The organism is Massilimicrobiota sp. An105 (genome assembly GCF_002161155.1).
GTDB lineage: Bacteria > Bacillota_I > Bacilli_A > Erysipelotrichales > Coprobacillaceae > Allocoprobacillus > Allocoprobacillus merdigallinarum.
In genome coordinates this window covers 1-41,029 of record NZ_NFLY01000024.1, presented here as the reverse complement: position 1 = coordinate 41,029, position 41,029 = coordinate 1, and the positions used below count along the sequence as shown (strand labels likewise).

The following is a 41,029-nucleotide window of genomic DNA, read 5'->3' as shown; positions in this document are numbered from 1 at the left end:
GACAGCGAGAGTCAAAAGCGGTAAGCTTGAACGAAGTGAAAGCAGCGCCTTGAGACGCGAGCAGGTAAGCGAGGCTTATAGCCTCAGAACAAACTACCCTTTTGAAGGGTAGTTTTGATGGGGAAGGAAAAAATGAGAAAACTCAATAAAAAACATGTTATGATAACATTCATTCCTATCATTGTTATGATTGTTTTGATTTTTTGGTTTGTGTTTAGAAAAACAGAAACATTAGAATTAATAGGAAATGAAAAAGAAGTTTTCATGCTAAATTCTATTTATGAAGAAAAGGGAACAAATCTTGAAGATGTAGAAATGATTGGGAATGTTGATACATCTCAAGAAGGACAATATGAAATTAAATATCAATACAAAAATCAGACTGTTAAACGTCTTGTTGAAGTCTTAAATAATAAACAAATCGTTATGAATTTAAATGGATCTCAGGATACTTATGTTTTAAAAGGACAGAAGTATATAGAATCAGGATGTCATGTTATTGATCAAAATGAAGGTAATCTGACTGATCAAGTTAAAATCACAGGAAAAGTTGATACTCAAAAGGTTGGCGATTATGAGATTATATATTCTGTTCAAAATAAAGAAGGTATCTATTGTTCTAAGAAAAGAATCGTACATGTTGTCAATGAATTTGAAAAAAATAGTCATGGGATACCTGTTTTAATGTATCATTATGTCTATACTCCAGATGATTTACCAAAAACGATAAATACAAATTATATTCTTGATTCAAAATTAGAAGAACAATTAAAATACTTAAAAGAACAAGATTTTTATTTTCCATCATATCAGGAATTATCAGCTTATATAAAAGGTGAAATTGATTTGCCAAAGAAAAGTGTTATTTTAACCTTTGATGATGGACAAAAAGGGTTTTTAAAGTATGGTATTCCATTATTAGAAAAATATCAGATTCCAGCAACTTCATTTATTATTGCATCTCAAAATGGAAAAGAAAAAGTAAAAAAATATGCCAGTGAGTATATTACTTTTCAATCTCATTCGTATGATATGCATAAAGGTGGAGGAAATATTGGACATGGTGGTATTATCAGTGCTTTAAATATGGAACAAATTAAAGAAGATTTATTAAAGGCTCAAAATATTGTTGAAAATACAGAAGCTTTTGCTTATCCATATGGAGATGTCACAGTACAAGGACAACAAGCTATTCAAGAAGCTGGAATTTTATGTGCTTTTACAACAGAGTATGGAAAAGTAAAAAAAGGTCAGGATCCAACAAAATTACCACGAGTACGTGTACTTGGTGAATCATCATTACAATCATATATAGCATCATTAGGAATGTAAAAAAGATTTCTACTTCAATTATGTAGAAATCTTTTTTTAGAATGATGTTCAAATAAAATGTATTGAGTTATTTGTTTTTATAATTTTTAATAGCTTCTTTCAATTTATTTAAAAAAGCATCTTCACCAAAAGTATTGATTTTAAAAAACATAGCCTGGCTTCCACCAGAACTAATGGCAGTGACATGAATTTGATTTTGATATTCTGTAATAGTAATAGACAAGCTTAATCGGTTTCCACCTGTATAACTATATCTCTCTAATATTAAAATACCAACATGAACATCGTGTATATCATAATAATGTTCATCTTCTATTGAAGCTGAAAAACTTGAATTTATTAATTCATTTTTTAAAAACTGACAGAAATGATTAAAAGAACCATGAAGTTCACAAGAATATTTAGCCATGCTTATTCCTCCTTATTTATAGATTATCATGAAGTTTTGAAAATTATGTGTATTTTATATGTTCATATCATTTCAACAATATTTGACAAATATCTTGATCTTTTCTACAATGTTTGTAAGTAGGTGAAATGAATGAAAAAAATACAAATCAGTCAAACTTTAAAAAATATTATTGTTATTGTTGTGATAGCAGTTGTTTTCTTTTTTGTTGGAAAAGTATGGCCAAGTGGTGAAGAACCAACAACCATTACAAGTGATTTATTGTCACAACAAATTCAAGGTATTAGCGAACTAGCAAGTGTAGAATATAATTATACCAATATGGGAAAATATGAAAATCAGGCGACTTTTTATGGTTGGAAAGTCCCTTTTACAACAAAGAGTTTCATTTTATCATATGATGGTCAAATTAAGGCTGGTATTGATATGAGTTTAGTAGAAGTCAATGTTCATGGTCAAAATATTGATATAACAATACCACAAGCTAAAATCCTATCTCATGAAATTGATCAGGAAAGTATTGAAGTTTTTGATGAAACAAAAAATATATTTAATCAGATTAGTATTACTGATTATAATCAATTTGCGATAGATCAAAAAAAGAGCATGGAAAGTAAAGCACAAGAAAAAGGATTATTGGAAGAAGCTCAAAATAAAGCTAAAGAAACAATACAAACATTTGTAGAATCAATGTATTCATCTTCAGATGATTATAAAATTGAAATAAAAGTGGCAGAATCTTAAAGTTCTGTCATTTTTTGTTGAAATATAACGATATTATAGTATAATGTTAGAAGTTTGGATATAGAAATGGGAGGTCATATATGAATTCAAGTCAAAGTGGTAAGAAATTAGCGAAGAAAATGATTATTGCTTTAATTTGTGGTTTAATTGCAGGGTTTGGATGTATTTTATTAAGAGAAAATTTATTAACGAATGGGCAGGAAGCTTTATGGAATACAATCAATAATATATTATTTCAAGATATTACTGCTGAAGGCGCTAATAGTGCAATTGGTTTATTTTATATTGTAGGACAATTATTTGTAAATGCATTACAATTAATTATTATTCCAATGGTATTTGTATCTATTATTTTAGCTATTTGTGTTATTACAGATACAAAGAAATTAGGAAGAATTTCTTCTAAAACAATAGGAACATTCCTTATAACAACAGTTTGTGCTTTAATATGGGCTGGTATTATTGGTTCAATTGTTTATCATTTAGGAGCATTTAATGCTGTACATGCTGATAACTTAGTGATTCAACAAGGAGCTGTAGGTTCTAATCCATTAAATATCATTGTATCAGTGATTCCTAATAATTTAATTAATGCATTTACAAATAATGGTAATGTTTTAGCAGTTGTTTTCTTAGCAGTAGCGATTGGACTTGCGATGAATCAATTAAAAGATAAAACAAAAACATTAAAGAAATTATTAATTGAATGTAGTGATATTATTTCAGTTTGTTTATCATTTGTAATTACAAAATGTGCACCATATGCAATATTTTGTTTATTAACAAGAACATTTGCAATCTATGGAATTGATTATTTATTACCGGCTTTAGCTTATGTCTTAACAGTTCTATTTGCTTTGTTTGTTTATCTGTTTATAGCTTATCCTATCTATTTAATGGTGATGGGAAAAATCAATCCAAAACCATTTATGCGTAAAATACCAAAAGTTGCTTTATTTGGTTTTTCAACATCATCAAGTGCAGCAACATTACCATTAAATAAAGAAACAACAGTTCATGAATTGGGTGTAAGTGATGAAATAGCTTCATTTGTTTTACCATTAGGAATGACAATCAATATGGATGGTACAGCCATCATGCAAGTTATTGCAGCTATCTTCATTGCAGCAAGTTCTGGTTATGATGTATCTTTAACATCTATGGCAGTCATTGCATTTCTTGCTTTAATTGCATCAGTAGGAACACCTGCTGCACCAGGAGCAGGAGCTGTTATCTTATTTACTATTTTGACTGGTATGGGATATACAAATGATGGGGCATTATTGGCTTATTCATTAATTTTAGCAATCAATAGACCAATTGAAATGCTTGTGACATCATTAAATGTTGTTGGAGATTCAGCAACTTCTGTTATTGTTGGTAAAAAAGAAAATATGTTAGATGAAGATATTTATCATAGTTAAGTAGACTCAAATTGAGTTTACTTTTTTAATCATTATATTTGCTTAAAGTAAATGTCGAAAATAAATCTACACTTTCTAGATAATATAGAATCTAATTTTTAATATTGATATAATGCAGATGGAACAGCAATAACGGTAGGTGGTTATGCCTTAGTCGTGGGACGAAGGCACGTGATCCTTCGTTGACATAGATATCCATTCAATAGATGGAAATATGAAAAACGGAGGTGATGGACATGACATCTTATGAGATGGTCATGATAATGTTAGGCATACTGACATTTATCATGACAATGATAAGTGTTATAGTGAAATTGCTTCTTATTATTATTGATAAGAGTACAAAAAAATAACTACCTCGTGCTTAGGATAAATTGAGATAGTTATTTTTCTCAAACAAATCTAAGGCATAACCGTTTATCGGCTGTTCCTTTTCAATTACATTATAGTTTATGTTATTTTAGAAGTCAATATACAAAGAATGATATTTGCTTAAAGTAAATATCGAAAATAAATCTACACTTTCTAGATAATATAGAATCTAATTTTTGATATTGATATAATGCAGATGGAACAGCAATAACGGTAGGTGGTTATGCCTTAGTCGTGGGACGAAGGCACGTGATCCTTCGTTGACATAGATATCCATTTAATAAATGGAAATATGAAAGACGGAGGTGATGGACATGACATCTTATGAGATGGTCATGATAGTGTTAGGAATACTGACATTTATCATGACAATGATAAGTGTTATAGTGAAATTACTTCTTATTATTATTGATAAGAGTACAAAAAAATAACTACCTCGTGCTTAGGGAAAATTGAGGTAGTTATTTCTCCTTAATTTAATCTAAGGCATAACCGTTTATCGGCTGTTCCTTTTTTCAATTACATTATAGTTTATGTCATTTTAGATGTCAATATACGAATAAATATATCTATTTATATGAATATTTAATAATGTTATAATATATTTAAAAAGTAGAGGTGTTTTAAAGATGAAATGCATAATAAGAAAATGGAAAAGAGAAGATGCCGAAGATTTACAACAATCTATTAATGATTTAAGAGTTTTAAATAATTTAACAGATCGTATACCTTATCCATATCATTTACAGGATGCCTATGATTATATAGATGCTATGTTATCTGCTGATGAAAATGAAATCTTTGCTTTTGCGATTGAGTATGAAGGACAAGTTGTTGGCAGTATTTCTGTTTTAAGACAAGATGATATTTATCGTAGAAGTGCAGAATTAGGATATTATTTAGGATATTCTTATTGGGGAAAAGGTATTATGAGTGAAGCTGTGAAACAGACATGTCAATATGTTTTTGAACATAGTGATATAGAGAGAATTTTTGCGGCTCTTTTTGATTATAACCCAGCCTCACAAAGAGTCTTAGAAAAATGTGGTTTTGAACGAGAAGGTATTTTACGTAAGAATGGCTTTAAAAATGGTGAGTTTCATGACATGATAATGTATTCTTTGATTAAATAATTATTGAAATTATCAAGTCTTATGCTATAATCAGTATATCAAATCGTTGCATTGGATAAGTAAATGTGAAATCATGATAGAGAGCTGATGGTTGGTGTAAATCAGTATGAGGAAACATTGAAATCTACCAATAAGAGAAGCTAATCACTTCCGGTTGAACCGTTATCTCATAAAAGTTATCAGTTTGATAAGAAATAGGGTGGCACCACGATAAATTCGTCCCTTGTGAAAGGTGCTTTTTATTTTATTGAAAAAGGAGAAATGAAAAATGATTGATATTGCTATACTAAGAGAAAATCCAGAAGCTGTAAAAGAAAATATGCGAAAGAAATTTCAGCATGATCGTTTACATTTAGTTGATGAAGCTTTTGAATTAGATAAAGAATATCGTGAAGCTCTGACAAAAGCAAGTGAACTTCGAGCTATGCGTAATTTATTATCTAAAGAAATTGGACAATTTATGCGTGAAGGAAAAAAAGATTTAGCTGAAGAAAATAAAAGAAAAGTCAGTGAAATGGCTGATACTTTAAAAGAATTAGAAGCAAAAGAAGTTGAATTAGGTCCAAAATTAAAAGAAGTGATGATGAAAATTCCTAACTTTATTGACGATAGTGTACCTATTGGAAAAGATGACAGTGAAAACGTTGAAATTCAAAAATATGGAGATCCTGTTGTTCCTGATTATGAAATTCCATATCATGCTGATATTATTACAAAATTAAATGGTTTAGATAAAGAAGCAAGTGGAAGAACAAGTGGTAATGGCTTCTATTATTTGATGGGTGATATTGCTAGACTTTCTTCAGCCATGTTATCTTATGCCAGAGATTTTATGATTGATAAAGGATTTACTTATTGTATTCCTCCATTTATGATTAGAAGTGATGTTGTGACTGGTGTTATGTCATTTGAAGAAATGGATGCTATGATGTATAAAATTGAAGGTGAAGATTTATATCTCATTGGAACAAGTGAACATAGTATGATTGGTAAATTTAAAGATCAGATTGTTAAAGAAGAAGAATTACCAATTACATTAACTTCATATTCACCATGTTTTAGAAAAGAAGTTGGTGCTCATGGTATTGAAGAACGTGGTATTTATCGTGTACATCAATTTGAAAAACAGGAAATGGTTGTTTTATGTAAACCAGAAGAAGCTATGGAATGGTATGATAAAATGTGGTCATATACTGTTGAATTATTTAGAAGTTTAGATATTCCTGTAAGAACACTAGAATGTTGTAGTGGAGATTTAGCTGATTTAAAAGTTAAATCTTGTGATGTAGAAGCATGGTCACCTAGACAGAAGAAATATTTTGAAGTCGGATCTTGTTCTACATTAGGAGATGCGCAAGCTAGACGTTTAGGTATTCGTACAAAAGGTGAAAGAGGAACATATTATGTCGCAACTCTTAACAATACTGTTCTAGCAAGTACACGTGCATTAATTGCATTTATTGAAAACAATTATAATGAAGATGGAAGTATTTCTATTCCTGAAGTCTTAAGACCATATATGGGTGGAAAAGAAAGAATTGGTTAAGATTCAAAAATGACATGGTGTCCTGGATAAAAATCCGGGGCATTTTTTTATTTTATAAAGATATAAAAAAAGCTGCAAAGGTGCAGCTTAGATCTTATATAAGGTGATGTAAAAGGCAATAGTGATAAATACCATCATCACATACATGACCACATATATCATTAGCAATCTCTTTCACTTGTGATGAAGCATTTCCCATTGCAACACCTGTCCCTACTGTTTGTAACATTTCTATATCATTATTTCCATCACCAAAAGCGAGAGCCTGTGATGCATCTAATTGATAATAGTCAAGAATTTTTTGAATACCAATACCTTTACCACTTTGAGCAGGAATAATATCAACAGCTCTATCCCACCATGCTGTAATTTTAGCATTTTCTACATTGTCCATAAGAATTGAATAATCTTTTTCTCTACAACCAACCATTATTTGATAAACTTCATCTTTAGCGACTTCATTAAAATCATCAGCAACTTCTACTTTCATTTTGGCAAAGTCAAAATATTGTACCAAATCATCATCTTTTCCATTGCTGGCAATTCTGTTTTTTGTAGCAATGGATAATGGTCTATGTAGTTTTTTGGCATTTTGAATAATTTGTTGAACATCATAAGATGGAATAGGGAAGTTTGAAATATCTTGATCCTTTGTAAAACAATAAGAACCATTAAAAGTTAAGAAAGCATCAAATTCAATCCCATCAAAATGTGGTCAACTCATGGGTGTTCGACCAGTTGCTAAACAGATTCTGATTTGATTTTCTTTTAATCTTTTTAATGTTTCAAGCATTTTTTGAGATATTTGTTTTTTATTCATATCAATAAGTGTTCCATCAATATCAAAAAAAATGATTTTTATTGTTTTCATATAAATCTCCTTTATATTGAGTGATATATATTATTGTATAATTTTTAAGTTTATATATAAAGATAAATAATGATTTTGTTTGAATATTCGTACATATCAAATTTATATTCAAGACAGTCATAAAGACATCATTTAGATAATTTTGGTGTTTAGAAGGTTATTTAATATTGAGAAGAATATGAAATAACAGTATCCTTTTTAAAACTATCGTAGTGATTTAAAACATTAACAATAGAACACGAATTATTTAACTTATCATCAAAAGTTGAAGTTTTATAAAGGAAAAGATGGATTTATTGGGAAATAGAATTTTTTATTGATTTGTATAAGAAATATGCTATAATAGATTTTGCCATTACAATAGGCGGCTTCGAACCATGTCAGGACCGGAAGGTAGCAGCATTAAGAATGTCCGTTTATGTGTAGTGGCTTTTTTCTAAGGAGTGAGATTATGAGTGATGAGGAATATATGAAAATAGCTTATCAGCAAGCTTGTTTAGCAAGAGGCATTGATGAAGTGCCTATTGGAGCTATTATTGTCAAAGATGGTGAGATTATCGCAAAGGCTTATAATCAAAAAGAATCTACCCATGATGTAACGGCACATGCTGAAATGATGGCAATTAGAGAAGCTTGTCAAAAATTAGGCAATTGGCATTTAGATGGCTGTACATTATATTCAACATTAGAGCCATGTATTATGTGCAGTGGAGCTATTATTCAAAGTCGTATAGAAAAAGTTGTTTTTGCTGCTAAAGGACAACGATGGCATGGATTATCAACTTTTTTAGCAAATCATGAGTTTAATCATCATCCTCAAGTGATTTCAGGAATCTTAGAAAAACAATGCTGTTTATTATTGTCCCAATATTTTAAAGGAAAAAGAAATCATTAATGCAGATTTTTTATCTTAAGCATATGTTTTGATATTATCTTATAGACTTTCATCATTTATCCATATCAATATGATATACTATATTTAGAGGTGAGATATATGGATCAAAAGATGTTAACGAAACAAATGAATTATGAAAAATTCTTGTCTGAAGTTATCAAATGGGTTTTCTTTGGCGTAGGCATAACGGCTATAACTTCCATATTAGTGATTTTTTCTGGGATTATCTATGCTTTAATACCTTTTTATTTTCCTGTTTTGATAATTTCAGTTATTATTGAAATCGCATTTGTATGGATATTAAATAAAAAGATAGACAAACCTATAGATGAATTATCATTTTCATCAGTTAAAAGATTTTTTATCTTATATTCAATTGTTAATGGTGTTATTTTTTCATTTATATTAGCATCAGTTTCTATTTATATAACAGCTTTAGCATTTGCTTTAACATGTGCTTATTTTGGTTTGTTATATACCATTACAAAATATACGACTTCAAGTTTTTCAAATATCGCTAAAGTCTGTATATCAGTATTACCAGTCATGATTATTGGTTATATCATTTTATTGTTTATTCAGGCACCAATGCTTTATTATATTATTGTTTTTTTAGATTTATTAATTTTTACAGGTATTACTTTATATGATTTCAAGATGATTTCGACAATGTATGAACAATCGTCAGAAGAATACCAAGAAGGATTAATATTGTTTTGTGCTTTTGAACTGTATTTGGATTTTGTTAATATCTTTATTGATATTTTAATGTTAATCATGGATAATAATTAGATATCGAAAGATATCTTTTTTTATGTTATAATGTGACAAGACAAGGAGTTGATAGAGGTGGCATATAAGACATTATATCGTGTTTATCGTCCGCAAAAGTTTGAAGATGTTGCTGGACAAGAACATATTATTACAACTTTAAAACATGCTGTTGATGAAAATAAAATTGCTCATGCTTATTTATTCTGTGGTCCACGAGGAACTGGAAAAACAACAATTGCTAAATTATTAGCAAAAGCTGTTAATTGTACAGGTTCTCCTAAACCATGTGATCAATGTGAGAATTGTCAACAGATAACTTTAGGTACGCATCCAGACGTTATTGAAATTGATGCTGCCAGCAATAATGGTGTTGATGAAGTGAGAAATCTTATTGAAAAGGTCAAATACGCACCAACACAAGGAAAATATAAAGTTTATATTATTGATGAATTTCATATGATGTCACCAGGTGCTTCAAATGCTTTATTAAAAACATTAGAAGAACCTCCAACTCATGTTATATTTATTTTTGCAACAACAGAACCACACAAAATATTACCGACAATTATTTCTCGATGCCAAAGATTTGATTTCACTAAATTAAGCATTCAAGATATTGTTCATCGTATGAAAGATATTATTAATGAGGAACATTATGAATGTGATGATGAGGCATTGGAATTGATTGCAAAACTGGCTGATGGTGGAATGCGTGATGCATTGTCTATTTTAGAACAATGTCTTGCTTATAATGATCAACATTTAACTGTAAAAGATGTGAATCAGATATATGGAATTGTTTCTTTAGAAAATAAGATTGATTTTATAAAAACAATTCTTTCTAAAGATATGAAAAAAGCTTTATCATTATTAGATGATATGAAAATGAATGGAACAGATATTAAAAGATTAACATTAGATTTAGTTGATATTTTAAAAGATGTTGTTATTTATCGTAATACACATGATGAATCTATTTTATTTGTTTTATCTAAATATTACTTAGATTTAATTGTACCATATATGGGCTGCGAAGAAGCATTAGATTTTATTGATATTTTAATGGATGCCAGTGAAAAATATGCGAAAGTAATCAATCCTTCCGTTTATTTTGAATTAGCTATTTTAAAAATGTGTAATCAAATAAAAGATGAAAAAGTTATTCATATGGAAACTGTAAAAGTACCTGAACAGCCTATTCAACAACTTAAACAAAGTGATGTGATTATAGAGGACCATCATGATGTTGAAGAAGATCATCATGATGTGATAGAAGAAGAACCTGTTCAAGAAGAGATTATTGATGAAAGCATTGATGATTCATCTTTAGAAAGTCATGAAAATGATGATATTCCTACTTTTGAATTTGAACAAAAACAGGATATTGAGCCAACTGTTGATGATGAAATTCAGGTAGATGAAGCTGATATTATGAATATCCTTGTTCAAGCCAAAAGAACAATATTGGAAAGTATTCAAGAAAGATGGCCAATTATTAAAAGATATTTAGCTAATCTGAACATGGCTAAAAGTGCAAGTATGTTATGTGATGGAACAGCAGTAGCTGCATGTGAAGGTGGACTTATTATTTCTTTTGAATATCAGCCATCTGTTAATGCTGTTAATTATTATAAGAATTATAAACAGTTAAGTGCTTTTCTTAGCGAAGTTTTAGGAAGTGAGTATCGTTTTATAGCGATTCAGCAGGATGAGTGGTTGAAAATGCGTAGCCATTTTATTGAATTAAAGAGAAAAGGTCAATTACCTCAACCTCATGAATTAACATTAAAGCATATAGATAGTCATGATTTAGATCATGTTGATATGACTGAAGCACAAGAATTTGCGATTCAATTATTTGGAGAAGATATTGTAGAATTTAAGGAGGATTAATATGAATTTTGGAAATTTATTACAACAAGCACAGCAAATGCAACGTAAAGTCAATAAAGCAAAGAAGGAATTTGATGAAAGAGAATTTGAATTCAATAGTCAGGATGATTTGATTGTTGGAAAGATGAAAGGGAATCTTTCTATTATTGAATTACATATTGCACCTTCTTTAATGCAAGAAGATCAGGACAATATGGAAGCTTTATTAATGGCAACTATTAATCAAACAATAGCTAAAGTTTCTAAAGAAAGGGAAGATACATTAAATCAAGTTACAAATGGTGTTGATGTATCAGCATTTCTATAATGGAATATCCACAAAGTTTTGAAGAACTGGTTGAATGTTTTAAAATGTTACCAGGTATTGGAACAAAAGGAGCTGAACGACTTGTTTATCATGTTCTTTCAATGGATTTACAACAAGTTGAAAGATTCTCAGATGCCTTATTAAATTTGAAAAAACGAATTCATTATTGTAAGAAGTGTGGACATATTTGCGAAGGAGAAATTTGTGATATATGTCAGGATCCAACAAGGGATCAGACAACTATTTGTGTGGTAGAATCACCTAAAGATGTTTTTGCAATGGAAAAATTGAAAGAATATCATGGATTATATCATGTATTACATGGAACTATATCCATTATGGATGGTAAAACAATTGATGATTTAAATATTCATTCTTTGTTTGAACGTCTCAATGACAATATTAAAGAAGTTATTATTGCTACAAATCCTACACGTGAAGGTGAAACAACAGCTTTATTTTTAGCTAAACTTCTTTCAAAAGAAAATATCCCAGCTTCTAGAATAGCTAATGGATTACCAATAGGAAGTAATTTAGATTATGCTGACGAATTGACTTTATTAAAATCATTAGAAGGAAGAAAAAAAATCTAATCATCTCATATATTAAAATGAGGTGATTTTTTTGTTGAAAGGAACACGCATTTTTATGAGATTGCTTATGGCAACTATTTCAATTTTTATATTTAACGCTTTTTCCTCAATAACTCATTTAACGCTATCTCTCAATATATTTAATATTCTTATTATTTCTATATTTGATATTTTTGGCTTTATACTTTGCATTGTTTTAAGAATGGTCCTTTAATTGTCAAGAAATAAAACTTTATCTTTGGATTAATTTTTTATATAATAGAGAAAGAAATGAGGTGTTAATATGTCAGGCGTTTTTATTTCTTTTGAAGGTGGAGAAGGTAGTGGAAAGACAACTATTGCCTCAATGATTAAAGAAGCGCTTACAAAAGAAGGATATCATGTTGTTTTAACAAGAGAACCTGGTGGTGTTGAAATTGCTGAAAAAATTCGTGATATTATACATGATGTAAAATATACAAATATGGATAGAAAAACAGAAGCTTTACTCTATGCAGCAAGTCGTAGACAGCATCTAGTTGAAAAGGTTATTCCAGCATTAGAAAAAGGATATATTGTGATTTGTGATCGCTATGTTGATAGTTCAATGGTTTATCAAGGTATTGCCAGAGGGATTGGTATTGATGAAGTTTATCAGATGAATTTATTTGCGACTGAAAACATTTTACCAAAGCGTACAATCTTCTTTGATATTTTACCGGAAGATGGACTCCAACGTGTATATGCAAATAAGGATAGAGAAGTAAATAGGTTGGATTTAGAGAATATTGATTTTCATCGAAAAGTTTATCAAGGTTATTTAACTTTATGTGATAAATTTCCTGAGCGTATTGTAAAAATAGATGCTTCACTAGATGTAAATCAAGTTTTTAATCAAGTCTTATCAAGAATTCAAGAAATTCTATGAGTTATAAAGAAATCTTAAAACAACAACAACCTATTTTATATCAGATTATTTCAAAAAGTTTTAAAAACAATAAAATTCCACATGCTTTTTTATTAGTAGGAAAGAATGCTCGACAACCAGCTCATTTTATTGCGAAAAGTTTGATTTGTGAAAATGTTGTTCTCGCATGTGATCATTGCAATGAATGTAGACGTATTGATGAACATAATTATGGGGATTTTATTTATTGTAATGGACTTGAAGAAACAATTAAGAAACCACATATTGAATATATTCAAGAACAATTTTCTAAATCTGCTTTAGAAGGAAAGTCAAAAATATATTTAATGGAAAATATTGAAAATTCAACTATTGAAGCAATGAATAGTTTATTAAAAATGCTTGAAGAACCAACTTCTGGTGTTTATGCTATTTTTACTTGTCAAAACTTAAATCGTGTTTTACCTACGATTCAATCAAGATGTCAAGTTATTCAATTATTACCTGTTTCTCAAAAATCACTGAAAGAAGAGTTAAAGGGAGATGACATCTTGGAAGATGATATCAATATTTTATCTGAATTGTTTACAAGCTATGATGAATGTCAAAAATATATTGAATCTGATATGTTTGAAAAACTAAAGCTTGAAGTTTATCATTTTATTGATGATCTTTATTTTCACAGAGATAATTTAATTATTAATGTTCAGACTCATTTATTAAAAGATTTTAAAGATAAAGAGAACATTCAATTATTTTTGAATATGCTTGTTTTAGCATTAAGAGATTTGTTTCACGTGAAACATTCTATGAATCTCACTTATCCATCTTTTTTAAGTTTATATAAAAGAATAAATGATAGTGATGAAAATATTATTAATAAAATTGATTTGATTTTAAATACAGAATATTTATTGAGTACAAATGCCAATGTTATGTTGTTAATGGATAGTATGATGTTTAGAATATAGAAAGGAGAACTTATGGAAGAAAGATTAGCTCTTATTCGTTTTAATAATGTTGGAAAATCTTATTATTTTTCAACTGATTTAGATCTTTATAAAGGTGATAAAGTCGTTGTAGAAACAATAAGAGGGTTAGAATTAGGAGAGTTGGTATCAGATTTAAAACATATCTCTGAATTTAATCTTGATACTGAACTAAAAAAAATTAAAAGAGTTGCAAATCGTGCGGATTTGGAATTATTTGTTTATAATCAAGCAAAGGCTGAAAAGTCTTTAGAAATATGTAAAGAGATTGTCAAAGAGTATGATTTGGACATGCATTTAGTAAGTTGTGAATATACACTTGATGCTTCAAAAGTTATATTTATGTACACGTCTGAAACACGTGTAGATTTTAGAGAATTGTTGAAAGAGTTGGCAAGTGTTTTTAAATGTCGTATTGAATTAAGACAAATTGGACCTCGTGATAAATCTAAGATTGTAGGTGGACTTGGATCATGTGGTTTACCACTTTGCTGTTCATCATTTTTAGGAGAATTTGATGGTGTTTCTATTAATATGGCAAAAAATCAGATGCTTGCAATCAATATTGATAAGATATCAGGAGCATGTGGAAGATTGCTTTGTTGTCTTAAATATGAAGATGATACATATACAAAGGAAAAACAAAGATTTCCTAAAATTGGTTCAAAAGTAAAATACGATAATAAAATTGTAAAAGTGACAGGTTTAAATGTAATAAGTGATTTAGTCAAAATTGAACATGATGGTAATATTTCATTTGTATCATTAGATGAAATTCAGATATTACCACCTAGAGAGCATAAACATGAACCAAGAAGTCGTTAACTATTTATTGGCTTATGAAAATATGCAGATTATCCAAAGAAAAGATATGTTTAACTTTTCTTTGGATACTGTTTTATTAGCTCACTTTTGTACAATTAATAAAGATTTAGATGAAATTATTGATTTTGGAACGAATAATGCTGCCATTCCTCTTTTGTTGAGTTTAAGAACTGACAAGAAGATAAAGGGTATTGAAATACAAAAAGAAGCTGTAGATTTGGCTTTGAAGAATGTTCAATTAAATCATTTAGAGAATCAGATTGAAATTATACATTCAGATATTAAGGATTATGTAAAGAATGCTTCTAAAGTAAAATTGGTTGTATGTAATCCGCCATTCTTTAGGGTTGATGAAAGAAGTAATCTTAATGATAATGAGTTCCTTAAAATAGCTCGTCATGAAATAAAAATAAATTTAGATGAAATTATTCAATCAGCAGCAAGAATTTTGGATAATAAAGGACGTTTTGCAATGGTTCATCGTCCAGATCGTATGATTGAAATTATTAATATCATGCAAAAATATGATATTGAACCTAAACGTATTCGCTTTGTTTATCCTAAAATTGGAAAGGATTCTCATATCTTTTTAATTGAAGGTATGTATAAAGGAAATAAAGGATTGAAAATTGAATCACCATTATATGCTCATAACGATGATGGTAGTTATACGAATGAAATAAGAAAAATGTTTGGAGAAGATATCAATGAATAGACAAAAAAGTTTTGAAAATTCATTACCTACACTATATATTGTAGCGACACCTATTGGTAATTTGAATGAAATGACTTATCGTGCTATACAAACTTTAAAAGAAGTTGATTATATTGCTGCAGAGGATACACGCAATACCATTAAATTATTAAACCACTTTGACATTTCAACAAAACTTGTTTCTCATCATGAACATAATTTAATGATTGCAATACCTAAAATTATTAATGATTTAAAGAGTGGTTTGAATATTGCATTGGTTAGTGATGCTGGATATCCGGCAATTAGCGATCCAGGCTATGAACTTGTTAAAGAGGCTATTCGTGAAGGATTTAATGTTGTACCAGTTTCAGGTGCCAATGCATGTTTAGATGCATTAGTTGTTTCAGGTATTGCTCCTCAGCCATTTGTGTTTTATGGTTTCTTAGATAGGAATGATAAGAATAAGAAGAAGGAGTTAGAAAAACTTAAAAATTATAGAGAAACAATTGTTTTTTATGAAGCACCGCATCGTATTAAAAAGACACTAAAATTGATGTTAGAGATTTTAGGAAATCGTTCAATTGCATTATGTAGAGAATTAACTAAGAAGCATGAAGAAATTAATCGAGGAACAATTGAAGACATATTATCTGTTATAGATGATATGAAAGGTGAAATGGTCATTGTTGTAGAAGGTAATCAAGAAGAAAATGTAGAAGATATAAAAACTTTTGATCAGAGTATTGAAGAACATGTTGAAGAGTATATCGAAAATGGTTTAACTACTAAGGATGCTATTAAAGCAGTAGCAAAAGAAAGAGGTTTATCTAAAAATATTGTATATAATGAATATCATAAAAAATGAATATAGAAATATATTCTTTTTTTTATATTTTATGTATAATAAACATATAAAAAAGGAGGAATAAATATGATTTATACAATAACATTTAACCCATCAATTGATTATATTGTTGAAGTAGATGATTTTCAACTGGGGAAAGTCAATAGAACAGCAAATGAATATATTTTAACTGGTGGAAAGGGAATTAATGTTTCAATCGTTTTAAATAATTTAGGAATTGAAAGTCAGGCATTAGGTTTTATTGCAGGATTTACAGGTTCCTATATTCAAAGTCATTTAGAAGAAAATGGTATACATACAGATTTTATTGATGTTCAAAATGGTTATTCACGTATTAATTTTAAAATGAAAAGTCATGAAGAATCAGAGGTTAATGGAAATGGACCAATGATTAATGAAACTGATTTAACAAAGCTTATTGAAAAAATAAAAAAATTAAACAAAGGGGATATACTTGTTTTATCAGGAAGCATACCAAAATGTATATCTGATGATATTTATGCTCATATCATGAAAGAGATTAATCATTTAGGAATAAAAGTTGTTGTTGATGCAACAGGAAATTTATTAATGAATGTATTAGAATATAAACCATTTTTAATTAAACCTAATAATCATGAATTAGAAGAAATGTTTCACGTGAAACTTTTTAATCAAAAAGACATTGTTAAATATGCTAAAAAGCTTCAAGAAATGGGTGCAAAAAATGTATTGATTTCAATGGCAGGAGATGGAGCACTCTTTGTATGTGAAAATGGAAAAGTCTATTTTTGTGATGCACCTAAAGGTCAAGTTGTCAATTCAGTAGGTGCTGGAGATTCAATGGTTGCAGGATTCATTGCAGGATATGTCAAAACTCAAGATTATCTACAAGCTTTTAAAATGGGAGTAGCAACAGGAAGTGCAAGTGCATTTTCAAAAAACTTAGCGACTGCTAATGAAGTTGAACTTTTATTAAAAACAATTAATGAGGTCGAATATGAATATTAAAGATTTATTAAAAGAAGATAGTATTATTCTTAATTCAAATGCTAAAGATAAAAATGAAGCGATTCATGAAATGGTAGAAAAACACTTTCAATGTGGACATATCAAAGATAAGTTTATTTTTGAAAAAGCTATCTTAGAGAGGGAAAAGATATCATCAACAGGAGTAGGTAATTTGATAGCAATACCTCATGCTCAAAGTGAAACAGTTTGTTATCCTTCTTTAGTAGCAATGGTTAACAAAAATGGTATAGATTATGATGCATTAGATCAAAAGCCAGTCTCTCTCTTTTTTATGATTGCAGTACCTAAAGATGGTGGATTACAGCATTTACAGATATTAGCTCAACTATGTCAAATGTTAATGGAAGAAGATATGGTTAAGCAATTGATTAATAGTCAAGATGAACAAGAGTTTATTCATTTATTATTTCAAAATATGGATACAATGACAGATCAAAATGTTGTTCAAAATAAAATTGATCTAGTAGCTGTAACTGCATGTCCTACAGGAATAGCACATACTTATATGGCAGAAAAAGCATTAATAGAGAAAGCAAAAGAAATGAATATATCCATAAAGGTTGAAACAAATGGAGCAAGTGGTATTCAACATAAATTAACAAAAGAAGATATAGAAAAGGCAAAATGTGTTATTGTAGCGGCAGATAAGAAAGTGGAGATGGAAAGATTTCAAAATAAATATGTTATTCAAGTTCCTGTGACAAAAGCAATTGATCATACTGAAGAATTATTAAAAAACGCATTACAGCAAAAAGCTGAAATTTATCATGGCAAAGAATTATATAAAGAAAGTAATGAGAAGGGGACTAGAAAAATATATCAACATCTCATGAACGGTATATCACAGATTATACCTATCTTAATGATTTCAGGTATATTAATGAGTCTTATTCCTTACTTACAGAATATGGATGTTGATCAGGAATATTTAACTATCATGTATTATATTGCATCACTTGCTATTAATATTGCAATTCCCATAACCAGTGCTTTTATTGGTGATAGTATAGCAGGAAAACAGGGATTTGTTGTTTCTTTGATTTCATCCATCTTTTTGATTAATGTGCAGGGTAATATTATAGAAGGGATTTTAGTAGGATTCATAGGTGGATATCTAGCATTAGGCTTATCACATTTGTTTTCATATTTACCAAAGGATTTACAAAGTTTAACTCCAAATTTATTTGTACCTATTATAGGAACAACAATATTAAGTTTTCTCATTTATATGTTAGCCCCATATTTTATTGATTATGTCAGTTTATTGAATCAAAATCTAGATAGTATTGTAGTTGTTATTATTGGTGCAATCTTAGGTATGATGATGTCCATTGATTTAGGTGGTCCAATTAATAAGATTGCTTACACAATAGGTATTATCGGTATCTTTACAGGTAGATATGATATGATGTCAGCAGTTATGTTAGCTGGTATGATGCCACCATTGATCATATGGTTAACAATGTTAACAACAAAAGTTTTTGATCAAGAAGATAAACAAAAGAAATGGTCTTGTTTATTAAATGGATTGTGTTTTGTCAGTGAAGTAGCTATTCCATATATGAAAAAATATAAAAGCGCTGTTAAATATCCATGTATTATAGCATCAAGCATAGCTGGCGCATTATCAATGTATTTTCAATGTGGTCAAGCTTTCCCACATGGTGGTATATGGACAATATTCCTCATTAACAATCCAATTTATTTTATTTCTAGTTTAATGATTTCACTGATCATAGGAACACTATTAATCGTTATAATGAATAAGTTAAAACTAAAAGCATAAATTGCTATATACAATTTATTGGAATAAAAAAGAAGCTGTACAAAATATCTTTTTAAAAATTGATATGTTCAGCTTCTTTTCTTTAATTTGAATTTTGATAAAAAAATAATAGTATCTTCAAAATTGATTCTCTTTGTTTTTTATAAATGACTTCTATTTATTTATGTTCTTTAATATAATAAAACCAAAAGTAATGATTAAGATAATGATTGTAATTTGCATAGCTAGGATTTGTTTAAGAATATAGTCAGTACCATTCATGTTTGATATAAAACTATAAACAATTTCTTTACCTAAAATGATGCTGAGTATTATACCTAAAAAAATTTTAACACCAGTATTATTCAATAATTGTTTCATAGTGTCACCTCATATCTACTTTTTACAATATAATTTTAACATTTCTTTACTTATTATGGAAGATTTATCACGATGATGAAGAATATATGTATTATCAATGAAATGAAAAAGGGTAATGATGATCAAAAAATGATTTTCATTACCCTTTTTGTAGACTATTGGATATTTATTTTGCTATTAATATAATCTTCTATAATTATAAACATATCTTTCCCAGTATCCAGATAATGGGGCAGTTTTAACACATTGATCAGGATATTGCCCAACAGTTCCAGAACCTTCTCCAGAAGCATGAACAAAACTTCCACCACCAATATAGATACCAATATGAGCAACACCACTACCATAACTAAATGTAATGACATCACCAGGTTGTAATTCTGATCGAGAAATAGCTTTTCCACTACCAGCATATCCTGCAGCAGTTGTACGACCAAGACTCACGCCAGCTTGGTTATAAGCCCAATAAACTAAACCAGAACAATCGAAATAATTAGGACCATTTGCACCCCACCAATAACGACAACCCAGTCTTGTTAGAGCTTTTTGAGCAATGGCATTTCCTACGGCTGAATCACCTGGAACATATGATCCACCACCGCCACCACCACTAGGAGCACGAGAAATCAATTCAGATAAAGCTGCATCAATTTTCTTTTGTGCAGAGGAAACTTCTTTAGATTCTTGTTGACTATCTTTAATTTTTTCTTGTTGTGCAGTTTTCAGTTCTATGTATTTTTCTTGTAAAGCTTCCTGTGATTTTTTTTGTGATTCTAAGTTTTCTTTAGCTGTTTCTAGAGACTTTTGTTGTGTGTCAAGATTTTGCTTTTGTTGTGTGAGTTCTTCTACTAACTCTTTTTCATAAGCTGTAATATCATTAACACTTCCTATACGTGAGAAGAAAGTTGAGAAATCTTCAGAACCAAATAAGAAATCTAAAACCCAGTTAGAGTTATATGTTGTTTGCATAACATATAAACGTTCTCTCATTTGTTCTTCTTTCTTTGCAATGTCTTTCTTTATTTTTTCGATTGATTTTAACATATAATCAATTTCTTTGTTTTTTTCATCTATTTGAGAATTTAAAGTTTCGATCTTTTTAGATACTTCTTCAATGTTATCATTAGTTTCACTTAAATCATCTTTTGTATCTTGAATCTCTTCTTTTAAATCTTGATTTTTTTCTTTTAAATATTTGTTAAATTCCTGACATACTTTTTTATTAGAATTTGTTAGATTTGAAGAACAAATTTTAATATATTTATCTTCCTGTCCTTCAAAATCAGTCGCATGAACATCTATTGGAAATAGACTCATAGCAAATACTGAACAAAAAGCTAAAAAACTTATACCTAATTTTTTCATTCAATTAATCACCTCTGTAAAAAACATTATAACATAAAAAAGTCTAAAAAAAATACCAATTCATAGAATTTATGAAAGTCAGTATTGATGCATGTTTATATATTATAAAGCATATAATAGAAAGTCGTTATAACTATGGCAAATGTGGAGGCATTTTTTTTATAAGAACATATTGTATCTTGAGGAGGTGAGTTAATGGTTAAAGATGGTATTGATGTTTCACAATATCAAGGTGAAATCAATTGGGAACTTGTTAAAAATCATATTGATTTTGCAATTTTGAGATGTGGCTTTGGTCAGGATTTGCCTGGACAAGATGATCCTACTTTTAAACGTAATGCAGATGAATGTACAAGATTAGGTATTCCTTTTGGTGTTTATCTTTATTCATATGCCACTGATGAAAGGGCAGCATTATCAGAAGCTAGACATGTTATGAGACTTATTCAAGATTATCAGATGGAATATCCTATTTATTTGGATTTAGAAGATCCGAGTATAGGAAGATTAACAAATGATCAAATTGAAAAAAATGCAAGAGTCTGGGCTGATGAGCTTGCTAAACATAATTATTTCCCAGGATTCTATGCTTCATATTATTGGTGGACAACAAAACTAACTGGTCCAACATTTAAAAGATATACAAGATGGGTTGCTCGCTATGCTGAAGAATTAGGAGTAGAAGGATTTGATATGTGGCAATATACGAATCATGGTTTTGTTGAAGGAATAAGTGTACCTGTAGATAGAAATCATTCATATCGTGATTTTCCAACAGAAATTAAAGCTGGTGGATATAACAACTTCAATGTTGAAACAAACCCAGAACCTGCACCAGAACCAGAAGTACCACAACAAAACTATCAGGTAGGAGATCATGTAACATTTAATCATGTTTTTATCTCTTCAGACAGTAGTGTTCCTTTAGTTCCATATATGAATCATGGTACTATTACAAGAGTTGTTCCTAATGCGAGAAATCCATACTTGATAGGAAATGGTCTTGGATGGGTGAATAATGAAAGTATTACAGGAACTCTCAGATATTTATCTCATCCAACATATCGTGGAGATTCATTGGTAGATGCTTTGAGTCAGATAGGAGTTGATTCATCTTTTGCATCGAGAAAAGATTTAGCACAAAAAAATGGAATTGAGAACTATACTGGTAGTGCCAGACAAAATTTAGAATTATTAAGACTCCTTCAAGAAGGTCGCTTAAAAAGTTAAGGTATTGCTGTAAAGCGATACCTTTTCATATTGTATTTATGTTTGTACAATAGTATAATAGAGGCGTTTTAAAGGGGAGAGTGAAATATAATGGTTTATGCCAAGACAAGAAATGAAAAAGAATGGAAAAAACATATTACTTCGTTTATATGTGTACTTGTTGCTTCCATTATTATGTCTATCAATATAAAATCATTTGTTAGAGCAGGGGATTTGATACCAGGAGGATTTACAGGTTTATCATTATTGATTCAAAGATCATGTAGTGTTTTTTTTCAATTAGAATTACCTTATTCTCTTATTAATATTTCATTAAATGCTGTACCAGCATTTATTGGATTTAAGATAATAGGAAAGAAATTTACAAGTTATTCAGTGCTAATGATTGTTCTCAATTCATTTTTAGTCGACTTAATACCAGTCACACCTATTACATATGATCCATTACTTGTATCAGTTTTTGGAGGTATTTTAAATGGTATAGCTATTGTCATTGCATTATATGGAAAAGCATCAAGTGGAGGTACTGATTTTATTGCTGTCTATTTATCAAATAAATTAAAGAAACCATCATGGAATTTTGTATTTGGAATTAATGTTGTTATTTTAACAACAGGAGGTTTCTTATTTGGATTTGAAGCAGCCATGTATTCAATTATTTTCCAGTTTGTTTCAACACAAGTCATAGAAAGATTACATCGTAGAGATCATAAAGTGACTTTATTAATTATTACAAAAGATGGGGAAACAATTGGACAAGAGTTATTAGAATATACACATCATGGTGTAACACAATTTGAAGGACAAGGATGTTATTTAAAAGAAAATAAAACAATGTTATATACTGTTGTTGGAGCAGATGAAGTGAAAGATGTAGTTCATTTGATTAAAGCATTAGACCCACATGTTTTTATTAATATTATCAACTCTGAAGGTGTAACAGGAAGATTTTATCAAGAACCTATCGAATAAGAAAAGGAAGGTTTATATAGATTTCGTATTTCTATATAAATCTTCCTTTTTCTATTTCGGAACTATTTTGTAAATATTCATTTAAAAAGTATTCAAAAATTTGAATGTGTAATTCTTCATCCTCAATAATACGATGCAAAATCTTTTGGATTGTTCTTTCTTTTATACAGGTTATTTGTTGTTGATATATAGCAATTGTATTTTGTTCTTGAATAATCGCATTTTCTAATAAAGATTTTAAATGACTAGGATAGACATTATATCCAGGTGACCAGTATTCTAGACAACCTTGCTGACAATCCCAAAGTCGAGGATCTGCACCTAAATGATAAGCTAAATGAGCAAAGATATCTAAATGATGCATTTCAACAATACTGATTTTTTCCATTGCTACAGATAATTCAGGCCAAACGTCTTTTAAAATAACATGATTATAAAAATAAAGACTAACAGCATTCATTTCCGAATAGAGTCCAGCTAAATTAGATAACATTAAAGATGCATATTGTGGATTTTCCTTTATATCAGTCATTTCTGGATAAGGTTTGTTGATAAAGTAGTTCATAAAATAACCTCCATACTTCTACTGTATGAAGGTTATCTATAATTATTCTAATATTTTTTCAAAACCGATACGTAAGTCACCACTTAATAGAGTAATTTCTCCACATTGATGAAAACCATGTTTTTGTAAAAAACGTTGCATAGATAAATTATCTTCATGGGTATCAATGCGGATACTATGAATATGGTTTTGTTGACATTCATGAATAGCATATTCTAATAATTGATGAGCTATATTTTGACCCTTATGACTTTCATCTACAACTATTCGATGAATAACAGCATAAGGCTTATGATGAGTTAACCATTGTCCCTGAATCTTTTGATAAGTTGGCTCGTCTTCAATAGCAAAATACATTGTTCCAATAATATCATGATCTTCAATAACATAACTATTATTCTTTTGAATATCTTCAATAATATCTAAAGATTGAGGGTAACCATCTTGCCATTGATCAATATTTTGTTGTTTAAAATAATTTTGAGCTTGATGAATAAGTGTCATAATTCTTTGTACATCATCAAGATGAGATTTTCTTATTTCCATGTTGTTCTCCTTAAACTATAAATGATGACATCATGATATTGAAAGTTCTTATAGGCATGTTCAAATAAGTAACCTTCTTTTTCAAAATGATTCCATTCTAAAACACGACATGATGCTTTATTTTCTACAAAGACTTCAGCATAAATTTTATGAATATGGTAACATTCAAAAACATGCTGACAAAATAAACGTACAGCTTGTCGCATGATACCACGATGAGCATAAAGTGGATTTAACCAATATCCTAATTCACAATTATGGACGTAAATATCATTATGCAAAGTTCCACCAATACAACCTACACAAATACCATCTACAACAATTCCAAAATCTAGACCATGATTTTGTAAAGAATGAGTAATAAAAGACATAGCATGATCTAATGTATATGGATAGGGAAAAGTATTTCTTAAATACGTACCAATACTTTTTTCATTAGCATGATATGCTAATTGACAGGGATCAATTTGATCTAAAGTTTTTAATTCAATAATCATAGACTCTCCTTAAGGAAGAGGCTTATCACTCGCAAGGTAAAGATCGTACCATTGTTGACGTGTTAAATGAATATCACACGCTTGGACCATTTCTTTTAAATGAGCAGGTGAAGTTGTTCCCATAATAGGTTGCATACAAGCTGGATGACGAAGTAACCATGCAATTGCAATAGCACTCTTTGTCACATGATATTCATCTGCTAGTTTTTCCATGACAAAATTAAGTTTTTCATAGTTAGGATGATCAATAAAACATCCTTCTGCCCATGATGCCTGTACAACACTCCAAGGTTGAATCGTGATATCATGTAAACGACAATAATCTAAAACACCACCATCTTTATCTTGAGCCCATGATTCTTTCATATTCATATTCATTCCTGAATCAATCATAACAGAATGTACGATAGATAACTGTAATTGATTAATAATTAATGGGTGTTGAGTATATTTTTGTAAAAGTTCTATTTGTAAAGGTGTATGATTAGAAACACCAAAATATTTCACTTTTCCACTTTCATATAATTCATCAAAAGCTTCAGCAACTTCTTTTGGATCACATAAGGCATCAGGACGATGCAATAATAAAATATCAATATAATCAGTTTGTAATCTTTTTAAAGAATTTTCAACACTTGTTAAGATATGCTCCTTAGAAAAATCATAGCGTTTCCCTGGAACAATTCCACATTTTGTTTGAATAATCATTTTTTCACGATATTCAGGGTGCTTTTTTAAAACTTCACCAAAAATTTCTTCTGATTTTCCTCCACCATAAATATCAGCATGATCAAAAAAGTTAATACCTGCATCTAAAGCAGTTTGAACGAGTTCTTCGACTTGTTCTAGGCTTTTATCAGCAATACGCATACAACCTAAAGCTAAACGAGAAGCCTTTAAATCTGATTTTGATATTTGAAAATATTCCATAAATTAGTCCCTCCTGTTGTTATTATATAAAATAATGATTATAATGTAAAAGAAAAAGGGGTGTTTCCATGTATCATATTGTTAGTATTATCGTGTATATTGTTTCGATTACTCTTGCTATGATTGGTTTAAGTTGTTTTCGCTTTGATCAATACATCAGAAAAGGTAAAGAAAGAGAATTTCATATTTTCTTTATTGTTACATCAATAGCTTTAGGTTATTTATTTGCATCTTTTATATTGGATTTTGGAAGTTTAAGTTTTCAATTCTAAATAAGAAGTTTTCAACATATATATGAATGATGAAAAAAATATATGTAAAACTTCTTTTTATATTTTCTATTTTATTAGTGATCGGTTGTTTTCATTATCAGGATGCAATGGTTTGGATTCATTCAAAATATCAAGTGAAAACAAAGGAAAAAAATGTACAAGTTCAAATGTCTGATCAGGTTGTATCCATCCCATTAGAAGAATATCTTATAGGAGTTATTGCCGGGGAAATGCCAGTCAGTTTTGAAAAGGAGGCGCTCAAGGCACAGGCAGTAGCCAGTCGTACTTTTGTATTATCAAGGAATTTAAAAGTTGATAATACAACCAATTCACAGGTTTATTTAGATGATGATGAAATGAAGAAAAAATGGGGAAAACAATATGCACAAAATAAACAGAAAATAGAAGAAGCAATTCAAGAAACAAAAGGTGAAGTTATGACATATCAGGGAGAATATATTTCTGCATTGTTTTTTTCTAGCAGTAATGGTAAAACTGTTAATAGTGAAGATTATTTTACGGGAGAAGTGGCCTATCTTAAATCGGTTGATAGTCATTGGGATACAAGTATTGATCCTCATAATACAAGGAGTCAGACTTTTACCAAACAGCAATTAGCCAATATATTTAATGTTGTTCCTGAACAAATCAAAATCACATCCCATACATCAAGTGGCTATGTTGACAAAGTCACTATTAATCAAAAAACATATACAGGTAGAGAAATCAGAGAAAAACTATCGCTACCATCTTCGTGTTTTCAAATTCAGTTTTCATCAAAAGGTTATACTTTTATTACGCATGGCAATGGTCATGGTGTTGGTATGAGTCAATATGGTGCTCAAGCTATGGCTTTAGAAAAGAAAAGTTATAAAGAGATTTTACATCATTATTATCAAAATGTTGAAATTGAAAGTATAGACTCTTAACTTTTGTTCATACTTAAGTTGAGGTGAAAACATGAAGAAAAGATCTTTTCATTATAAGAAGATATTAGGAATCTCACTAGCTTTAGCTTTATTTTTAGGTGGAATTGGGATTGTTCAAAATATTTTAGATGAACGTACTCAAAATTTTGAAGATGAAACTGTTGTCAAAGTGGATGAAAATCAGACAAAAGAAAACAAAACTGAAGAAAAGAAAGTAGAAACTTTAAAATCACCGGTTAAAGATGGTATAGGGATAGTGAGATATTATTATGATAAGGATGATGATGCCACAAAGCAGGAACAGTCTTTAATACTATTTGAAGATGTTTATCGTCCTAATCAAGGTATTGACTATGCCAATAAGAATGAAAAATTTGATGTGTTGGCAGCTATCAGTGGTACTGTTACAAAGAAAACAAATGATCCTGTACTTGGCTGGGTTATCACTATTACCAATAGTGATAATATTTCTACAACTTATGAATCATTATCAGAAGTATCAGTAGAATTAAATAAAGAAGTCAAACAAGGTGATGTAATTGGTAAAAGTGGTGAGAATGTTTATGAAGCTGACTTAAAAAATCACTTACATTTTATTCTTCAAAAAGGAGATCAATTGTATAATCCAGAGAAATTTATTGGACAGACACTTGATATGATTAAATAAAATTTAGGTTCTTAGGAATCTAAATTTTTTTAAAATATTCACATAAATTTCATACATTTGGTATATTATCATTGAGGAAAAGAAAGTGTTTTGAAAAAGATAAAAATTATGTTGATATAGAAATAATTTTTTCTTGTAATTAATAGGAAAAATGATACAATAGAAATGCTTATAGGAGGAATGTTCAATGAAATTATCAAAGGAAATTGGTATTGACTTAGGAACAGCTAACATTCTTATTTATGTCAAAGGTGAAGGTATTGTTGTCAATGAACCTTCTGTTGTAACTATCAATACTGAAACAAATAAACCTATCGCAGTAGGAGAAGAAGCCAGAGATATGCTTGGAAAAACTCCAGGTAAATTTCAAGCTATTCGTCCTTTAAAAGATGGGGTTATCGCAGATTTTCAAATTACTGAAATATTATTAACTCATTTTATTAATAAACTTAACTTAAAAGGAGTTTTCTCAAGACCAACTATCTTAATTTGTTGTCCATCAAATATCACTTCAATTGAAAAGAGTGCTATTCAGGATGTTGCATTAAGATGTGGAGCTAAACGTGTTTATATTGAAGAAGAACCAAAAGTAGCTGCTATTGGTGCTGGATTAGATATTTCTAAACCATCAGGAAACATGGTTGTAGATATCGGTGGTGGAACAACTGATATTGCAGTTCTTTCATTAGGTGATATCGTTACAAGTACATCTTTAAAGATTGCTGGAGATAAAATGGATGCTGAATTAATTAAATATGTTAAAGATAAATATAAATTATTAATTGGTGACCGTACAGCAGAAGAAATTAAGATGACAATTGGTAGTGCTTATGAAGCTGATCCAAAAGAAGTAATGGATGTAAGAGGTAGGGATTTAGTTACAGGATTACCTCATACAATTCAATTGAATGCTAAAGAAACTCAAGAAGCTTTAGAAGAATGTTGTATGACAATTTTACGTTCTACAAAACAAGTTCTTGAACAAACACCACCAGAATTATCAGCTGATATCGTTAATAAAGGTATTTTCTTAACAGGTGGAGGAGCTTTACTTCATAACTTAGATAAATTCTTAGAAGAAGGATTAGGAGTTCCTGTATTTGTAGCTGAAAATGCTCTTGACTGCGTCGCTGAAGGATGCGGTGTTATGTTAGAAAACACTCAATATTTACAATAGTTAATAAAAGAGGCTGTAACGAAATAACTTTTTAAAGTGAATGCGTACAGCTTTTTTATGTGAATTTTGAGAATAAAAAATGATAAACTTATGATATGAAAATGGACAATGATGATCATTGCCCATTTTTATTATTTCTTAAAAATATTTGGTTGAGTTATTTTTAATAATGTCTTCATTGACAAAATCAATCATAGAATATTATTAAACCTTAATTTTTAACTTTTTATAAATTAGGAAACCAAAATAACCAAAGATCAAGAATGATAAAATAGAATCAAACACAATAGCAATCATATTATTTGTTCCATTAAATACTTCCAATAATAAAGGTATACTGACTGCAAATCCCATTAATAATCCCCAAATGCAATGAAACCATGATTTTGGAAAGAAAACAAAACCTATAAATAAAACAATCATTAGCAACATAACTGAATCATTCATAAACGAAAAGTGATATTCGCCGTTTTGCTAGAATAGTGCTAAAAGACCTAAAACACAAATTCATAAATTATTCATCTTAGGACTCATAAATTTCATAAAACCATCATCCATATCTTAGACTAATTCATCTTTACTGCGCATTAATTCTTCACTGCCATTTTGATAAGTTTGTATAATTTGCTGATGGTATTTTTCATATATGTTGATCATTTTTGTAATATACGGATTCACTATGTCTTGAATATTTTTTATATTTTCAAAATTTGAACTGTTCTGTATATTTGAACAGTCAACATATTTTCGAATCCAAAAATCATCAGTTTTGATAAATACATATATACTTTTTTTACCGTATATCCATAATGAAGTGCTACTCATCAGCTCAACTTCACATTCATATCCTTCATATTTCCAATTATATTCATGTTGTTTCTTATTATAATCATTTATATACGCTTTAGAATCTCTTTCCTTTAGAAAACAGATGTACTCTGTATCATCTTGTAATGAAACACCAACAGGTTCATTTTCCTTATTATAAATAAAATCAAAGCCATCATAATTCTCCACGAAATACGGATTATAGTCATTATATCTCCATAATTGTGAAAACAAAAATCCAATTATCAAAAGACTCATAATACCTAAAACTATTATTATACGTTTTTTCATATTACATTTTTACCTCGACAAGCTTTATTCCCATTATCCTACTATTTTTTATAAGTTTTTTAGAAAGTTTAATCATTGAACTATAGCTCATAAGAGCTATATATAAGTTATAATCATCAAGTTTAAAATAGTAGAACTTATTTCTATATGAATGATTATTATTTTCCACCATAGTATTAGCAAAATCATCAATCAATTTATTTGAATCATAGAATTGTTTTCCATTGAAATGATATAATTAAATATTATGAATGGATACATCTTTTTCTAAGTATTCTTCAACTGAATGATTACAATATGAGTGAAATATACTGCATTGATCATTGTTATAAGAATATTCATAATATTATCAATAGTCATAGAGAAATTTTAATTATTTCTTCATACAATCTTATATGTCATTTTTACCTTTATGACTGTATCTATAATGGAAAGAATTGCCTTCTTTTTTCGTACCATCCTTCCTTGGCATATTATTCTTTTTCTATTTCAATTATACTATGATATATATATTGACTCAAATATAAAACCAATTCTATAAATAGTTTAAATATCTTTTATCATCTATAAAATATTGAAAATAATAGTTTTTTCTTTATCTGTAAAAAAATAGATTTTTTATATGATTTTGTTAAAATAGATGACTGAGGTGATAAAGATGGGGAAAAAGAAATATTTTTTCTTTGATATTGATGGAACTTTAGCTGTAGGAACACCAGGAGATCAATATGTTCCTGAATCAGCGAAAAAAACAATTAAAGAATTAGAAGCAAAAGGACATTTTGTTGCTATTGCAACAGGTAGAAGTTATGCAATGGCAGTCAATCATATGAAAGAATTAGGATTTAAAAATATGGTGAGTGATGGGGGAAATGGAATCACTATCAATGAAAAACTAATTGAAATCAAACCTTTAGATTATGATAAGTGTCTAGCATTAATTGATGAATGTAAAGAAAAAGGATTCATTTGGGCAATATCACCAGATAATGAAACAAGACGTTTAGCTCCAGATAATCGCTTTTATGATTTTACACATGATATTTATATGGATACAGTTGTTGAAGAAGGCTTGGATCCAAGAAATTATGATCAAATCTATAAAGTTTATGTGGCTTGTTTTTCTCCAGAAGAAGAAAAACTAGAAACTTTAAAGGAATTACCTTGGTGTCGTTTTCATAAAGAATATTTATTTGTTGAACCAGGAGATAAATCAGTAGGAATTAAAGCTATTGTTGATCATTTTGGTGGAGATTATCAGGATGTTGTTGTTTTTGGTGATGAGAAGAATGATTTGAGTATGTTTCGTGATGAATGGACTTCTATTGCGATGGGAAATGCTATTGATGAATTAAAAGCAAAAGCAACATATATTACAGATGATGCTGATAAAGATGGCATTTATAAAGCATGTCAGCATTTTGGATGGGTGGATTAAATGAGTAGGAAAATTATATTTTTTGATATTGATGGAACATTGTTTTGTCCAGAGTTAGGACGTATTACTGATGAAGTGAAAAATGCAATGAAATCAGTTCAAAAGCAAGGACATTTATGTTTTGTTGCAAGTGGTAGACCTTATGGATTCATTGCTGAAAATGTAAAGGAAATAGGATTTGATGGATATGTACTGGCAAATGGAGCTAATGTGAAATATCATAATAAAGATTTAACAGCAAGATATTTAAATCCAGAAAAGGTTAAAGAATTGACTGAGTGTTTAAAGTCTAAAAATATTGAATATATTTTGCAGACACCAACACTTTGTTATTTGAATCAGTCAAACCAATGTTTATTAGATTTCTATTCTCATTGTAATATAGATTTTCATAATTTATGTTATCAATATGATGAAGAAGATATTATAAAAAGAACAGTTAAAATGGAAGCATGGACAAAAAATCAGGAAGAGTTAGATTATGCGATTTCATGTTTTCAATCTTTTTCTTACGAATTGCATCCAGATCATCATAGCCTAGAAATTTATTCTAATGAAGTATCTAAGGCAACAGGTATATTAGATGTCTTACATGAATTAAATATTGATATTAAAGATAGTTACTGTTTTGGGGATGGTCCTAATGATGTAGAAATGTTTGAAATAGTTGGACATCCTATTGCGATGGGAAATGCTATTGAAGATATTAAAAAAAGAGCAGAAATCATATGTCCAAGTGTTCAGGAAAATGGAGTGGCTATACAATTAGAAAAGATGTTTAATGAATAACTAGCTATCAAAGCTAGTTTTTTCGTATTATTGATAATATAAAAAGAGCAGAAACATTCTGCTCATATAAAATCTACATAAATAATATCATTGCAAACATAAAAAGTAAGGATATACTGGCAACTAATAGTGCAAAGTTAAAGCCAGTTTTTTTGTGTACTTCATTTTTAATACCGAAAGCAAATGAAAACACAAAGAGAAAAGGCAAAATAAACCAGGTAAGATATATCAATGTATGAAAGCCATCAGTTTGAAAGAGTTCACTCAACATTGTTTGTATCCTCGTTAAGAAGTTGAACAAAAATTTGATCTAATTCAGGTAGAGATCTTTTTAAAATAATTGGTCTACCATTTTGATTAAGAAAACAATGTAAACTTTTCCCAATAGCTACAATGTCATCATTGACTTTCATCGTATATTCTATTTCTAGACGTGTTCCCTTATATGCAGAAACCTTTGTTTCAATGTTAATAAGATCAGGGAAAGTCGTACTTTTTTTATAATCACATTGAATGCCTATAACAGGAGAACTAATACCTAATTCTTCCATCTTATCATAACCAAAACCAATATGATTTAAAAAATCAATACGCGCTTCTTCCATAAAACGAATGTAATTAGAATGATGTGTAATTTGCATTTTATCGGTTTCATAATATTGAACTTGATGTGTATATGTGTGCATAATCTATACTCCTTTACTTTTTTATTATAATGAATTTATTATATATATTCAAATTGATTTTGATAAAAAAGTTTAATATTTATGAACTTTATTTTAAAAATATGAAATTTATTGTTGCATTAGGGGTAGAAATATGTATAATAAAGTTGTTTGATTTTTTGAATTTAAAGTTTAGTATAGTGACATGGAGGTTTATATGGACATTGGAAAGAAATTGAAGGATTTGCGTATAAAAAATGATTTGACCTTGGAAGAGTTGGCTTCAAGAAGTGAACTCACAAAAGGATTTCTTTCTCAAGTCGAAAGAAATTTAACCAGTCCAAGTATCTCTACACTCGAAGATTTGTTAGAGGCACTAGGCACCAATCTTTCTGAGTTCTTTCAATCTGATCAGGAAGAAAAGATTGTCTTTCATACACAGGATTTCTTTGTGGATGAAAAAGACGAATATACAATTGAATGGGTTATTCCTAATGCTCAGAAAAATGAAATGGAACCAATTCTTTTAACTATTCATGGACATGAAAGAAGTAAAGAAATGGAATGTCATAATGGAGAAGAATTCGGTTATATTTTAAAAGGAAATGTCACTTTAGTTCGTGGGAATAAAAAATATAGATTAAAAGCAAAAGAAACATTCTATATGGATGGTAAAGAAAGTCATTATTTTATCAATAATGGTTCAAGTGATGCCAAAATATTGTGGGTCACAACACCACCAATGTTTTAAAAGAAGGGAGTATGATTATGGATAAGAAGAAGTTAATACAATTTCGTAATATAGTGAAAGAATTTGATGGACAAATTGTTTTAAAAGGTGTCAATCTTGATATTTATGAAAATGAGTTTGTGACTTTACTGGGACCTAGTGGTTGTGGAAAGACAACATTACTAAGAATTTTAGGTGGTTTTCTAGATGCAACTGAGGGAGAAGTTATTTTTGATGGAGAAGACATTAGTCAAGTTCCTGCACATAAAAGAGAGTTAAATACTGTCTTTCAAAAATATGCTCTTTTCCCACATATGAGTGTTTATCAAAATATTGCCTTTGGATTAAAAATTAAGAAAATGAGTAAAGACGTTATTGAACAAAAAGTTATGAAAATGTTAAAGCTCATTGGTTTAGAAGGTTTTGAAAATAAAAACGTTACACTTCTTTCAGGGGGACAACAGCAACGTGTAGCGATTGCCAGAGCACTTGTTAATGAACCTAAGGTTTTATTATTAGATGAACCTCTTGGAGCATTGGATTTAAAATTAAGAAAAGAAATGCAATATGAATTAAAAAGAATTCAACAGGAAGTTGGAATTACCTTTATCTTTGTTACACATGACCAGGAAGAAGCCTTAACTATGTCAGATAAGATTGTTGTTATGAAGGATGGGGAAATTCAACAAGTTGGAACACCTCAGGAAATCTACAATGAACCAGAAAATAGATATGTCGCTAACTTCATTGGGGAAAGTAATATTATTCCAGCTGTCATGTTAGAAGATTATAAAGTGAAATTTGATGATATTGTTTTTGACTGTGTGGATTTTGGATTTAAAGATAAACAACCTGTTGATGTTGTGATTCGTCCAGAAGATATTGATATTGTGGATGTCAAAGATGGAAAAATGACAGGAGAAGTCTTAAGTGTTCTTTTTAAAGGTGTTCATTATGAAGTTATGGTTGAAACAGTTCCAGGAACAAGCGTAACTGTGAACATGCATGTCATCAGAAATCGTGATGTGACATCTGAAAACGGAAAAGAAAAAATCAGTGCCAATGATTTCTATGTCGATATTGAAGATGTCAAATCATTAGATGATGCTGAAATTATTGCGCGTGCTGATGCACAGGCATGGAATCCTGAAACAGATGATTATATTTCTATCAGTAAGATTGATTATGATTTAAAAGAAGAAATTGGTGAATATGCAGTGACATTCTCGACTTCAAGTGGAACATCAGTAGAACGTAAGATCATTGTTGTGAATCAACCTGTTGTGAAGAATGAAAGAGCGAATGAAGGGGTTATGGCATTCAATTTCTTTAAGACAGTTGATGAACTTGATGAATCCGTAGCCTTAGATACAGATTTAAAAACATGGGCAAATGCTCAAGGATGGAAATTAAATGATGAAGATGAATCTGTAGATATTTATGTAGATTATGATTTTGATCCTGAACATATTGAAGAAGGAACATATAAAGTCACTTTCTCAACAGAAGGTAGAGAATTAAAGATTCATACAACAGATTATGTGGAAGAAGGTAAAGAGGTCGGTTTAACATTCTTCCCTGAAGATATTCATGTCATGGAAAAGATGGGGTTCTAGAATGAAACGTTTTTCACAATTAGCATGGCCCTATATGATATGGGTGATCTTAATGATTTTATTACCAATGTTATTAATTCTTTTCTATGCATTAACAACAAGTGGAAATGACATCATTAACTTTACATTTACTTTGGATCATTTTAAAAAGTTTTTTACCGACCCAGACTTTTTACTTGTCTTATGGCGTTCATTGACGATTGCTGTGAAGACAACAATTATCTGTGTTGTCTTAGGTTATCCAGTTGCTTATTTTATTGCAAGAAGCAGTGATCGTGTTCGTAATATTCTTGTTTTAGCTATTACTTTACCAATGTGGATTAATATGTTAGTCAGAACATATGCCTGGATAGGAATTCTTTCTGATGGGGGTATAGCTCAAACAATTCTAGGTTTCTTTGGACTTAAAGATATGGAGTTGTTATATACAGAAGGTTCTGTATTGCTTGGAATGGTTTATAACTTTATTCCATTTATGATTCTACAAATCAATACATCTTTATGTAAGATGGATAAATCATTATTAGAAGCCAGTGCTGATTTAGGGGCGAACAGAGTTCAGACATTCTTACGTGTCACTTTGCCATTATCTTTATCAGGAGTTGTCAGTGGAATAACACTTGTCTTTTTACCAGCAGTGAGTTCATTCTTTATTCCTAAACTTCTTGGTGGAGGACAGTTCTTCTTAATTGGTAACGTGATTGAAAATCAATTTATTACAGTTGGAGAATGGAACTTTGGTAGTGCAATCTCTATGATTATGGCAGTCATTATGATGATTTGTATGTATGCAATTAGAAAAATTGATGAACGTAATAGTGGAGGAGGGAATCAGGAATCATGAAAAAAGATAAGAGAATTATTGGTAAAATTTTAATGGTTCTGATGATTTTATTCTTCTATTTACCAATTGTATTTATGGTTATCTTCTCTTTTAATGAAAGTAAATCATTAACACATTTTACTGGTTTTAGTTTAAACTGGTATGAAAAACTCTTCCAAAATAGGGATATGATGGAATCATTATATGTCACAATTACAGTTGCTGTGATTGCTACAATTGTATCGACAATAGTAGGAACAATTAGTGCCATTGGTTTATCAAAATCAAGCAAGATTGTTAAAAAAGTCATGATGCAGTTAAATGATTTTCCAATTATGAATCCAGAAATTGTGACAGCTATTGGATTGATGCTACTATTTATTACATTTCATATAGAACGTGGTTTTATGACAATGTTACTTGCTCATATTACATTCTGTATACCTTATGTCATTTTAAGTGTGATGCCTAAAATTCGTTCACTAGATCCAAATTTATCTGATGCAGCAATGGATTTAGGAGCAACACCATGGCAAGCTTTAACAAAAGTTTTAGTACCACAAATTATGCCTGGTATCGTATCAGGAGCCTTAATTGCCTTTACAATGTCATTTGATGATTTTATCATTTCATACTTTGTAACAGGAGGAGGGGTTAAAAACTTAAGTATCATGGTTTATACAATGAGTAAAAGAGTTAACCCAACAATCAATGCAATATCTACGCTTGTCGTAGTATTGATAACGGTAGTCTTAGTGATTATCAATGTAGTACCACTAATTAAAGCAAGAAGGGAGAAAAAAGATGAAAAAGTTATTAACTAGTTTATTAGCGGTTGCAACAATGTTTACTTTAACAGCGTGTGGAGGGGATTCAAATGCAGATAAGCCATATGCTGGACAAGAATTACACCTTTATAACTGGGGAGAATACATGGGTGAAAATTTTATCTCTGGTTTTGAAGATTTAACAGGCGCAACAGTCGTTGTGGATTACTTTGATTCAAATGAAGCTATGTATATCAAAGTCGCAAATGGAGAACCATATGATATTTTAGTTCCTAGTGACTATATGATTGAAAGATTAATTCAAGAAGATCTTATTCAAAAATTAGATAAAGATAAGATTACATGTATGGATGAGCTTGTTGATGCTGTCAAAGGATTACCTTATGATCCAAACAATGAATATTCTATTCCATATTTCTGGGGAACAGTAGGAATTGTTTATGACAAAACAAAAGTCAGTGAAGCTGATTTAGAAAAAGAAGGATACAATATTTTCTTAGATACTAAATACAAAGGAGATATTTATCTATATGATTCTGAACGTGATTCATTCATGATGGCATTAAAAGCTTTAGGATATTCAATGAATACAAAAGATGAAAAAGAATTAGAAGAAGCTTATAACTGGTTAGTGAAATGTGTAGAAACAATGGAACCAGAAATCGTAACTGATGAAATTATTGATAACATGGCTCAAGGTAGAAAAGCTTTAGGATTGATTTATTCTGGAGATGCTGCTTATGTTATGAGTGAAAATGAAAACATGGGATTCTATATGCCTGAAACAGGAACAAATTTATGGAGTGATGCTATGGTGATTCCAAAGAATGCTGAAAATGTAGAATTAGCACATGAATTTATTAATTATGCTTGTAGCTATGAAGCTGCTATGGATAATTCAAGCTTTGTAGGATATACTTCTGCTAATCAGGAAGTTATGGATGAATTAGCAAGTGGAGATTATGAAGGAATTAATGCTTATGTGCCTAGAACTGGTAATGATAAAGATGAAGTTTTTGAATATGATGAAGCAACTCGTAAAATCATTTCAGATTACTTCAGTAAAGTAAAAATCGCAGCTTCAAATGCTCAATAACAATAATGAGAAGATTGATACTATGTATTAATCTTCTTTTTTTCCTAAAAATAAAAAAGATGAACATTTATATAAGTATTAATTGCATATAAAAAGAAATGACGACAAAGATTTAACATGTTATAATTTGAATGCATTGAGGTGGATGAATGAGAAAAGTTATTTTATTTATTGCGATGAGTCTAGATGGATATATTGCTGATCAAAATGGTGGAGTAGACTGGTTACAAGGACAGGACTCCAATCAGGAAACAAAAGATATTTATACAGAATTTATTCAAAATATAGATACAGTTATTATGGGATGGAATACATATCATCAGATTGTAACAGAATTATCACCAGATCAGTGGATTTATTCTTCACTTCAAAGCTATGTCATAACACATAATCAAAAAGAATCAACAGAAAATATTCAATTTGTTTTACAGGATCCAAGCTATTTGATTAGGGAGTTAAAACAAAAAGAAGGAAAAGATATATGGATTTGTGGTGGAGCACAAATCATTCAATCGCTTATGCAAAATCAAATGATTGATGAATATCATATTTCTATTATTCCAATTCTTTTAGGATCAGGCATTTCATTGTTTCATACAGGATTTTCAACAATTCCATTACAATTAGTAGAATCTCATGAGAATAATGGAATATTGGACACAATTTATGTGCGCAGAAAAGAAACGGATATAAATGAGTCATGTGATAGAAAATGATTTTTTAGAAATAGTAAGGTTTCTATTTTATTGTATGTATAGAGCAAGAAAAAGGAATGAATATCATGGAAGGAAGGCATAAAAATGAAAGGAATTATTATATATGGTTCTCACTATGGAACAACAAAACAATATGCTGAAGAATTATCAAGATTAACATATTTACCATTAGAAAACGAAGAAGATGTAAACAATATACATGATGATTTCATTGTTTATTTAGGTGGATTATATGCAGGAGGAGTTAAGGGATTAAAACATATAGTTAAAATGATACCATCACAGACACAAATGATTGTCGTGACAGTAGGTTTAGCAGATGTTCAAGATGAACAAAATATAAAAAATATAAGACATGCTCTCCAACAACAATTATCACCAGAACTTTTTCATGGCTCAAAGTTTTTTCATTTACGTGGAGGTATTGATTATTCAAAGTTAAGCTTTAAACACAAGACTATGATGACTCTTTTATATAAGGTTACTAAAAATAAACCACGTGAAAATATGACTGCAGAAGATCAAGCTATGGTGGATTCGTATAATAAAAAAGTTGATTTTGTTGATTTTCAAGCATTAAAGCCAATTGTTGAAGAAATTAACTTTATCATGCAAGGAGAATCGAAATGAGAAAAAGATATAAAAAGAAACTTATAAAAATTATTGTTGCTGGTGTTGTTGCACTGGGTGGATATCTTGGTGTTGAATTTCATCAGCAGACATATAGTGCTATCAGTATTGAAGATGTCCCAGAATATAGTGGGCAACCTTATGTGATTATTAATGATAATGAACCTTACTTTGATAAGGATGATTTAACAACACAAACATTTGAAAAATATAGTTCTTTAGATTCATTAGGAAGATGTGGTGTAGCTTATGCGAATATTGGTGAAGAAACTATGCCAACAGAAAAAAGAGGGAATATTGGAATGATTAAACCCTCTGGATGGCAAATTAAAAAATATGATTTTATAGATGGGAAATATTTATATAATCGTTGTCATTTGATTGGTTATCAGTTAAGTGGTGAAAATGCAAATGAAAAGAATTTAATCACAGGGACAAGATATATGAATACAGAAGGAATGTTGCCTTTTGAAAATGAAGTTGCTGATTATGTGAAAGATACAGGAAATCATGTTTTATATCGTGTGACACCTGTTTTTGAAGAAGATAATCTGGTGGCTGATGGTGTATTGATGGAAGCTATGTCTGTAGAGGATCGAGGTTTAGATATAGAATTTAATGTTTTTGTGTATAATGTTCAGCCTCATGTGAAAATTGATTATCAGACTGGAAAAAGCTCTTTAGATGAATAAAAATATAAAAATAATAAAAAAAGTTGGACTCCTTAAAAATGGTTTAGTACAATGTAGAAAAGGAGGTCATCAATATGTTTACAATTTCTAATTTTACAAATAATAATGATGTGAAAATCATTAATGAGAAAGGACCTTTTCAAGTCATTGAATATCAACGTGATTTAAGTGTAATGCCACATCATGCGCAAACTGCTTATTTTTGTAGTGAAATGAATATTCGTAAAAGACAGGTTATTTGTGATATTAGTCAAGCTAATGTTGTGGTACAGGCAGGGGCAATGCAATGGATGGTTGGCAATGTCTATGCAACAACAGGATTAAAAGGTGTAGGGGATTTGTTATCTAAAGCAGTAAGAGGAAAAGTGACTGGAGAATCAGCAATTAAACCAGAATATACAGGAGATGGAGTTCTAGTATTAGAACCTACATATAAACATATTTTATTGCTTGATCTTGATGAATGGAATCAATCTGTTGTATTAGATGATGGTTTATTTTTAGCTTGTGATGCAAAATTAAAGCATAAAGCTGTGATGCGTTCTAATTTATCATCAGCGACAATGGGAAATGAAGGATTATTTAATCTTGGAATAGAAGGTTCTGGTATTGTATGCTTAGAATCAGAATGTCCACAAGAAGAACTTATTGAAGTGACTTTAAAAGATGATGTTTTAAAAATTGATGGAAATATGGCTATTGCATGGAGTGGAACTCTTGAGTTCAAAGTAGAACGTTCTGGAAAAACATTAGCAGGCTCAGCAGCATCTGGTGAAGGCCTTGTGAATGTTTATCGTGGAACAGGAAAAGTTTTGATTGCACCAGTTGAATCAAGAAAATAGGTATAAAAAAGGATTGAAAACGAAACTTTCAATCCTTTGTTTTTTATATTATAGGAATTTGGTTTCGTTTGGCTGATAAATGCTTAAAGCAAATATTAACAATAAGCAAAATAAAAAGTAATGCACCAGCATTACTCTATTTTTCTGCATGCAAAAACGTAACCAGATATATCATTTCTTGACCTGGTGCATTGTTCCTTTTCCACATTTCATGCAGATGCAT

Annotated in this window: 45 protein-coding genes, 1 other RNA gene, 1 pseudogene and 1 other annotated feature; of the genes and pseudogenes, 36 read left to right on the top strand and 11 right to left on the bottom strand. The window is 29.7% G+C overall.

Going from position 1 to position 41,029, the window contains the following annotated elements; genetic code table 11:
* Positions 1 to 132: 132 nt before the first annotated feature.
* Complete coding sequence (locus B5E48_RS08065) at positions 133 to 1,332, top strand: immunoglobulin-like domain-containing protein (RefSeq protein WP_143746578.1); 1,200 nt, start codon at positions 133 to 135, stop codon at positions 1,330 to 1,332.
* Positions 1,333 to 1,399: 67 nt separating this feature from the next.
* Here the strand turns inward: B5E48_RS08065 and B5E48_RS08060 are convergent, their stop codons facing one another.
* Positions 1,400 to 1,741 (bottom strand): DUF6054 family protein, encoded by a 342-nt coding sequence (locus B5E48_RS08060; RefSeq protein ID WP_087304695.1) that lies wholly within the window; start codon positions 1,739 to 1,741, stop codon positions 1,400 to 1,402.
* Between the two features lie 132 nt (positions 1,742 to 1,873).
* Between B5E48_RS08060 and B5E48_RS08055 the strand changes: the two genes are divergently transcribed.
* From B5E48_RS08055 to serS, 4 genes are all read left to right on the top strand, one after another.
* Complete coding sequence (locus B5E48_RS08055; RefSeq protein ID WP_087304694.1) at positions 1,874 to 2,485, top strand: DUF4230 domain-containing protein; 612 nt, start codon at positions 1,874 to 1,876, stop codon at positions 2,483 to 2,485.
* Positions 2,486 to 2,565: 80 nt separating this feature from the next.
* Entirely contained in the window at positions 2,566 to 3,909 is a 1,344-nt protein-coding gene (locus tag B5E48_RS08050) for a dicarboxylate/amino acid:cation symporter (RefSeq protein ID WP_087304693.1), read from the top strand.
* 1,001 nt (positions 3,910 to 4,910) lie between these two features.
* Complete coding sequence (locus B5E48_RS08045; RefSeq protein WP_087304692.1) at positions 4,911 to 5,414, top strand: GNAT family N-acetyltransferase; 504 nt, start codon at positions 4,911 to 4,913, stop codon at positions 5,412 to 5,414.
* Positions 5,415 to 5,451: 37 nt separating this feature from the next.
* Positions 5,452 to 5,641 (top strand) — a binding site (T-box leader).
* 41 nt (positions 5,642 to 5,682) lie between these two features.
* A complete protein-coding gene (gene serS / locus B5E48_RS08040) occupies positions 5,683 to 6,960 on the top strand; it encodes a serine--tRNA ligase (RefSeq protein ID WP_087304691.1) in 1,278 nt (425 codons plus the stop codon).
* A 94-nt stretch (positions 6,961 to 7,054) separates the two neighbouring features.
* On the opposite strand, the pseudogene B5E48_RS08035 reads toward serS, so the two are convergent.
* Positions 7,055 to 7,831, bottom strand: a pseudogene (locus B5E48_RS08035) (HAD family hydrolase).
* A 348-nt stretch (positions 7,832 to 8,179) separates the two neighbouring features.
* Between B5E48_RS08035 and ffs the strand changes: the two are divergent.
* From ffs to B5E48_RS07965, 14 genes are all read left to right on the top strand, one after another.
* An RNA gene (gene ffs / locus B5E48_RS08030) (signal recognition particle sRNA small type) lies at positions 8,180 to 8,267 on the top strand.
* 15 nt (positions 8,268 to 8,282) lie between these two features.
* The gene (locus B5E48_RS08025; RefSeq protein WP_087245070.1) at positions 8,283 to 8,726 is read left to right on the top strand and encodes a nucleoside deaminase; all 444 of its coding nucleotides are present in this window, start codon (positions 8,283 to 8,285) and stop codon (positions 8,724 to 8,726) included.
* Between the two features lie 99 nt (positions 8,727 to 8,825).
* Positions 8,826 to 9,518 carry a Bax inhibitor-1 family protein gene (locus tag B5E48_RS08020; RefSeq protein WP_087245069.1) on the top strand — a complete coding sequence of 231 codons (693 nt, stop codon included), beginning with the start codon at positions 8,826 to 8,828 and terminating at the stop codon, positions 9,516 to 9,518.
* 57 nt (positions 9,519 to 9,575) lie between these two features.
* The gene (gene dnaX, locus B5E48_RS08015; RefSeq protein WP_087304690.1) at positions 9,576 to 11,393 is read left to right on the top strand and encodes a DNA polymerase III subunit gamma/tau; all 1,818 of its coding nucleotides are present in this window, start codon (positions 9,576 to 9,578) and stop codon (positions 11,391 to 11,393) included.
* 1 nt (position 11,394) lies between these two features.
* The gene (locus B5E48_RS08010) at positions 11,395 to 11,700 is read left to right on the top strand and encodes a YbaB/EbfC family nucleoid-associated protein (protein WP_087245067.1); all 306 of its coding nucleotides are present in this window, start codon (positions 11,395 to 11,397) and stop codon (positions 11,698 to 11,700) included.
* Positions 11,700 to 12,293 (top strand): recombination mediator RecR, encoded by a 594-nt coding sequence (gene recR, locus B5E48_RS08005; protein ID WP_087245066.1) that lies wholly within the window; start codon positions 11,700 to 11,702, stop codon positions 12,291 to 12,293. The genes B5E48_RS08010 and recR overlap by 1 nt, the downstream gene beginning before the upstream one ends.
* 55 nt (positions 12,294 to 12,348) lie before the next feature.
* Complete coding sequence (locus B5E48_RS08000; RefSeq protein ID WP_255376270.1) at positions 12,349 to 12,507, top strand: pro-sigmaK processing inhibitor BofA family protein; 159 nt, start codon at positions 12,349 to 12,351, stop codon at positions 12,505 to 12,507.
* A 69-nt stretch (positions 12,508 to 12,576) separates the two neighbouring features.
* Complete coding sequence (gene tmk / locus B5E48_RS07995; RefSeq protein WP_087245064.1) at positions 12,577 to 13,200, top strand: dTMP kinase; 624 nt, start codon at positions 12,577 to 12,579, stop codon at positions 13,198 to 13,200.
* A complete protein-coding gene (locus tag B5E48_RS07990) occupies positions 13,197 to 14,150 on the top strand; it encodes a hypothetical protein (RefSeq protein ID WP_087304688.1) in 954 nt (317 codons plus the stop codon). Before tmk ends, B5E48_RS07990 begins: the two co-directional genes overlap by 4 nt.
* A gap of 12 nt (positions 14,151 to 14,162) precedes the next feature.
* Complete coding sequence (locus B5E48_RS07985) at positions 14,163 to 14,993, top strand: PSP1 domain-containing protein (protein WP_087304687.1); 831 nt, start codon at positions 14,163 to 14,165, stop codon at positions 14,991 to 14,993.
* The gene (locus B5E48_RS07980; protein WP_087245061.1) at positions 14,974 to 15,708 is read left to right on the top strand and encodes a tRNA1(Val) (adenine(37)-N6)-methyltransferase; all 735 of its coding nucleotides are present in this window, start codon (positions 14,974 to 14,976) and stop codon (positions 15,706 to 15,708) included. The genes B5E48_RS07985 and B5E48_RS07980 overlap by 20 nt, the downstream gene beginning before the upstream one ends.
* Entirely contained in the window at positions 15,701 to 16,555 is an 855-nt protein-coding gene (gene rsmI, locus B5E48_RS07975; protein ID WP_087304686.1) for a 16S rRNA (cytidine(1402)-2'-O)-methyltransferase, read from the top strand. Before B5E48_RS07980 ends, rsmI begins: the two co-directional genes overlap by 8 nt.
* A 66-nt stretch (positions 16,556 to 16,621) precedes the next feature.
* Positions 16,622 to 17,545, top strand: a complete 924-nt coding sequence (gene pfkB, locus B5E48_RS07970; protein ID WP_087304685.1) for a 1-phosphofructokinase — start codon at positions 16,622 to 16,624, stop codon at positions 17,543 to 17,545.
* A complete protein-coding gene (locus B5E48_RS07965; protein WP_087304684.1) occupies positions 17,535 to 19,352 on the top strand; it encodes a PTS fructose transporter subunit IIABC in 1,818 nt (605 codons plus the stop codon). The genes pfkB and B5E48_RS07965 overlap by 11 nt, the downstream gene beginning before the upstream one ends.
* 153 nt (positions 19,353 to 19,505) lie before the next feature.
* Here the strand turns inward: B5E48_RS07965 and B5E48_RS07960 are convergent, their stop codons facing one another.
* Together B5E48_RS07960 and B5E48_RS07955 are read right to left on the bottom strand one after the other, a co-directional pair.
* On the bottom strand, positions 19,506 to 19,712 hold the full coding sequence (locus B5E48_RS07960; protein ID WP_087304683.1) for a hypothetical protein: 207 nt from the start codon (positions 19,710 to 19,712) through the stop codon (positions 19,506 to 19,508).
* 177 nt (positions 19,713 to 19,889) lie between these two features.
* Positions 19,890 to 21,077 (bottom strand): C40 family peptidase, encoded by a 1,188-nt coding sequence (locus B5E48_RS07955; protein WP_087245764.1) that lies wholly within the window; start codon positions 21,075 to 21,077, stop codon positions 19,890 to 19,892.
* Between the two features lie 195 nt (positions 21,078 to 21,272).
* Between B5E48_RS07955 and B5E48_RS07950 the strand changes: the two genes are divergently transcribed.
* Both B5E48_RS07950 and B5E48_RS07945 read left to right on the top strand, forming a co-directional pair.
* The gene (locus tag B5E48_RS07950; RefSeq protein ID WP_087245766.1) at positions 21,273 to 22,307 is read left to right on the top strand and encodes a glycoside hydrolase family 25 protein; all 1,035 of its coding nucleotides are present in this window, start codon (positions 21,273 to 21,275) and stop codon (positions 22,305 to 22,307) included.
* A gap of 90 nt (positions 22,308 to 22,397) precedes the next feature.
* The gene (locus tag B5E48_RS07945; RefSeq protein WP_087304682.1) at positions 22,398 to 23,279 is read left to right on the top strand and encodes a YitT family protein; all 882 of its coding nucleotides are present in this window, start codon (positions 22,398 to 22,400) and stop codon (positions 23,277 to 23,279) included.
* Between the two features lie 31 nt (positions 23,280 to 23,310).
* Here B5E48_RS07945 and B5E48_RS07940 read toward each other — a convergent pair whose 3' ends face one another.
* From B5E48_RS07940 to B5E48_RS07925, 4 genes are read right to left on the bottom strand one after another with little or no spacing between them, the layout of a single operon-like run.
* Complete coding sequence (locus B5E48_RS07940) at positions 23,311 to 23,844, bottom strand: ferritin-like domain-containing protein (protein WP_087245771.1); 534 nt, start codon at positions 23,842 to 23,844, stop codon at positions 23,311 to 23,313.
* 42 nt (positions 23,845 to 23,886) lie between these two features.
* A complete protein-coding gene (locus B5E48_RS07935; protein ID WP_087245773.1) occupies positions 23,887 to 24,390 on the bottom strand; it encodes a GNAT family N-acetyltransferase in 504 nt (167 codons plus the stop codon).
* On the bottom strand, positions 24,381 to 24,887 hold the full coding sequence (locus B5E48_RS07930) for a GNAT family N-acetyltransferase (RefSeq protein WP_087297252.1): 507 nt from the start codon (positions 24,885 to 24,887) through the stop codon (positions 24,381 to 24,383). Before B5E48_RS07930 ends, B5E48_RS07935 begins: the two co-directional genes overlap by 10 nt.
* A gap of 9 nt (positions 24,888 to 24,896) precedes the next feature.
* Positions 24,897 to 25,817 (bottom strand): aldo/keto reductase, encoded by a 921-nt coding sequence (locus tag B5E48_RS07925; protein WP_087304681.1) that lies wholly within the window; start codon positions 25,815 to 25,817, stop codon positions 24,897 to 24,899.
* Between the two features lie 68 nt (positions 25,818 to 25,885).
* Here B5E48_RS07925 and B5E48_RS07920 point away from each other — a divergent pair, with 68 nt between their 5' ends.
* The 4 genes from B5E48_RS07920 to mreB all read left to right on the top strand — a co-directional run bounded on the left by B5E48_RS07920 (position 25,886) and on the right by mreB (position 28,862).
* Positions 25,886 to 26,089, top strand: coding sequence for a DUF1146 family protein (locus B5E48_RS07920; protein ID WP_087245779.1), 204 nt, complete (start codon positions 25,886 to 25,888; stop codon positions 26,087 to 26,089).
* A 26-nt stretch (positions 26,090 to 26,115) separates the two neighbouring features.
* Entirely contained in the window at positions 26,116 to 27,018 is a 903-nt protein-coding gene (gene spoIID / locus B5E48_RS07915) for a stage II sporulation protein D (protein WP_241146949.1), read from the top strand.
* 31 nt (positions 27,019 to 27,049) lie between these two features.
* On the top strand, positions 27,050 to 27,685 hold the full coding sequence (locus tag B5E48_RS07910) for a M23 family metallopeptidase (RefSeq protein WP_087245781.1): 636 nt from the start codon (positions 27,050 to 27,052) through the stop codon (positions 27,683 to 27,685).
* A gap of 187 nt (positions 27,686 to 27,872) precedes the next feature.
* Complete coding sequence (gene mreB / locus B5E48_RS07905) at positions 27,873 to 28,862, top strand: rod shape-determining protein (protein WP_087245783.1); 990 nt, start codon at positions 27,873 to 27,875, stop codon at positions 28,860 to 28,862.
* Positions 28,863 to 29,066: 204 nt separating this feature from the next.
* Here mreB and B5E48_RS13510 read toward each other — a convergent pair whose 3' ends face one another.
* Together B5E48_RS13510 and B5E48_RS07900 are read right to left on the bottom strand one after the other, a co-directional pair.
* Positions 29,067 to 29,294, bottom strand: a complete 228-nt coding sequence (locus tag B5E48_RS13510; protein WP_143747013.1) for a hypothetical protein — start codon at positions 29,292 to 29,294, stop codon at positions 29,067 to 29,069.
* Positions 29,295 to 29,423: 129 nt separating this feature from the next.
* Positions 29,424 to 29,981, bottom strand: coding sequence for a hypothetical protein (locus tag B5E48_RS07900; protein WP_087304680.1), 558 nt, complete (start codon positions 29,979 to 29,981; stop codon positions 29,424 to 29,426).
* Between the two features lie 658 nt (positions 29,982 to 30,639).
* Here B5E48_RS07900 and B5E48_RS07895 point away from each other — a divergent pair.
* Both B5E48_RS07895 and B5E48_RS07890 read left to right on the top strand, forming a co-directional pair.
* On the top strand, positions 30,640 to 31,419 hold the full coding sequence (locus B5E48_RS07895; RefSeq protein ID WP_087304679.1) for an HAD-IIB family hydrolase: 780 nt from the start codon (positions 30,640 to 30,642) through the stop codon (positions 31,417 to 31,419).
* Positions 31,420 to 32,208 (top strand): Cof-type HAD-IIB family hydrolase, encoded by a 789-nt coding sequence (locus tag B5E48_RS07890; RefSeq protein ID WP_087304678.1) that lies wholly within the window; start codon positions 31,420 to 31,422, stop codon positions 32,206 to 32,208.
* A gap of 260 nt (positions 32,209 to 32,468) precedes the next feature.
* On the opposite strand, the gene B5E48_RS07880 is transcribed toward B5E48_RS07890, so the two are convergent.
* Positions 32,469 to 32,894 carry an acyl-CoA thioesterase gene (locus tag B5E48_RS07880; RefSeq protein WP_087304676.1) on the bottom strand — a complete coding sequence of 142 codons (426 nt, stop codon included), beginning with the start codon at positions 32,892 to 32,894 and terminating at the stop codon, positions 32,469 to 32,471.
* 196 nt (positions 32,895 to 33,090) lie between these two features.
* Here B5E48_RS07880 and B5E48_RS07875 point away from each other — a divergent pair, with 196 nt between their 5' ends.
* The 9 genes from B5E48_RS07875 (at position 33,091) to B5E48_RS07835 (ending at position 40,806) form a co-directional block, all read left to right on the top strand.
* A complete protein-coding gene (locus tag B5E48_RS07875) occupies positions 33,091 to 33,624 on the top strand; it encodes a helix-turn-helix domain-containing protein (protein ID WP_087244984.1) in 534 nt (177 codons plus the stop codon).
* Between the two features lie 17 nt (positions 33,625 to 33,641).
* Positions 33,642 to 35,219: an ABC transporter ATP-binding protein gene (locus B5E48_RS07870; protein WP_087304675.1), complete on the top strand. Its 1,578-nt coding sequence runs from the start codon at positions 33,642 to 33,644 to the stop codon at positions 35,217 to 35,219.
* Position 35,220: 1 nt separating this feature from the next.
* Positions 35,221 to 36,063, top strand: a complete 843-nt coding sequence (locus B5E48_RS07865; protein WP_087304674.1) for an ABC transporter permease — start codon at positions 35,221 to 35,223, stop codon at positions 36,061 to 36,063.
* Positions 36,060 to 36,866, top strand: a complete 807-nt coding sequence (locus B5E48_RS07860) for an ABC transporter permease (protein ID WP_087244987.1) — start codon at positions 36,060 to 36,062, stop codon at positions 36,864 to 36,866. The genes B5E48_RS07865 and B5E48_RS07860 overlap by 4 nt, the downstream gene beginning before the upstream one ends.
* Positions 36,847 to 37,926, top strand: coding sequence for an ABC transporter substrate-binding protein (locus B5E48_RS07855; RefSeq protein WP_087297241.1), 1,080 nt, complete (start codon positions 36,847 to 36,849; stop codon positions 37,924 to 37,926). Before B5E48_RS07860 ends, B5E48_RS07855 begins: the two co-directional genes overlap by 20 nt.
* Positions 37,927 to 38,075: 149 nt before the next feature.
* A complete protein-coding gene (locus tag B5E48_RS07850; protein WP_087304673.1) occupies positions 38,076 to 38,642 on the top strand; it encodes a dihydrofolate reductase family protein in 567 nt (188 codons plus the stop codon).
* Positions 38,643 to 38,726: 84 nt separating this feature from the next.
* Positions 38,727 to 39,272: a flavodoxin domain-containing protein gene (locus tag B5E48_RS07845; protein WP_087304672.1), complete on the top strand. Its 546-nt coding sequence runs from the start codon at positions 38,727 to 38,729 to the stop codon at positions 39,270 to 39,272.
* The gene (locus B5E48_RS07840; RefSeq protein ID WP_087304671.1) at positions 39,269 to 39,964 is read left to right on the top strand and encodes a DNA/RNA non-specific endonuclease; all 696 of its coding nucleotides are present in this window, start codon (positions 39,269 to 39,271) and stop codon (positions 39,962 to 39,964) included. Before B5E48_RS07845 ends, B5E48_RS07840 begins: the two co-directional genes overlap by 4 nt.
* A 74-nt stretch (positions 39,965 to 40,038) precedes the next feature.
* Complete coding sequence (locus B5E48_RS07835) at positions 40,039 to 40,806, top strand: AIM24 family protein (RefSeq protein WP_087304670.1); 768 nt, start codon at positions 40,039 to 40,041, stop codon at positions 40,804 to 40,806.
* Positions 40,807 to 41,029 lie beyond the last annotated feature (223 nt).

Excerpts from the sequence above, each read along its gene's own strand:
- B5E48_RS08065 (WP_143746578.1), top strand. The coding sequence starts at position 133 with ATGAGAAAACTCAATAAAAAACATGTTATGATAACATTCATTCCTATC.
- B5E48_RS08060 (WP_087304695.1), bottom strand. The coding sequence starts at position 1,741 with ATGGCTAAATATTCTTGTGAACTTCATGGTTCTTTTAATCATTTCTGT.
- B5E48_RS08055 (WP_087304694.1), top strand. The coding sequence starts at position 1,874 with ATGAAAAAAATACAAATCAGTCAAACTTTAAAAAATATTATTGTTATT.
- B5E48_RS08050 (WP_087304693.1), top strand. The coding sequence starts at position 2,566 with ATGAATTCAAGTCAAAGTGGTAAGAAATTAGCGAAGAAAATGATTATT.
- B5E48_RS08045 (WP_087304692.1), top strand. The coding sequence starts at position 4,911 with ATGAAATGCATAATAAGAAAATGGAAAAGAGAAGATGCCGAAGATTTA.
- serS (WP_087304691.1), top strand. The coding sequence starts at position 5,683 with ATGATTGATATTGCTATACTAAGAGAAAATCCAGAAGCTGTAAAAGAA.
- B5E48_RS08025 (WP_087245070.1), top strand. The coding sequence starts at position 8,283 with ATGAGTGATGAGGAATATATGAAAATAGCTTATCAGCAAGCTTGTTTA.
- B5E48_RS08020 (WP_087245069.1), top strand. The coding sequence starts at position 8,826 with ATGGATCAAAAGATGTTAACGAAACAAATGAATTATGAAAAATTCTTG.
- B5E48_RS08010 (WP_087245067.1), top strand. The coding sequence starts at position 11,395 with ATGAATTTTGGAAATTTATTACAACAAGCACAGCAAATGCAACGTAAA.
- recR (WP_087245066.1), top strand. The coding sequence starts at position 11,700 with ATGGAATATCCACAAAGTTTTGAAGAACTGGTTGAATGTTTTAAAATG.
- B5E48_RS08000 (WP_255376270.1), top strand. The coding sequence starts at position 12,349 with ATGAGATTGCTTATGGCAACTATTTCAATTTTTATATTTAACGCTTTT.
- tmk (WP_087245064.1), top strand. The coding sequence starts at position 12,577 with ATGTCAGGCGTTTTTATTTCTTTTGAAGGTGGAGAAGGTAGTGGAAAG.
- B5E48_RS07990 (WP_087304688.1), top strand. The coding sequence starts at position 13,197 with ATGAGTTATAAAGAAATCTTAAAACAACAACAACCTATTTTATATCAG.
- B5E48_RS07985 (WP_087304687.1), top strand. The coding sequence starts at position 14,163 with ATGGAAGAAAGATTAGCTCTTATTCGTTTTAATAATGTTGGAAAATCT.
- B5E48_RS07980 (WP_087245061.1), top strand. The coding sequence starts at position 14,974 with ATGAACCAAGAAGTCGTTAACTATTTATTGGCTTATGAAAATATGCAG.
- rsmI (WP_087304686.1), top strand. The coding sequence starts at position 15,701 with ATGAATAGACAAAAAAGTTTTGAAAATTCATTACCTACACTATATATT.
- pfkB (WP_087304685.1), top strand. The coding sequence starts at position 16,622 with ATGATTTATACAATAACATTTAACCCATCAATTGATTATATTGTTGAA.
- B5E48_RS07965 (WP_087304684.1), top strand. The coding sequence starts at position 17,535 with ATGAATATTAAAGATTTATTAAAAGAAGATAGTATTATTCTTAATTCA.
- B5E48_RS07960 (WP_087304683.1), bottom strand. The coding sequence starts at position 19,712 with ATGAAACAATTATTGAATAATACTGGTGTTAAAATTTTTTTAGGTATA.
- B5E48_RS07955 (WP_087245764.1), bottom strand. The coding sequence starts at position 21,077 with ATGAAAAAATTAGGTATAAGTTTTTTAGCTTTTTGTTCAGTATTTGCT.
- B5E48_RS07950 (WP_087245766.1), top strand. The coding sequence starts at position 21,273 with ATGGTTAAAGATGGTATTGATGTTTCACAATATCAAGGTGAAATCAAT.
- B5E48_RS07945 (WP_087304682.1), top strand. The coding sequence starts at position 22,398 with ATGGTTTATGCCAAGACAAGAAATGAAAAAGAATGGAAAAAACATATT.
- B5E48_RS07940 (WP_087245771.1), bottom strand. The coding sequence starts at position 23,844 with ATGAACTACTTTATCAACAAACCTTATCCAGAAATGACTGATATAAAG.
- B5E48_RS07935 (WP_087245773.1), bottom strand. The coding sequence starts at position 24,390 with ATGGAAATAAGAAAATCTCATCTTGATGATGTACAAAGAATTATGACA.
- B5E48_RS07930 (WP_087297252.1), bottom strand. The coding sequence starts at position 24,887 with ATGATTATTGAATTAAAAACTTTAGATCAAATTGATCCCTGTCAATTA.
- B5E48_RS07925 (WP_087304681.1), bottom strand. The coding sequence starts at position 25,817 with ATGGAATATTTTCAAATATCAAAATCAGATTTAAAGGCTTCTCGTTTA.
- B5E48_RS07920 (WP_087245779.1), top strand. The coding sequence starts at position 25,886 with ATGTATCATATTGTTAGTATTATCGTGTATATTGTTTCGATTACTCTT.
- spoIID (WP_241146949.1), top strand. The coding sequence starts at position 26,116 with ATGATGAAAAAAATATATGTAAAACTTCTTTTTATATTTTCTATTTTA.
- B5E48_RS07910 (WP_087245781.1), top strand. The coding sequence starts at position 27,050 with ATGAAGAAAAGATCTTTTCATTATAAGAAGATATTAGGAATCTCACTA.
- mreB (WP_087245783.1), top strand. The coding sequence starts at position 27,873 with ATGAAATTATCAAAGGAAATTGGTATTGACTTAGGAACAGCTAACATT.
- B5E48_RS13510 (WP_143747013.1), bottom strand. The coding sequence starts at position 29,294 with ATGTTGCTAATGATTGTTTTATTTATAGGTTTTGTTTTCTTTCCAAAA.
- B5E48_RS07900 (WP_087304680.1), bottom strand. The coding sequence starts at position 29,981 with ATGAAAAAACGTATAATAATAGTTTTAGGTATTATGAGTCTTTTGATA.
- B5E48_RS07895 (WP_087304679.1), top strand. The coding sequence starts at position 30,640 with ATGGGGAAAAAGAAATATTTTTTCTTTGATATTGATGGAACTTTAGCT.
- B5E48_RS07890 (WP_087304678.1), top strand. The coding sequence starts at position 31,420 with ATGAGTAGGAAAATTATATTTTTTGATATTGATGGAACATTGTTTTGT.
- B5E48_RS07880 (WP_087304676.1), bottom strand. The coding sequence starts at position 32,894 with ATGCACACATATACACATCAAGTTCAATATTATGAAACCGATAAAATG.
- B5E48_RS07875 (WP_087244984.1), top strand. The coding sequence starts at position 33,091 with ATGGACATTGGAAAGAAATTGAAGGATTTGCGTATAAAAAATGATTTG.
- B5E48_RS07870 (WP_087304675.1), top strand. The coding sequence starts at position 33,642 with ATGGATAAGAAGAAGTTAATACAATTTCGTAATATAGTGAAAGAATTT.
- B5E48_RS07865 (WP_087304674.1), top strand. The coding sequence starts at position 35,221 with ATGAAACGTTTTTCACAATTAGCATGGCCCTATATGATATGGGTGATC.
- B5E48_RS07860 (WP_087244987.1), top strand. The coding sequence starts at position 36,060 with ATGAAAAAAGATAAGAGAATTATTGGTAAAATTTTAATGGTTCTGATG.
- B5E48_RS07855 (WP_087297241.1), top strand. The coding sequence starts at position 36,847 with ATGAAAAAGTTATTAACTAGTTTATTAGCGGTTGCAACAATGTTTACT.
- B5E48_RS07850 (WP_087304673.1), top strand. The coding sequence starts at position 38,076 with ATGAGAAAAGTTATTTTATTTATTGCGATGAGTCTAGATGGATATATT.
- B5E48_RS07845 (WP_087304672.1), top strand. The coding sequence starts at position 38,727 with ATGAAAGGAATTATTATATATGGTTCTCACTATGGAACAACAAAACAA.
- B5E48_RS07840 (WP_087304671.1), top strand. The coding sequence starts at position 39,269 with ATGAGAAAAAGATATAAAAAGAAACTTATAAAAATTATTGTTGCTGGT.
- B5E48_RS07835 (WP_087304670.1), top strand. The coding sequence starts at position 40,039 with ATGTTTACAATTTCTAATTTTACAAATAATAATGATGTGAAAATCATT.